The organism is Chromobacterium sp. IIBBL 290-4 (assembly GCF_024207115.1).
Classification (GTDB): Bacteria; Pseudomonadota; Gammaproteobacteria; order Burkholderiales; family Chromobacteriaceae; genus Chromobacterium.
In genome coordinates, this window is record NZ_CP100128.1 from 683,408 (window position 1) to 740,695 (window position 57,288).

The window sequence follows — 57,288 nt, forward strand, 5'->3', positions numbered from 1 at the left end:
CAGGCCGCGCAGGTCGTCGATCTTCTCGCACTCGAAGCCCTGGCGCGACAGCGCCAGCACGATGCCGAAGCTCACCATAGACATGGCCACGTACACCACGGCGTAGAACAGCGCGGCCGAGTAGCCCTGCTGGGTGCCGGACAGCACGCCCAGCAGCAGGAAGCCCATGTGCGAGATGGTGGAGTAAGCCAGCATGCGCTTGATGTTCGTTTGCACGATGGCTGTGATGTTGCCGATGGCCATCGACAGCACGGCCACGATCACCAGCATCGATTGCCATTCGCCGACCAGCACGTCCAGGCCCTGGGCCAGGATGCGCAGCACGAACACGAAGGCGGCCAGCTTGGGCGCGGCGCCGACCATCAGCGTCACCGAAGTCGGCGAGCCCTGGTAAACGTCAGGCACCCACATGTGGAACGGCACGGCTCCGAGCTTGAAGCTCAGGCCGGCGACGATGAACACCAGGCCGAAAATCAGCAGCACCGGGTTGTCGGAGTGCGACTTGATGGACTTGGCGACGGCAGCCAGCTCCAGCGAGCCGGTGGCGCCGTAGATCATCGAGATGCCGTACAGCAGCAGGCCGGAAGCCAACGCGCCCAGCACGAAGTACTTCATCGCCGATTCGGTGGCGGACACCGAGTCGCGTTGCAGCGCGATCAAGGAGTACAGCGCCAGCGACAGCAGTTCCAGGCCCATGTACAGGGTCAGGAAGTGCGAGGCGGACACCATCAGGTTCATGCCCAAGAGCGCGAACAAGGACAGCGAGAAGTACTCGCCCTTGAACAGGCCGCGATCGGCGGTGTACTGACGGCTATACACCAGCACGATGGCGGTAGTGGCGTACATCGCCAGCTTCACCAGCGAGGCCAGCGGATCGGCCACGTACATGCCGGAGAAGGTGACGACCGGGTACGGCGTAAAGGTGCAGACCTGGGCGACAGCGGTGCCGACCAGGGTCAGCAGCGTCAGGCCGTAGGTGATGCAGCGCTTTTCATCGGGGATGAAAAGATCCAGCATCAGCACCACCAGCAGCGCGCCGATCAGGAACAGCTCCGGCATCGCGGGTATCAGGTTGAGATCAGCCCAATTCATTTGTGTGTATTCCTTCCGCGCTTACAGCTTGCTCTGCGCAACATGCGCGATCAGGTCATTGACCGCCAGGTGCATCTTGGAGACGAAGGCCTGCGGGTACATACCCATGCCCAGCACCATCAGCGCCAGGATGGCCAGCACCAGAAACTCGCGCTTGTTCACATCGGTCAGTTCCGCCACATGGCTGTTGGCCACATCGCCGAAGATCACGCGCTTGTACATCCACAGGGTGTAGGCGGCGCCAAAGATCAGCGTGGTGGCGGCCAGGGCGGCGTACCAGAAGTTCACTTGCACCGCGCCCAGGATCACCATGAACTCGCCGACGAAGCCGGAGGTAATCGGCAGGCCGGAGTTGGCCATCGCGAACAGCATCATGAAGGCCGCGAAGATAGGCATCTTGTTGGCCACGCCGCCGTAGTCGGCGATGTTGCGGCTGTGCACGCGGTCATACATCACGCCGATGCAGAAGAACATCGCGGCGGAGACGAAGCCGTGGGACACCATCTGCACCAGCGCGCCCTCTACCGCCCACTGGTTCATTTCGTTGCCGGTGAACATGAACATGCCCAGCGTCACGAAGCCCATGTGGGAGATGGACGAGTAAGCCACCAGCTTCTTCATGTCGGACTGCACCAGCGCCACCAGGCCGATGTAGACCACCGCCACCAGCGACAGGCCGACGATGATCGGGCCCAGCTCGCGCGAGGCGTCAGGCAGGATGGGCAGCGCGAACCGCAGGAAACCGTAAGCACCGATCTTCAGCGTGATCGCGGCCAGCACCATGGAGCCGCCAGTCGGCGCTTCCACGTGGGCATCCGGCAGCCAGGTGTGCACCGGCCACATCGGCACCTTCACCGCGAAAGACAGGAAGAAGGCGATGAACAGCAGGATCTGCACCGTCAGCGGAATCTTGGCGATCTGATGGAAAGCCTGGATGTCGAAGCTCTTGCCAGCCTGGAAGTACAGGTAGATCAAGGCCACCAGCATCAGCAGCGAGCCGAGCAGCGTGTACAGGAAGAACTTGATCGAAGCGTAAACGCGGCGCGGACCGCCCCAGACGCCGATGATCAGGTACATCGGAATCAGCATGCCTTCGAAGAAGACATAGAACAGGATGGCGTCCAGCGCGGCGAAAGCGCCGTTGATCAGGCCGGACATGATCAGGAAGGCGGCCATGTACTGCGCCACGCGCTTCTGGATCACTTCCCAGCCGGCGATCACCACCAGCAAGGTGGTGAAGCTGTTGAGCACCACGAACAGCATCGAGATGCCGTCCACGCCCAGGTGATACTGGATGCCCAGGGAGGCGATCCACGGCTTCAGCTCTTCATACTGCATGCCGCCGTTGAGGTTGTTGAACTCGGTGAACAGCGGCACCGACAGCAGGAAGCCCGCCAGGGCTCCTGCCAAGGCCAGCCAGCGCGCGAGCGGAGCGCGCTGGTCGCCGCCGGTGGCCAGCACCAGGAGGCCGGCCAGGATCGGCGTCCAGATCACCAGACTTAGCAGATTAGTCATAGTCAAACCTATATTGTTATTTCAATCCCGGAATCCGGACTCAACGCAGAATCAGCGGCAAGAACCACCAGGTCATCAGACCCAACACGCCGATAATCATCGCGGTGGCGTAGCTGTAGATGAAACCGGTCTGCAGACGGCGGGTCACAGTCGAGAACCAGCCCACCAGCTTGGCGGTGCCGTTCACCATCAGACCGTCGATCAGCAGCATGTCGCCCACCTTCCAGAAGAAGGTGCCGATCGCGCGCGAACCCTTGGCGAACACGGCGAAGTAGATCTCGTCCAGGTAGTACTTGTTTTCCAGCAGCTTGTGCACCGGAGCGCATTTTTCCTTGATGGCGGCCGGGATGTGCGGGGCCTTCATATAGAAGTACCAGGCGGTCGCCACGCCGGCCAGCGCCAGGATGAACGGCAGGCTGGTGAAGGAATGCAGGCCCATGGCCACGGCGCCGTGGAACTCATGCGCCAGCTCTTCCATCGCCGGGTGCGCTTCGTTGTTCACCGCCAGCACGCCCTTGAAGAAGTCGCCGTACACCAGCTTGTCGATGCCGAAGAAACCGACCAGCACCGACGGGATGGCCAGCAGCACCAGCGGCAGCGTCACCACCCACGGGCTTTCGTGCGGCTTGTCGTTCGGGCCCAGACCGTGGTGGTGGTCGTGGGACACTTCTTCCTCATCGCTGTCGCCATGATGCTCGTGGTGCGAGCCATGGTTCTGCATCCAGCGTTCCTTGCCGTGGAAGACCAGGAAGTACATGCGGAAGGAGTAGAAGGCGGTCACGAACACGCCGGCGATCACGGCGAAGTAGGCGAATCCGGATGCGGACAGATGCGAAGCGGCGACCGCCTCGATGATCGAGTCCTTGGAGTAGAAGCCGGAGAAGAACGGCGTGCCGATCAGCGCCAGCGAACCCAGCAAGGAGGTCAGCCAGGTGATGGGCATGTACTTGCGCAGGCCGCCCATGTTTCGCATGTCCTGATCATGGTGCATGCCGATGATCACCGAACCCGCCGCCAGGAACAGCAGCGCCTTGAAGAAGGCGTGGGTCATCACGTGGAACATCGCGATCGGGTAGGCCGAAGCGCCCAGCGCCACGGTCATATAGCCCAGCTGCGACAGCGTGGAGTAAGCCACCACGCGCTTGATGTCGTTCTGCACGATGCCTAGGAAGCCCATGAACAGCGCGGTGATCGAACCTGCCACCATCACCACGTTCAGCGCGGTGTCGGACATTTCGAACAGCGGGCTCATCCGCGACACCATGAAGATGCCGGCCGTCACCATGGTGGCGGCGTGGATCAGCGCGGAGATCGGGGTCGGGCCTTCCATCGAATCCGGCAGCCACACGTGCAGCGGGAACTGCGCCGACTTGCCCATCGCGCCGATGAACAGCAGGATGCAGGTGACGGTCATCAGCGACCACTCGTGGCCCGGGATGATTTCGATGGTCTTCTGCGCCAGCGCCGGAGCGGCGGCGAACACGTCGCTGTAGTTCAGCGAGCCGCCGAAGTAGGCCAGCACCAGGCCGATGCCCAGCAGGAAGCCGAAGTCGCCGACGCGGTTGACCAGGAAGGCCTTCAGGTTGGCGAACACCGCGGTCGGGCGCTTGAACCAGAAGCCGATCAGCAGGTAGGACACCAGGCCCACCGCCTCCCAACCGAAGAAGAGCTGGACGAAGTTATTGCTCATCACCAGCATCAGCATCGAGAAGGTAAACAGCGAGATGTAGCTGAAGAAACGCTGATAGCCCGGATCATCCTGCATATAGCCGATGGTGTAGATATGCACCATCAGCGACACGCTGGTGACCACCACCAGCATCATCGCGGTCAGCGAGTCGACCAGGAAGCCGACCGAATACTCGTGGCCGGCGACGGTCAGCCAGGTGTAGACCGGTCCGTTGAACACTTCCGCGCTTCCATTCAGGAAGCCCAGAAGCACCTTGAGCGACAGCGCGGCGGACACCGCCACGCCGGCTATCGTGACGACGTGCGAAGCGCGTCGGCCGATCGCCCAACCAAATAGGCCTGCAATGATGGAACCCGCCAGCGGAGCGAGTGCAATCAGCAGGTATAAGCTCTTCATATCCATGCTTTTGTGCTTTGTAGTGGTTCCGGTTTGCCTTAGCCCTTGAGGCTGCCCAAGTCTTCAACGTTGATGCTCTGCAGGTTGCGGAACAACACCACCAGAATCGCCAGACCAATGGCGGACTCGGCGGCGGCAACCGTCAGGATGAAGAACACGAAGATCTGCCCCGCAGAATCCGACAGATAGTGCGAGAACGCGATGAAGTTGAAATTCACCGCCAGCAGCATCAGCTCGATCGCCATCAGCAGGATGATGAGGTTCTTCCGGTTCAGGAAGATGCCCAGCACGCTGATGGAAAACAGGATGGCGGCCAGCACCAGAAAGTGAGTCAGTGTCAGCACGTTTCCTCCCTTGTGGTTGATTGGCCGTCAGGCCTGTTGCTCACCGGAATCGGCCGCATCGGCCTCTTCCACTTTTTTCACGGCGTCCATCTTGACGATGCGGACGCGGTCTTCGCGGCGCACCTTCACCTGGATGGCCGGATCGATCGCCTTGCTGTCCTTGCGCGCGCGCATGGTCAGGCCGATGGCGGCCACCATGGCCAGCAACAACACCACTGCGGCGATTTCAAACGGCAGCAGGTAGGTGGTGTACAACTGGCTGCCCAGCACCTTGACGTTGCTGTAGTCGGCGGCCAGCGGCGCGGCGGCCTTGAACTGGCCCAGGCCCGCCTGCGGGCTGACCAGGATCAGCGCCATCTCGAACACCATGATGATGCCGACGGTGGCGGCGACCGGCAGATTCTGCCAGAAGCCTTCGCGCAGCTTCTCGATGTTGATGTCCAGCATCATCACCACGAACAGGAACAGCACCATCACCGCGCCGACGTAAACCAGCACCAGCGTGATCGCCAGGAACTCCGACTCCATCAGCAGCCAGTGGCCGGCGCTGGTGAAGAAGGCCAGCACCAGGTACAAGGCGGCGTGCACCGGGTTCTTGGCCGTCACCACGCGCAGACCGGCGAAGATCAGGATGGCGGACAGAACGTAGAAAATTACCGTAGTTAGGTTCATGGCCTCCCCTTAGCGATACTTGGCGTCAGCCGCTTTATTGGCGGCGATCTCGGCCTCGTACTTGTCGCCCACAGCCAACAGCATCGGCTTGGTGTAGTAGAGGTCGCCACGTTTTTCACCGTGGTATTCGAAGATGTGGGTTTCCACGATCGCGTCCACCGGACAGGCCTCTTCGCAGAAGCCGCAGAAGATGCACTTGGTCAGGTCGATGTCGTAGCGCGAGGTGCGGCGGGTGCCGTCTTCGCGCTGCTCGGACTCGATGCTGATCGCCATCGCCGGGCACACCGCTTCGCACAGTTTGCAGGCGATGCAGCGCTCTTCGCCGTTGGCGTAGCGGCGCTGCGCGTGCAGGCCGCGGAAGCGCGGCGAAATCGGCGTCTTCTCTTCCGGGAACTGCACGGTGATCTTGCGGGCGAAGAAGTAGCGGCCAGTGACCATCAGGCCCTTGACCAGCTCCACCAGCAGGAAGGTCTTGAAAAAGTTGCGGATCGAATTCATTTTTTCACCTATCCCCTGTCTCAGTGCCAAATCGACAGCGGGGTAAACATCCACACGCCCACCACCAGAATCCACACCAGGGTCACCGGGATGAACACCTTCCAGCCCAAGCGCATGATCTGGTCATAGCGATAGCGCGGGAATGTGGCGCGGAACCACAGGAAGCAGAACAGAACCATCGCGACCTTGACCGCCAGCCAGAAGAAGCCGCCGGCGCCCAGGATGCCCCAGGAAGCCGGGAACGGCGACAGCCAGCCGCCCAGGAACATGATGGAGGTCAGCGCCGCCACCAGGATCATGTTGGCGTATTCGGCCAGGAAGAAGATGGCGAACGCCATGCCCGAGTATTCCACGTGGAAGCCGGCGACGATTTCCGACTCGCCTTCCGCCACGTCGAACGGGGCGCGGTTGGTTTCCGCCACGCCGGAGATCAGGTAGACGATGAACAGCGGGAACAGCGGCAGCCAGTTCCAGGACAGGGCCGAGCCGCCGGCCATGCCGACGCCTTGCTGTTTGACGATGTCGACCAGGTTCAGGCTGCCGGACACCATCAGCACGCCGACCAGGGCGAAGCCCATCGCCAGCTCGTACGAAACGATCTGGGCGGCGGAACGCATCGCGCCGAGGAAGGAGTACTTGGAGTTGCCCGCCCAGCCGGCGATGATCACGCCGTACACGCCCATGGACGTCAGCGCCAGGATGTACAGCAGGCCGGCGTTGATATTGGACACCACCAGGCCTTCGGTGAAGGGAATCACCGCCCAGGCGGCCAGCGCCGGCGCGATGGCCAGCACCGGAGCCAGCAGGAACAAGCCCTTGCTGGACTTGGTCGGCAGGATGATTTCCTTCATCAGCAGCTTCACCGCGTCGGCGATAGGTTGCAGCAGACCGAAAGGACCGACCCGGTTGGGGCCGATACGGATCTGCATGTAACCGATCACCTTGCGCTCGGCCAGCGTCAGATACGCCACGCAGCCCAACATCGGCAGCACGATGGCGACGATTTTCAGCAGGGTCCAGACCAGGAGCCCCGCTTCAGTGCCAAGAATACCTTGCAAGAACTCCATGGCTTACCCCTGCTTGATCTCAATAGCGTCGAACATGCCGCCCAAGCCCAACGTGGCGGCAACCCGTAGCACATCGGCCGGCAGGCTGTCGTCGGCTTGCACCGCGACGCGGACTTCGGCTTCGCCCTGCTTCAGCAGCGCGGCGCCGGACACGCCCAGCTTGGCCAGCAGGCTGCTGTGCGCGCGAGCGACGGCAGCGCCCTTGGCTTCGTTGGTGGCCTGCAGCGACGGCGCGCGGCGGCAGATGGCGTCGGCCTGGTACATCGGCACTTCGCCTACGCGGACGATGCCGGAGGACACGGCCGGATTGGCGGCGACCTTGGACAGCGCGTTGTTCAGTTTGGCGGCGAAGTCGCCGAACTCGGCGCGCACTTCCTCGGCGCTGTTCTGCTCGAAACCGGCCAGATTCAGCATATTGCCCAGCACGCGCAGCACCTTCCAGGCCGGACGGGTTTCGCCCAGCGGCTTGACCACGCCGTTGAAGGTTTGCAGCTTGCCTTCCATATTGACGAAGGAGCCGGCGGTTTCCGAGAACGGCGCGATCGGCAGCAGCACGTCGGCGTAATCGAGCAGGCCCTTGCCCTGGTAGGCGGTCAGCGCGATCACGGTGGCGGCTTGCTTCATCGCGGCCACGGCGGCTTGGCTGTTGTAGCTGTCGAATTCCACTTCCGTGTTCAGCAGGAAGTAGGCCTTCTTCGGCTTGGCGATCATCGCGGCGGCGTTGTCGCCGTTTTGCGGCAGCGCGCCCACCAGTTCGGCGCCCACGCTGTTGGCGGCTTCGGACAGAACGCCGAAACGCGCGCCGCTCAGGCGGGAGATTTCCTGGGCCAGCGACAGCAGCTGGCTGTAGGCCGGATGGTGTTGCGCCACATTGCCCAGCACCACGGACGCGGTTTCCGCGCCGCTCAGGCTTTCGGCGATGAGGCGCGCTTGCGCGGACACTTCCACGGCAGCCAGATCGATCTCGCTGGTGCCTGCCTTGATCTCGGCCACGGCCTTCAGCACTTGCGACAGCGCGTTCACCAGCGCCAGCGGCGATACGATCAGCTTGCCCTTGATCTGGGTCAGCAGATTATCGTCGGCGATGTGGATAATGTTCAGCTCGTTGCCCTGCTTCACCGATTGACGCAGACGCGAGGCCAGCAGCGGCTGTTCCTTGCGCAGCGTGGAACCTATCACCAGCACCGACTTGGCGGCGGCCAGTTCGGAGATGGTCGAACCCAGCCATTCGACGCCTTGCTTGGCGGCATCGGCCGAGAAATCGCTGCGACGCAGGCGGTAGTCGATGGCATTGACGCCGAAGGCGCGCGCCAGCTTCTGGGCCAGGTGCAGTTCCTCAGTGGTGGAGTGCGGGCTGAGCAGGAAGCCGATGGCGTCCTTGCCGTGATCGGCGGACACGCCGTTCAGGCCCTTCACCACGTAGTTCAGCGCGGTTTCCCAGTCGGTCTCGTGCCACTTGCCGTCGAACTTGATCATCGGCTTTTGCAGGCGTTCGGCGCTGTTCAGGCCTTCGTAGGAGAAGCGGTCGCGGTCGGCGATCCAGCACTCGTTGATGGCTTCGTTTTCCAGCGGCAGCACGCGCATCACTTCATTGCTCTTCACCTGAACCACCAGGTTGGAGCCGAGGCCGTCGTGCGGGCTTACCGATTTGCGGCGCGACAGTTCCCAGGCGCGGGTGCTGTAGCGGAACGGCTTGGAGGTCAGCGCGCCCACCGGGCACAGGTCGATGACGTTGCCGGAGATTTCCGAATCCACGGTCTTGCCCAGGAAGGGCAGAATTTCCGAGAACTCGCTGCGGTTGGCCATGCCGATTTCCTGGAAGCCGCCCACTTCTTCAGTGAAGCGGACGCAGCGCGTGCAGTGGATGCAACGCGACATTTCCTCGGCGGAAACCAGCGGGCCCATGTCTTTGCCCACCACCACGCGCTTCTCTTCCTCGTAACGCGAGGTGGAGTTGCCGTAGCCGACGGCCAGATCCTGCAGCTGGCATTCGCCGCCCTGGTCGCAGATCGGGCAATCCAGCGGGTGGTTGATCAGCAAGAACTCCATCACGCCTTGCTGGGCTTTCTTGGCCAGCGGCGACGCGGTGTGGACCTTCATGCCGTCGGTGACCGGGGTGGCGCAAGCCGGCAAAGGCTTGGGCGCTTTTTCCACTTCCACCAGGCACATGCGGCAGTTGGCCGCGATGGACAGCTTTTTGTGGTAGCAGAAGTGCGGAATATAGGTGCCCACCGAGTGGGCCGCCTCGATGACGGTGCTGCCTTGCGGCACCGTCAGTTTTTTACCGTCGATTTCGATTTCAAGCATCGCTCAACACCATTTGTGATCCACCAAGGTCTTTCCGTGTTCGATCGCGTGCTCGAACTCATTGCGGAAATGCTTGGTGAAGCTGCGAACCGGGAACACCGCGGCATCGGCCAGCGCGCAGATGGTGCGGCCGGCCATATTGTTGCCCACGGACTCCAGAAGCTCCAGATCGCCCTTGCGGCCCTGGCCGTTGGCGATGCGATGGATGACCTTGTACAGCCAGCCGGTGCCTTCGCGGCACGGCGTGCATTGGCCGCAGGATTCTTCGTGGTAGAAATAAGCCAGACGCTCCAGCGCCTTGACCATGCACACGTCCTCGTTCATCACGATCACGGCGCCCGAACCGAGCATGGAGCCAGCCTTGGCGATGCTATCGTAGTCCATGGTGCATTGCATCATGATGTCGGCCGGCAGCACCGGCGCGGAGGAACCACCCGGAATCACCGCCTTCAGCTTCTTGCCGTCGCGCATGCCGCCGGCCATTTCCAGCAGCTCGGAGAACGGCGTGCCCAGCGCGATCTCGTAGTTGCCCGGACGATTGACATGGCCGGAAACCGAGAACAGCTTGGTGCCGCCGTTGTTCGGCTTGCCCTTCTCCAGGAAGGTCTGCGCGCCGTCGCGGATGATGAACGGCACCGAGGCGAACGATTCGGTGTTGTTGATGGTGGTCGGCTTGCCGTACAGGCCGAAGCTGGCCGGGAACGGCGGCTTGAAGCGCGGTTGGCCCTTCTTGCCTTCCAGCGACTCCAGCAGCGCGGTTTCTTCGCCGCAGATGTAGGCGCCGTAGCCGTGGTGGGCGAACAGGTCGAAGTTGAAGCCGGTGCCCAGGATGTTCTCGCCCAGGAAACCCGCCTTGCGCGCCTCTTCCAGCGCCTCTTCGAAGCGCTCGTAGTCTTCGAAGATTTCGCCGTGGATGTAGTTGTAACCCGCCTTGGTGCCCATCGCGTAACCGGCGATGATCATGCCTTCGATCAGCGAATGCGGGTTGTAGCGGATGATGTCGCGGTCCTTGAAGGTGCCCGGCTCGCCCTCGTCGGTATTGCAGACGACGTACTTGTCGCCCGGAAACGAGCGCGGCATGAAGCTCCACTTCAGGCCGGTCGGGAAGCCCGCGCCGCCGCGGCCGCGCAGGCCGGAGTTCTTCACTTCCGCGATCACGTCTTCCTGCGTCATCTTGGAGTCGAGGATGCGACGCAGCGCCTGATAGCCGCCGCGGGCCACATAGGCGTCCAGACGCCAGCAGTCGGGCTGGGCGGTGTCGACGCCGTCGAAAATCACGCCATTAGCGAAGACAGCCATTATTTCAACTCCGCCAGTTTTTTATCGATTGCTTCGAGCGTCATGAAGCTGCACATCTTGTGGTTGTTCACCAGCAAGACCGGCGCGTCGCCGCAGGCGCCCATGCATTCGCCTTCCAGCAGGGTGTACATGCCGTCGGCGCTGGTTTCGCCGATGGCGATGCCCAGCTTCTTCGAGATGTACTCCGCGGCGTTGACGCCGCCGGACAGCGCACAGGGCAGATTGGTGCAGACGGTGATCTTGAATTTGCCCACCGGCTTCATGTCGTACATGTTGTAGAACGTGGCGACTTCGTAGGCGGCCACCGGGGCGATGCCCAGGTAGTTGGCGACGAACTCGATCAGTTCCTGGTTCAGGCAACGCGCTTCCGGGGTTTCACCGGCGGCGCGCCGCTCTTCCAGCGCGATGCGCAGCGCGCCCATGACGGCGGAGCGCTTCTGGTCGGCCGGGTATTTGGCGACCTCGCGGTCGATCAAGGCTAGCGATTGTGCGGACAGCATCAGCGGTCAATCTCCCCAAACACGATATCCTGCGTACCGATGATGGCCACGACGTCGGCGATCATATGGCCCTTGGCCATTTCATCCAGCGCGGCCAAGTGGGCATAGCCCGGCGCGCGGATTTTCAGACGGTACGGTTTGTTGGCGCCGTCGGACACCAGATAGATGCCGAATTCGCCCTTCGGGTGTTCCACCGCCGCGTAAGCCTCGCCTTCCGGCACGTGCATGCCTTCGGTGAACAGCTTGAAGTGGTGGATCAGGTCTTCCATATTGGACTTCATGCCTTCGCGCGAAGGTGGCGCCACCTTGTGGTTGTCGGTGATCACCGGACCCGGGTTGGCGTGCAGCCAGGCCACGCACTGCTGGATGATGCGGTTGGACTGGCGCATCTCTTCCACGCGCACCAGGTAGCGGTCGTAGCAGTCGCCGCCCACGCCCACCGGCACGTCGAAGTCCATCTTGTCGTAGACGTCGTACGGCTGGGTCTTGCGCAAGTCCCAGGCGATGCCGGAGCCGCGCAGCATCGGGCCGGTCATGCCCAGATTCAGCGCGCGCTCGGCCGTCACCACGCCGATGCCCACGGTACGCTGCTTCCAGATGCGGTTATCGGTCAGCAGGGTTTCGTATTCATCGACATAGGTCGGGAAGCGCTTGGTGAAGTCTTCGATGAAGTCCAGCATCGAGCCCTTGCGGCCTTCGTTCAGGCGCGCCAGCTCCTTGGCGTTCTTGATCTTGGACACGGTGTACTGCGGCATCGAATCCGGCAGGTCGCGATAAACGCCGCCCGGACGGAAGTAAGCCGCGTGCATGCGCGCGCCGGATACCGCCTCGTAGCAGTCCATCAGGTCCTCGCGCTCGCGGAACGCGTACAGGAACATGGTCATCGCGCCGATGTCCAGCGCGTGGGCGCCGATCCACAGCAGGTGGTTCAGGATGCGGGTGATTTCCGCGAACATCACGCGAATATATTGCGCGCGCTCGGGAACTTCGATGCCCATCATCTTCTCGATAGCCAGGCAGTAGGCATGCTCGTTGCACATCATGGACACGTAGTCGAGACGGTCCATATACGGCAAAGACTGGATGAAAGTCTTGCTTTCAGCCAGTTTCTCGGTGCCGCGGTGCAACAGGCCGATGTGCGGGTCGGCGCGCTGAACGACTTCGCCGTCCAGCTCCAGCACCAGGCGCAATACGCCGTGCGCGGCCGGGTGTTGCGGGCCGAAGTTCAGGGTGTAGTTACGGATCTCAGCCACCGTAGTTCTCCTCGCGAATGATGCGCGGAGTGATTTCGCGCGGTTCGATGGTGACAGGCTGATAGATCACGCGCTGCTGGGTGGGGTCGTAGCGCATTTCCACGTGGCCGGACAGCGGGAAGTCCTTACGGAACGGGTGGCCGACGAAACCATAGTCGGTCAGCAGGCGGCGCAGGTCGGGGTGGCCTTCGAACACGATGCCGTACAGATCGAACGCTTCGCGCTCGAACCAGTTAGCTGCATTCCAGATGTCGTTGACCGACGGCAGCACCGGGAAGCTGTCGTCTTCGGCGAAAACGCGCAGGCGGATGCGGTGGTTCAGTTTGACCGACAGCAGATGGTATACGGCGGCGAAGCGCGGACCGTCCCACGGCTGGTCGCGGTAGGCGCTGTAGTCCATGCCGCAGACGTCGATGCACTGTTCGAAAGCGAGACCGTCGTGATCGCGCAAGGTTTGGGCGACGGACAGCAGGTCCGCGGCCTTGCACACAATGGTCAGCTCATCCAGGGCCAGCGTGCTGCGCACGAGCTTGTCGCCCAGCGCCTCGGCAACGACCGAACCCAACGCTTCCATTTTCTTGGAGGCCATAAGTATTTACCTTAGCGGGCGATGGTGTTGGTACGTTTGATCTTGTTCTGCAGCTGGATGATGCCGTACAACAGCGCCTCGGCGGTCGGAGGACAGCCCGGCACGTAGACATCGACCGGCACGATGCGATCGCAGCCGCGAACTACAGAATAGGAATAATGGTAATAGCCGCCGCCGTTGGCACAGGAACCCATGGAAATCACCCAGCGCGGTTCGGCCATCTGGTCATAAACCTTGCGCAAGGCCGGGGCCATCTTGTTGCACAGCGTGCCGGCGACGATCATCAGGTCGGACTGGCGCGGGCTGGGACGGAACACGATGCCGAAACGGTCCAGGTCGTAACGGGCCGCGCCGGCGTGCATCATTTCCACCGCACAGCACGCGAGGCCGAAGGTCATCGGCCACAAGGAACCCGTGCGGGTATAGTTGATAAGCTTGTCGGCTGTCGTCGTGACGAAGCCTTTCTCCAGAATCCCTTCTACTCCCATTCCAGAGCTCCCTTCTTCCACATGTAGACGAAGCCGAGCGTCAGCACGGCTAGAAATTCGACCATCACGCCCAAACCATAGACGCCCAGATCCTTCAATACCACGGCCCACGGAAACAGGAAGGCGATTTCCAGGTCGAACAGGATGAAGAGAATGGCGATGAGGTAATAGCGGACGTCAAACTTCATGCGGGCATCTTCGAAGGCCTCGAAGCCGCATTCGTACGGAGAAAGTTTTTCAGCATCGGGACGATTAGGCGACAGCAGTTTGCCCAGAACGAGCGGGCCCACGCCGACCAACACACCGACGATGACAAACATCAGAATGGGAAAGTAGTTTTGCAGCATTTCCCGTACACCCCCAAAAAAAGAGGGGTCACCCCCTCTTGGCTCCAAATAAAACAGGCCACCGGAGTCCCGGTGGCCTGTTTTTGAATGGTGGTGCCGACAGTGAGACTCGAACTCACACAGCTTTCGCCACTACCCCCTCAAGATAGCGTGTCTACCAATTTCACCATGTCGGCACAGCAAAGCTTTAAATTGTCACTCCGGGATCTTGGAAGCGGGTCCCGAAGCATTTTTATTAGGCGCGCCTGCCGGGATTTGCGGCGCCACCTGTTCAATCTTGCCACCCATTACGCCAAGGTCGCTCTTTCCGCCCCCGGAAAGAAAAACCAGCACCATGGAAGTCGAGAAGAACACAGCCGCGGCAACCGCGGTGGTCCTGCTCAAGAAATTCGCGGAACCAGACGCCCCGAACAGACTGCCGGACGCACCGCTACCAAAAGCCGCACCCATATCGGCACCCTTGCCATGCTGCATCAATACAAGGACGATGATACTCACTGCGGACAGGAGGTTAACAATCCAAATAAGCGTCTTGAGAAGTTCCATACTATATCAATTATCCTGCGGCTTGGCAAATCACTCTGAATGAACCGGCGTCCAGAGAGGCTCCGCCGACCAACGCTCCATCGACGTTTTTCGTCGCCAGAATCGCTGCGGCATTCTCTGCTTTGACACTGCCGCCGTAGAGGACGCGAATCTTATCCGAGGCGCCGACGTTTTGCAAGCACCAATTTTTGATGAACGCATGAATCTCGGCGATTTGCTCAAGCGATGCCACCTTGCCGGTGCCGATGGCCCAAACCGGCTCGTAGGCGATGACGTATTCACCATCGGCGATCTCGGCCAAAATCGCAAGCTGATCGGCGATCACTGTCTTATATTCATCCGCTTCGCGCTGCGCCAGGGTCTCGCCGACGCACAGCACCGGCGTAACACCTGCAGCGATGGCGTTGCGCATCTTTGCCAGCAGCGCGGCATTGTCTTCGCTGAAATACTGGCGGCGCTCGGAATGGCCCACCAAGGTGTAGACGCAGCCGATGTCGGCCAGCATCTCGGCGCTGGTTTCGCCGGTATAGGCGCCGTCTTTGGCATAGCAGCTGACATCCTGAGCGGACAAGGCGAGCTTGCCGCCCTTCAATTGCTGCGCCAGCGCGGCCAGGTAAACCGCCGGCGCGGCGATGCCCACGCCCTCATGGTTGGTAGCGGCATCGGCCAGCAACTCGGCCGCCAGCGCTTGCGCGCTTTGCGCGCGGGTATTCATCTTCCAGTTGCCTATCACCAGCTTGCCAGCCATGTTTCTCTCCGCTCTGCCTGTTATCAGTTGCGCCGATTATAACGCGCCCGTCCGCCCCGGCAATGGAGCCGGATCAAGCAAATGCGGCGGAACAATTACGACTTGTAATATTACTGAAAGATTGAACCGATACGATGGCGGCCATCACAACAGCCGTTTATTACATCGTTCGGGAGTTTTGGCATGAAACACTGTGTTCGTCTGGCAGCGACTCTTGGTTCCGTTCTGATTGCTGGCTCGGTCTACGCCGCCGACATCACCGGCGCGGGCGCGACCTTCCCCTATCCGCTGTACGCCAAGTGGGCCGCCAACTACAAGGGCAGCACCGGCAACAATATGAACTACCAGTCCATCGGCTCTGGCGGCGGCATCAAGCAGATCCAGTCCAAGACTGTCGATTTCGGCGCCTCCGACATGCCGCTGAAGCCGGAAGAGCTGGAAAAGTCCGGCCTGACCCAGTTCCCGACCGTGATGGGCGGCGTGGTGCCGGTGTATAACATTCCGGGCGTAACCGCCGGCCAGATCAAGTTCACCGGCGCGCTGCTGGCTGACATCTATATGGGCAAGGTTTCCAAGTGGAACGATGCCGCCATCGCCAAGCTGAACCCGGGCGTCAAGCTGCCTGACCAGCGCATCTCCGTAGTGCGCCGCTCCGACGGTTCCGGCACCACCTTCGTGTTCACCAACTACCTGTCCAAGGTTTCGGCCGAATGGGCCAAGGAAGTCGGCTCCAATACTTCCGTCAGCTGGAAGGGCAGCTCGGTGGGCGGCAAGGGCAACGAAGGCGTGGCCAACTACGTGTCCCGCATCAAGGGCGCCATCGGCTACGTGGAATACGCTTACGCCAAGCAGAACAAGCTGGCTTACGGCCTGCTGCAAAACCAGGCCGGCGACTTTGTGAAGCCGGACGCCGCCACCTTCAAGGCTGCGGCCAACAACGCCGACTGGAAAAAGGCCCAGGGCTTCTACCTGATCCTGACCAACCAGCCGGGCAAGGAAAGCTGGCCGATCACCAGCGCCACCTTCATCCTGATGCACAAGAAGCAGGACAAGCCGACGCAAGCCACCGAAGTGCTGAAGTACTTCGACTGGGCTTACAAGAACGGCGACAAGACCGCTCAGGAACTGGACTACATCCCGATGCCGGACAACGTCAAGGGCGTCATCCGCACCAGCTGGAAGCAGATCACCGACGGCAGCGGCAAGCCGGTCTGGAACTAAGCTCAGCGATTTAATGATTGAAGTTGCAGCCCAGGCCGGAGAGATTCACGCTCTCCGGCCTTGTGTCTGAACCATCAAGAAACGACACAATGCTAAATACCAGCCCCGCGCAGCAAAGCAATCACCATCAGCTGCTGGACAAAATTTTCCGTCGGACCACCTTCGCCTTCGCCTTTCTGGTGCTGGCGCTGCTGGTCGGCATCCTCATTTCGCTGCTGATCGGCGCCCTGCCGACCATTCAGCACTTCGGCTTCGGCTTCCTGACCAGCTCGGAATGGGACCCGGTGCAAGAAAAATTCGGCGCAGTGGTGCCTATCTTCGGCACGCTGGCCACCTCCATCCTCGCGCTGTTGATCGGCGTGCCGGTCAGCTTCGGCATCGCGCTGTTCCTGACCGAGCTGTGCCCCACCTGGCTGAAGCGGCCGCTGGGCATCGCCATCGAGCTGCTGGCCGGCATCCCGTCCATCATTTACGGCATGTGGGGCTTGTTCGTGTTCGCGCCCTTCTTCTCCGACCACATCCAACCCTGGGTCATCGATCACTTCGGCGACGCGCCGCTGATCGGCTTTTTGTTCCAGGGCGCGCCGATGGGCATAGGCTTGTTCACCGCCGGCCTGATCCTGGCCATCATGGTGATCCCCTTCATCGCCTCGGTGATGCGCGACGTGTTCGAAGTGGTGCCCACCATGCTGAAGGAATCCGCCTACGGTCTGGGCTCCACCACCTGGGAAGTCGTCCGTTACGTGGTGCTGCCCTACACCAAGACCGGCGTCGTCGGCGGCATCATGCTCGGCCTGGGCCGCGCGCTGGGCGAAACCATGGCCGTGACCTTCGTCATCGGCAACTCCACCCGCTTCACCACCAGCTTGTTCGAGCCGGGCAACTCCATCGCCTCCTCGCTGGCCAATGAGTTCGCCGAAGCCAACGGCGATCTGTACATCGGCTCGCTGATCGAACTGGGCCTGATCCTGTTCTTCATCACCTTCGTGGTGCTGTCCTGCTCCAAGCTGCTGCTGCTGCGCTTGAAGAAGCAAGAAGGCAAACAGTCCTGATCATGAACCAAGCAAGCAAAACCATGAGCCAAGCCTCCATGAACGATGTCGCCCAGTTCTCCGGCGCCAGCCTGAAACAGGACAGCGTGCTCTATCGCAAGCGCCGCCTGGTCAACAAGCTGACCATGACCGCCTCCATGCTGACCATGGCCTTCGGCCTGTTCTGGCTGTGCTGGATTCTGCTGACCCTGCTGCAACACGGCCTATCCGGCATCAACTGGCAGGTATTCACCCAAAGCACGCCGCCGCCGGGCAGCACCGGCGGCCTGGCCAACGCCATTTACGGCAGCCTGGTGATGACCGGCTTCGGCACCCTGTTCGGCACGCCGATCGGCATCCTGGCCGGCATCTATCTGGCCGAGTTCGGCCAGCGCGGCTGGCTGGCGCCCGCAACCCGCTTCATCAACGACATCCTGCTGTCGGCGCCTTCCATCGTGATCGGCCTGTTCATCTATGAAGTCTACGTGGTGTCGGTTGGCCACTTCTCCGGCTGGGCCGGCTCCTTCGCGCTGGCCATCCTGGTGATCCCGGTAGTGGTGCGCACCACCGAGAACATGCTGCGCCTGGTGCCCAACAGCCTGCGCGAAGCCGCGGCCGCGCTGGGCGCGCCGCAGTGGAAGGTGACGATGTACGTGACGCTGCGCTCGGCCAAAGCCGGCGTGCTGACCGGCATCCTGCTGGCGGTGGCGCGCATTTCCGGCGAAACCGCGCCGCTGCTGTTCACCGCGCTGAACAACCAGTTCTTCAACAGCAATATGAATCAACCCATGGCCAACCTGCCCATCGTGATCTTCCAATTCGCGATGAGTCCTTACGAAGACTGGCACACCCTGGCCTGGGCCGGCTCGCTGCTGATCACTTTCAGCGTGCTCTCCCTGAACATCGTCGCCCGTTGGATGGGCGGCCAAAAGAATCAATCGAATTAAGGCGTGACGATCATGACCACCCCAAGCTCCAAGCTCGAGGTTCGCAATCTCAACTTCTTTTACGGCAATTTCCACGCGCTGAAAAACATCCAGCTGGAAATCGCCCCGCGCAAGGTCACCGCCTTCATCGGCCCGTCCGGCTGCGGCAAGTCCACGCTGCTGCGCACCTTCAACCGCATGTACGAGCTCTATCCCGGCCTGCGCGCCGAAGGCGAAATCGTGCTGGACGGCCAAAACATCCTGGCGCGCGACATCGACGTCAACATGCTGCGCGCCAAAGTCGGCATGGTGTTCCAGAAGCCCACGCCCTTCCCGATGTCCATCTACGACAACATCACCTTCGGCGTGAAGCTGTACGAAAAACTGTCCAAGGGCGAAATGGAAGACCGCGTCGAATGGGCGCTGCGCAAGGCAGCGCTGTGGGACGAGGTCAAAGACAAGCTCAAGCAGTCCGGCCACTCGCTGTCCGGCGGCCAGCAGCAGCGCCTGTGCATCGCCCGCGCCGTAGCCTCCAAGCCGGAAGTGCTGCTGCTGGACGAACCGACCTCGGCGCTGGACCCGATTTCCACCGCCCACATCGAAGAACTGATTCATGAATTGAAAGAGGACTACACCATCGCCATCGTGACGCACAATATGCAGCAGGCGGCGCGGGTGTCCGATTACACCGCCTATATGTATCTGGGCGAGCTGGTGGAGTTCGGCCATACCGACAGCATCTTCACCACGCCGCAAGTGAAGGCGACCGAAGACTACATCACCGGCAAATTCGGTTGATGCGCCGCTTGGCGGCGGGCCGAAGCCAGCCGTCGCCAAGCCATTAGAATATGCAACAGCCGGGCTTTCATGATTATGACATTACGCAAAATCATGAGCTTAGCTGAATTCCAACCCCGTGCTGTCAAGCGGATTTTGCTGTTTTCACAGGCAAAACCACAGGGCTTAACTTTTTTTTATAAAAACTTGACGGCACCGGCGGGGGACACAACAATCCCGCCTTTACGATTCTCGTTGACACGCCATGCTGGACCTGTTTTCCGGGCTCGATACCCACGTCGCCATTACTTTGGTGCTTTCCCTGGGCTTCGTGCTCGCTTTTGAGTTCATCAACGGTTTTCACGACACCGCCAATGCGGTGGCCACCGTTATCTACACTCAGTCGATGAAGCCGCGCCTCGCCGTATTCTATTCCGGCGTCTGCAACTTCCTCGGCGTGATGAGCGGCGGCCTGGCCGTGGCCTACGCCATCGTCCACTTGCTGCCGGTGGACCTGCTCATCTCCGTCAACACTTCCCGCGGCATGTCCATGGTGTTCGCGCTGCTGGCCGCCGCCATCCTGTGGAACCTCGGCACCTGGTATCTGGGCTTGCCGGCCTCCAGCAGCCATACGCTGATCGGCGCCATCCTGGGCGTGGGCGTGGCCAACAGCCTGATCAACCACACCTCGCTGTCGCACGGCATCAACTGGGGCAAGGCCATCGACGTCGGCGCGTCCTTGCTGGTATCGCCGTTTGTCGGCGCCTTGCTGGCCGGCCTGATCGTCATCTTGCTGCGCCGCTACCGCCCCGGCAGCAATGTGCACAAGACGCCTTATCAGCGCCAGCAGGTGGAAGGCCGCAAGCACCCGCCGTTCTGGACCCGCTTCATGTTGATCGTGTCCGCCATGGGCGTCAGCTTCGCCCACGGCTCCAACGATGGCCAGAAGGGCGTGGGCCTGGTGATGCTGGTGCTGATCGGCATCGTGCCCGCCAAGTTCGTGCTGAACCTGGACAGCACCCCGTATCAACTGGACCGCACCCGCGACGCGGCGCAGCATCTGCAACAGTTCTACCAGCGCCACGAGGCGGACCTGTCCAAGATCATCGTCAAGTCCAACAGCGCCAGCCAGTACGAGTGCCACCCGCAGCAAACCGCCGCCACCGCCAGCCAGCTGGTGCAACTGATGGGCGACAGCAGCGATTACCACAATCTGAGCGCCTCGCAGCGCTGGGACGTGCGCACCAAGCTCTTGTGCCTGGACGACGCCGCCAAGAAAGCGGCCGACCTGCCCAATCTGTCCTCGGATGAAAAGCAGTTGCTGAGCAATCTGCGCAAGGACCTGACCACCACCACCGAATACGCGCCCACCTGGGTGATCGTGGCCGTGGCCTTGGCGCTGGGCATCGGCACCATGATAGGCTGGAAGCGCGTGGTGAAGACTGTAGGCGAAGGCATAGGCAAGAAGGACATGACCTACGCCCAAGGCGTGGCCGCGCAAGCCACCGCTGCCGTATCCATCGGCCTGGCCAGCTGGTTCGGCTTCCCGGTTTCCACCACCCACGTGCTGTCCAGCGGCGTGGCGGGCACCATGATCGCCGACAAGGCCGGCCTGCAAATGAGCACCATCCGCTCCATCGCCCTGGCCTGGCTGTTCACCCTGCCCGCCTCGATGGCTTTGGCCGGCGGCCTGTACTACTTGTCGGCGCAATGGTTCTAAGCCCTTCCGCCGAATGAATGAAGCCGCTCGACACGAGCGGCTTTTTTTATGCTTGTGTCCCGTCCTGGAATAAGTTGACACTTTTTCGCCGTAACGAAGGAGAGTCACATGGAATCAAGGATTAAACGTACCCAGCAAGACTACAGCCTGGCTTTTAAACTGTCGGTCGTAGAGCAGGTAGAAAAAGGCGAACTGACTTACAAAGAGGCGCAACGCCGCTATGGTATTCAAGGTCGTTCGACGGTGCTGGTATGGTTACGTAAGCACGGTTTGCAGGACTGGAGTGCCCAGCCCTCCCGTAGCGCCCAGGGGATCGCGATGGGGAATCAAGGCAACAAGCCGCTGACGCCAGAACAGCGGATCAAGGAACTGGAAACCCAACTCAAAGAGGCCAATGAGAAGGCGCAGCTATTCGAAGCGATGCTTGAGGTCTTGAAGAAAGACTACGGGGTGCGCGTAGTAAAAAAGCCTTCGGGCAGGTCCTTGCCCAAAGGCTCGTCCAGGGGTTGAGCGTGGGCCGGGCCTGTCGATATGTCCAGCTGAGCCGCCAGGCCTATTACAAGCGCCGCCAAAGCGAAAGCCATCGTGCCGAACGGAATGGCAAAGTGATCGCGTGGGTGAGGGACGTGCGCTTGCGCCAGCCCCGACTGGGAACGCGGAAGCTGCACCATGTGCTGCAATCGCGAATGGCGGAAGCGGGGATCAAGCTGGGACGGGACGGTTTGTTCGATCTGTTGCGTACAGCCCGCCTGCTGGTCGTGCCGCAGCGGGCGTACCATAAGACCACACACAGTCACCATCGCTTTTACCGCCATCCTAATCTGCTCAAGGCCGGGCCGCACCAAGTCGTCCCGACGGGGCCGGAGCAGGTCTGGGTGGCGGATATCACCTACTTGCCGACAGCGCAGCGGTTTGCTTACCTGAGTCTCGTGACTGACGCTTACTCAAGGAAAATTGTTGGGTATCACGTGCATGACAGCCTGCAGGCGGAGGAAGTCAGCGGAGCCCTCAAAATGGCCTTGCGGACGCGACGTTCACGGCAGCCGTTGATTCACCACTCCGATCGCGGCATTCAGTATTGTTCGGCCTACTATCAGCAGATCCACGAACGACACGGGCTGATGTGCTCAATGACGGATGGCTACGATTGCTACCAGAATGCCCTGGCAGAGCGGGTGAACGGCATTCTAAAAGGCGAACTGCTGCTGCATCGCCCAGCCGATTTGCAGCAGGCGAGGAAAATGGTGGAGCAGTCGGTGAGGATCTACAACCAGGAGCGCCCTCACCAGGGCTTGAAATACAAGACGCCCGATGAGGTACATCGGGCGTCTGTCGCGAGCATCTGACCAGCGCATGCGGCGCGCTGGCAGGTGTCAACCTATGTCAGGACTGGACATTGATCCAGGTCAAGCGCCTGATTGGAAGCGCTTGAGCGGGTAATTAACAAATTGCTAATATTAACCCGCTTCATTAATGGTTTCTTTTGTTTGCAGCAATCCTCCCTCGCCGCCGCGATGCCCCCAATCGCGGCGGATTTTTTTACGCCTTGAGGAATTGCTCCTTGCCCGCCAGCCAGCGCTCCAGATGCGCTTCCGCTGCCTGCGGCCAACGTTGCAGCAATACCGGCGCCAGATCGCGCGCCGCCTCCAGCAAAGCCTGATCCTGCTCCAGATCGGCAAAACGCAGCATGGGCAAGCCGCTTTGCCTCGCGCCGAGAAACTCGCCCGGGCCGCGAATCTGCAAATCCTGCCGCGCGATCTCGAAACCGTCGGTGTTCTCGTAAATCACTTTCAATCTGGCCTTGGCCAAGTCAGACAACGGGTTCTCGAACAACAGCACGCAGACGCTGCGCGCGCTGCCCCGCCCTACCCGGCCGCGCAACTGGTGCAGCTGGGCCAGGCCCATCCGCTCGGCGTGCTCGATCACCATCAGGCTGGCATTGGGCACGTCCACGCCCACTTCGATCACCGTGGTCGCCACCAGCACATCCAGCTGGCCGGCGGCGAACGCCGCCATCACCTCGGCTTTTTCCGCCGCCTTCATCCGGCCATGCACCAGGCCGATGCGCCTGCCCGGCAAATCCTGCAGCAACTGATGATGGCAATCCACCGCCGTCTGCAGCTGCAGGGCTTCGGACTCTTCGATCAAGGGACACACCCAATATGCCTGATTGCCCTCGACGCAGGTCTTCTCGACGAACTGCACCACCTCGGCGCGGCGCGGATTCCCGATCAGCTTGGTGACGATGGGCGTGCGCCCCGGCGGCAGCTCGTCTATCACCGACACGTCCAGGTCGGCGTAGAAGCTCATCGCCAAGGTGCGCGGAATCGGCGTAGCCGACATCATCAGCTGGTGCGGCTCTTCGCCCTTGTCCTGCAGCGCCAGCCGCTGGCCGACGCCGAAGCGGTGCTGCTCGTCGACGATGGCCAGGCCCAGCTTCTGAAAGGCCACATCATCCTGAAACAGCGCATGCGTGCCCACCGCCAGCCGGCATTGGCCGGAGGCGATTTCGTCCAAGGCCTGCTGCTTGGCTTTCTTGCGCAGGCTGCCGGACAGCCAGGACACGCCTATGCCCAGCGGCGCCAGCCAGCCGGATAGTTTGAGGAAATGCTGCTCGGCCAGGATTTCGGTCGGCGCCATCAAGGCCACCTGGAAACCGGCCTCGATAGCCGACAGCGCCGCCAGCGCGGCGACGATGGTTTTGCCGCTGCCGACATCCCCTTGCAGCAGCCGGTGCATGGGGTGGTTTTCACGCATGTCGGCGCGGATCTCATCCAGCACCTTGCACTGGGCGCCAGTCAGCTGGAACGGCAGCTGCTCCAGCAACTGCCGCGTCAATTTGCCATCGCCCTGGATGCGCGGCGCATGGCCCAGGCGGCGCGCGCGGTAGGCCAGCCGCATCGACAGCTGCTGCGCCAGCAATTCGTCGAACTTCAAGCGCTGCCAGGCCGGCAATTGCGGATCGGCCAGCTGCTGCGCCGTCCACTCCGGCGGCGGCTGATGCAACAGGCGAATGGCTTCAGAAAATGGTTGCAAGGCCAGCGGCGACACCAGCTCGCCCGGCAACAGCTCATCCAGCCGCTGCGATTTCAACTCGGTATGGACCAGCTTGCGCAGCATGGGCTGAGTCAGGCCGTTGACCGTCGGATAAACCGGCGTCAGGCTTTCCGCCAGCGGCGCGCCTTCGCGCACCTCGCGGGTTTTGGGATGCACCATCTCGTCGCCGACGAAGCCGCGGCGGATCTCGCCCAAGGCGCGGATGCGGCTGCCCTCGACAAACTGTTTGAGCTGGCTGGGATAAAAATGAATGAAGCGCAGCAGCAAGGTGCCGCTGCCATCCTCGATCTGCACTCGCAGCTGCTTGCGCGGCTTGAAGCTGACCTCGTGCGCGGTGACGGTGCCCTCCACCAGCGCGGCTTGTCCATAGGGCGCGTCGGCGATGGGATAAAGATGGGTTTCATCCTCATAGCGCAGCGGCAGGTGCAACACCAGATCGAAGCGGCGGCGGATGCCGAGCTTCTCCAGCTTCTTCCCCAGCGCGGCCGGCACCGCCGGCGGCTGGTTGGCGAGATCAATAGGCGAATTCATAGCGCAGATTGTACCCAACAATGGCGCAATCGGAAGCGGCTCAAGCCGGCGGTGTCCAGGCGGATGGATCAGGCACGGGGTCGACGCGGCAGAATCCGGCATAGCCAAAGCAGTGACAGCCCCGCTTGGCCATCGATGCCCTCCTCCCGCACTTGCTCCGCCAGAAGCCGCGCGGCGCTCGAGCCTGTTTTCGACACGCAAAAGGCGGAAGCGGCTCGCGCCGGCTTCCGCCTTGTCATTCAGTCAGAACTGCGATCTTACTGCTGGCGTTCCCACACTTGGGAACGGAAGAAGGGGCCGATGTAGCCGCGCACGCGCAGCTTTTTGCCGTCTTCCATCAGCTTGGCGCCGGAGGTGTAGATCTTGCCGGACTTCGGATCCAGGATCTGGCCGTCGCTCCATTCTTCGCCGCTCTTCTTCAGGCCCCACAGAATTTGCATGCCGTTCACCGGCTTGCCCTTGTTGGCGCCGTCGCATTTGTCGCAAACCGCATCCGGGTGCATATAGAGCTTGATCACCTTGCCGGTCAGTTCGCCGTTCGCGCCCTCGTTGATCTGCACCAGCGCCTTGGCTTGATGGGTTTCATCGTCAATGGTTTTCCACAGGCCGGCGGCGCTGCCGGCCAGAGCCATCTGGCTGGCCAGGCCCAACACGGCGGCCACGCAGGCGGCTTTGGCGATTCGGATCATGATGTTTTCCTCGTTTCGTTTGTTATGAAACAGCAGTTTGGAGTAGCGGCTCTAGGATGCCAATAGCCGCAGTATCAGTCAAGCCGCCGTCCCATCCGCAACACGCCCTCTCCCATGTCCTGAACGCACCCGCCCACACTGGCTTGGCCTTGCGCATCGATATCCAGATACAGCACATTGGGCCTGTCTATAGCCTCGCCCTGCGCTATCCGCCAGGATAGCGGCGCCATGCCGTTCAAAGCGCACCAGCCGCCCAGATTGGCGCAGGCGCTACCCGTGCCGGGGTCTTCGATGATGGCGCCCAGTTGCTCGAAAAACAGCCTCACCGTCGCCGCGCCATCCTGCTGATGCCAGAGATAGGCGATAGCCTGGCCAGGCTGCCTGGCCGCGTCACGCATGAAGCGCCCCGCATCCGGCTTTGCCTTCAACACCGCCTCGCGGCTGGCCAAAGGCACCAATAATTGCTCCGCGCCGGCATTGACCCACTCCGCCTCGCCGGCCAGATCCGATGGCTGCAAGCCCAGCATGGCGGCGGTTTGCTCGCGGGACAATCCTGATGGGCGCGCTTGCGCCGGCAAGACTTGCAGGCGGAACACGCCTTCCTCGTGGCGAATCGGAATCAAGCCAGAGCGCGTGCGCAGCGCAAACCCATCGCCCAGCTCGCCCTTGCCATGCAACACCGCCGCCGCGCCCAAAGTGGGATGACCGGCAAACGGCAGCTCATAGCTAGGCGTGAAAATGCGCAGGCTGGCGGCGCATTCGGCGTCGCCGGGAAACAGGAACACCGTTTCCGATAAATTGAACTGGCGGGCAATCAGTTGCATGTCTTGGTCTGACAAGCCTGCGGCATCGGGAAACACCGCCAGCGGGTTGCCGCCGAAGCGCTGTTCGGCAAACACATTGACGACGCGATAAACGTGTGCGGACATTACTCATCCTTATATAAATGGCATGCCCGATCCTGCATCTGATCTTCCACTTTGACAAGCCGTGACTGCGCAGTTTGCAGCTGCGCCGGCGTCATGCCTATGCGCATGCTGTCGCTCAATGCCTTGCGCTTGTCGGCCAGACGCTGGCAATGCGCTTTTTCCTCCTGCCATTTGCGCTGAGCGCGTTCATTGGCCAGCTTTTCAGCCTTTCCATCCTGTGTCCGTTGCTTGTCGCGCTGGGCAGACCATTGCTTCAACTCCTGTCGATAGCGCGTAGCGGCGCCCTGTTGGCTGGACTCAACGATGCTCAGACTCGCCCCCTCCATCGCCATCCTCACACTCCCCTGAGGGCAAGGTTGTTGGCTATACGATATGCGGTTCGCCTTATCCAGACATTTAAATACTTCCGCATGCCCGGCGCTACATAGCAACAAGAACAGCACAATGCCGAATCGGCGCATGGCATCGCTCCCTTGAACATCATCAGCCAACCACCGTGCCTGCGCCTCCTCCCCCTCACAACTGTCTGCTTGGACACAAACAATCAAGCCAACTCCAGCCGCGGCAGCGGCTCTATGATCAGCACAGCTGTGTTGTATAGATTCAACACCTGCGGCCACCCCAGATCTACATAACAGACACACGCAAACACAATTAGAAATGACAATTTACAATTACCCAACAATTCCAATTGGCATATAATTCCTGCGCTTTGCCCATGCAACGTGGATCATATCCTAGCGCGGCCCCTCCCAATTCCATGTCAAATAAATTCAAAAATGCAAAGCAAACTTCTCCCGAGTAAACTGCGGGCATTCATTTGACATGCCGACTAAATACCAAGTCGGCGATTTGATAAAGAGAAGGAAATGTGATGAAAATGACGATGAAGCTGCTGCCATTGGCTATCAGTAGCGCCTTGATGCTGGCCGCCTGCGGCGGCAGCGGCGGCTCGAACACCAGCAACAATAGTAATAACACCGCACAGGGCCTGGGCCAGATAGATGGTACTGTAGCGACCGGAGCCCCGCTGGAAGACGCTCAGCTGACATTCAAAGATGTCAATGGCAAAACGCTCACCAAAACAGCCGGGGACGATGGCAGTTACAGAATCGATCTTAGCGGGTTCAAAGCCCCTGTTTTGGTTGAGGCAAGCGGCACCGCAGGCGGACAGAATGTCGTATTGCACTCAGTGGTGACGCAAACTGGCACCACCAACGTAACGCCTCTTACCGATGCCATCGTAGCCATGAGCGTGGAAAACGACCCGTCCGCCTGCTTCTCTGACAATACTTGCCTAGCCAAACTTACCAGCGACAAGCTCGACGCCAGCAGCGCCAATTTGCAAACGGCCTTAGCCCCGATGCTCAACGCCCATGGCTTGGATGGAAAACTGGATCTGCTGCATACCGCATTCAAAGCAGATAAAACCGGTCAGGACAAGCTGTTGGAAATGGTTAAGGTTGCAGCAGGAGATAATCCAGGCGAAGTAGCCATTCACAATGCTTTCGGCGGCGATGAAGTCATTGTAAGCCGCAAGCAAAAGCCCACGGCGGCGGTGAAAGCGCCAAGCAAATTGCCTGACTTGACAGGTCTGGATGATCTGGCCAGGAAGCTTACTGATGCTTATCAAAAGGAAGATGGATTAAGCGATCGATTGAGTCCTCTGCTCAGTCAAAACTTCTACCACAATGGTGGCACTGCCGATGAATATATAAGAGTTGAAAAAGACAACGCGAAATATAGCGCTGGTACCATATTTGGCCGTCCAAGCATATTACAATGCGACACACCAGAAAATTGTGAAGTCAATTTCAGCACCACCTACAGCCATACATCCAAAAATTATTTCAACACCAAAGTCAATTTTGAAAATGGAAAGTGGAAATTGGCCGGCAATGGCCTTCCCACACAATTAATTGCAGAACCACGCGCTTATCAATTCAAAAACTTTCGGCAAAACCAAACAAGTTCTCTCATTGGCCTGTACATTTATTTCTCGACGCTCAATGAATATGATGAAGCCTTCAACAATCTAACTCCCAGCAAAGTAAACAGTGCCCAATTAATATTGAATGGCAGGGTGATCATGAGCTTTTCTAACGAAAAGGATCACTGCGGCTTTCGTGGGTACTTTCTTTCTGTGCCACCTAAAATGCCAGAGACTCAATGCGGCCCCATTTTCCCCTTGGATGAAACCAATATCCAATCCTACAATCAAGCCGTGAGGAGAGGTCAAGCCAAAATACGCCTCTTCTCCGACATCGAATCACAAAAACAGGTAGGTGGAGACATATACCTTCACAAACCCATGTTCACAACCCAAGAAATTAAACACTTGAATTTCCCGACTATTGACAATGAGTCACTCGCCAAGTCAACTGATGCAGATGGTAACACTGAAGTCACGCTGGACTGGAAAATACCAAATGGAAACCGATTTAGTTGGCTAGCGTTAAATATGCTATCCGATAAAGGTGAATCTCGCAGCGAATATAGTTCTGACCCATCGGCAAACCCAGTCACCTTGAATAGCAATAAAGTCCTAAGCCTGAAAAACCCAGGATACTATGACATATCAATATACTCAACAGACAAAATGGCTCGTGTTGTATCTACCCGCTACTATTTCAAATAGCCCATTTTTTAGATAAAAAAAAACCCCACGCCAAAGCGTGGGGTTTTCTTTTTCCAGCAAACCGAAATTACAGCACCATCACCGCTTCGGCTTCCACCAGCACGCCCTTGGGCAGGCTGGCCACGCCGACGGCGGCTCGGGCCGGGTAAGGTTGGCTGAAGTACTGCGCCATGATTTCGTTGAAGGTGGCGAAGTTGGACAGGTCGGTCAGGTAGGCGTTGAGTTTGACGATCTGGTCCAGGCTGCCGCCGGCTGCCTCGCACACGGCCTTCATGTTCTTGAACACTTGGTGGGTTTCAGCAGCGAAACCGCCTTCCACCACGGTCATGCTGGCCGGGTCCAGCGGGATCTGGCCAGACAGGTAAACAATGTTGCCAGCCTTCACGGCTTGCGAGTAAGCGCCGATGGCGGCCGGAGCCTTGTCGGTGTGGATGATTTCTTTAGCCATTATTCATCTCCTTCTTTGAGGAACAGGGTGAGCAAATCGTTGAGGAAGCGCTGGCCTTTCAGCGTCGGGCGCAGGATGGCGCCGCCCTCGCTTTCCAGCAGGCCTTGCGCCTGGGCATCGTCCAGCTGGCGGCGTATCGACACCAGCGGCAGCCCGGTGCGCTCCTGGAACAGGCGGCTTTCGAAGCCACCGGTCAGGCGCAGCAGGTTCATCATGAATTCAAACGGCAGGTCGGAGCGGGCGACTTTCTGGCTGCTTTGCAGCGGCGCGCCGTCCGCCACCGCCTTTAAATAAGCCGCCGGCTGCTTGTGCCGCATCTGGCGGACGATGCCGGCATGGCTGCTGATCTTGCCATGCGCGCCGGCGCCTATGCCGATGTAGTCGCCGAACTGCCAGTAATTGAGGTTGTGGCGGCTGTGGCGACCCGGCTTGGCGAAGGCCGAGGTTTCGTAATGAGCGAAACCGGCGTCGGCCAGCCGTGATTCTATCGCCTCCTGCATGTCGGCCGATACCTCGTCATCCGGCAGGTTCTTCGGCGTTTGCGCCGCGAACAGCGTGTTCGGTTCGATGGTCAGGTGGTAGGCCGACAGATGGGTAATGCCGTAGGACAACGCGGTATTCAGATCGGACAGCGCCTCATCCATGGTCTGGCCAGGCAGCGCGTACATCAGGTCCAGGTTGACGTTGTCGAAGTGGGTCAGCGCGATCTCCACCGCGCGCTTGGCTTCGTCGCCGTCGTGGATGCGGCCCAGCGCCTGCAGGTGCTTGGGGTCAAAACTCTGGATGCCGATCGACAAGCGGTTGATGCCGGCCTCGCGGTAGCCGCGGAAACGCTCGATCTCGAAAGTGCCGGGATTGGCCTCCATCGTGATCTCGGCGTCCGGATGCAGCTTCATCCGCGCCCGCACGCCGGCCAGGAACGCGTCCATCGCCTGCGGGCTGAACAGGCTGGGCGTGCCGCCGCCCATGAAGATGCTGGTCAGCGGCCGGCCCCACACCTCGGGCAGCGAGTATTCCAGATCGCGCAACAGCGCGTCGACATAGGCCATCTCGTCGAAGCCGTTCTTCGGCTCGTGCGAGTTGAAGTCGCAATACGGGCACTTTCGGATACACCACGGGAAGTGGACGTACAGCGCCAAGGGCGGCAGCTCGCGCAGGCCGCCGCTCAGCGCCGACAGGTCGATCACGCTCATGCCAGCGCCTTCAGCTTGGCCATCAGCGCGGCCAGCGCCTGGCCGCGGTGGCTGACGCGGTTCTTCTCGGCAGCATCCAGTTCGGCCACCGACACGCCATAGCTTGGCAGATAGAAATATGGGTCATAGCCGAAGCCGCCTTCTCCGGCGGCCTCATCGCGCACCTCGCCCAGCCAGATGCCGTCCGCCACCAGCGGTTGCGGATCGTCGGCGTGGCGCACCAGCACCAGCACGCAGTAGTACCAAGCGCGGCGGTTGGCCTCATCCTGCAGCTTTTCCACCAACAGCGCGTTGTTGCGCGCGTCGGACTTGGGCTCGCCGGCGAAACGAGCCGAATACACGCCCGGCGCGCCGCCCAGCGCTTCCACGCAGATGCCGGAATCGTCGGCCAGCGCCGGCAGGCCGGTCAGCCGGCTGGCGTGGCGCGCCTTCTCCAGCGCGTTTTCCAGGAAGGTGTGGTGCGGCTCGGGGCACTCCGGCACGTCGAAATCGCGCTGCGGGCGCACGGTGACGCCCAGCTCGGCGAACAGCGCGCCGAACTCCTTCAGCTTGCCGGCGTTACTGCTGGCGAGAACCAGTTGATCGAACATCTTGTCGCTCTTTCTAATCTTGCAAACGGGCCTAAACTCCCCCTCTCCCCAACCCCTCTCCCGCCAGGGGAGAGGGGCTGAGACGGCGGCCCAGTTGGCTTGCCATCCACAGATGCAAACCGTCCCATACCAACTCGCTCGCGACCGCCTCACCTTTCTCCCCGCGGGAGAGGGGCCGGGACAGAGGGGGATGGCCCATCAAAACCCCATCAGGCCGCCAGCTTAGCGGCTGACCTTCACTTCCGTCCACATCCGCGCCAAGGCGCGGCGCTCTTTCGGCGCCAGTTCGCGCAATACCGTCCACTTTTTCGCCTGCTCTGCGGTCGGGTTGATCACCGGGCTGGCTTTCAAATCAGCGCGAAAATAGGCGCTGGCGGTGGCCACCGGGTTGGTCGCGCCGTTCAGGTTGGTCAGTTGGGCCGCGTTCTGGCCGTCCAGCATGAAATTGATGAACTGGTGCGCCAGATCCGGCCGCTTGGCGCTGGCGGTGATGGCCATGGTGTCCACGCCGATTTCATTGCCCTCGCGCTGAGGAACGTTGCCGATATGGAACGGCCGCCGGGTTTGGCGCGCGTCTTCGCTGGCCTGGAAGAACTCAGTGGAATAGCCCAGCGCCACCCAGATATTGCCGACCGCCAGTTGCTTCAGATAGCTGGCGTTGGAGAAGGCGGCCCAATACGGTTTGGCCTGCTTGAACACGTCGCGCGCGGCGCGCATGTCGGCATCGGTCGCGGCATTCGGATCCTTGCCCAGGTAGAACAGCGCGGCGGCGAACACCTCGCGCGAGCTGTCCAGCACCGTCACCTTGCCCTTGATCTTCCGCAGCACCTTGGGATCGAAAATCACCGACCAGCTGGTCGGGTCCACGCCCAATTGCTGCAGCTTCTCGACATTGTAGCCGACGGACGTGAGCGACAGCACCGTAGGGATGGTGTAGCGATTGCCCGGATCGTAGCTTTGCGACAGATAGGCCGGCGCCACGTTTTTCAGATTGGGAATCTGTCGGTGGTCCAATGGTTGCAGCAGCTTTTGCTTGGTCATCGCCTGCACGACGAAACTGGACGGAAACACCATGTCGTAGCCTTTGGCTCCAGCGGCCAGCTTGGCCAGCATTTCCTCATTGTCGCCGTAATAGTCTTGCACCACCTTGCAGCCGCAGCGTTTTTCAAACTGTTTGACGATGTTGTCGGACAGCGATCCGCTCCAGTTGTAAATGTGCAGCACGTCATTGGGGCCGGCCCAGGCCAGGCCGGAAGACAGCGACAGGGCGAGCATCAGCTTCTGCAACTTTTTCAATTGGGATCCACCTCCAGACAGTCATGCCGGGCATGACAACAATGACAAAAGGCGGCGCACGGCCGCCTGCTTGAATAGCCGCCCAGCGGCGGCCCAATGCTTATCAGCCGCGGCGGCTTTGCAGCGTCGCCTCGTAAGCCTGGCGCAGCAGGCCGGCGTCGGCGCCGTCCAGCAGCTTGGCATCGGACAGCATGCGCCGCCAGTTGCGCGCGCCCGGCAAGCCCTGGAACAAGCCCAGGATATGCCGAGCGATGTGGCGGACATTGCTGCCGTCGCCCAGACGCGCCGTCACGTAAGGCATCATCGCTTCCACCACCGCCGCGCGCTCGGGGCCGGCAGCCGCGTCGCCGTAGAACAGCGCGTCCCATTCCGCCATCAGCCACGGATTGTGATAGGCCTCACGGCCGACCATCACGCCGTCCACATGCCGCAGATGTTCGGTGATCTCGGCGTTGGTCTTCACGCCGCCGTTGATCAGGATTTCCAGATCCGGCCGCTCACGCTTCAACCGGTACACATAATCGTACTTCAGCGGCGGGATCTCGCGGTTCTCCTTGGGGCTCAGGCCTTTCAGGATGGCGTTGCGGGCATGCACGATGAAGGTTTGGCAACCAGCCTCGGCCACGGTGTCGACAAACTCGCGCAGGTAATCGTAATGTTCGATCTGATCGATGCCGATGCGGTGCTTGACGGTCACGTCGATATCCACCACATCGCGCATCGCCTTCACGCAATCGGACACCAGCTTAGGCTCCGCCATCAGGCAAGCGCCAAATGCGCCCTTCTGTACTCTTTCCGACGGGCAACCTACGTTAAGGTTCACTTCGTCGTAGCCCCACTCCTGCGCCAGCTTGGCGCAAGCGGCCAGTTCGGCCGGCTCGCTGCCGCCCAGCTGCAGCGCAATGGGATGCTCGGCCTTGTCAAAGCGCAGATGACGCGCCACATCGCCGTTCAACAACGCGCCGGTGGTGACCATCTCTGTGTACAGCCAGGTATGGCGGGTGATTTGGCGGGCGAAATAGCGGTAGTGCCGATCGGTCCAATCCAGCATCGGCGCCACACTCAGGCGCCGGGAAGGCTTACTTGCTTGAGATCCTTGATTGGCGCGGGTCTCTGCGCCATTGGGTGCAGTCTTGTTTACGTTCATTCCGGCTGATTTCCGCCTATTTCCGTCCCGCCGGTGCTACAAAAAGCGCGACTTCCGCGGGCTATGGCACCACTCGCTCGCCTTGCGTAGCGCCTGCCTTTTCATTTCCAAGGCGGCGTTGACTAAGCATTTGAATAAACGAAGAATTATCCCCCTTAGCCCGCACAGGGGTCAAGTTTGGCATGCAGTCATCAGTCAATCACTTGGCGGCGGATCGCTCGGACTGCGGCGACATCAGCGAAATCATCCACGGGCGGAATCCCGGCAAAGCCAGGAGTGCCGCCGCGGTGTCGGCAGCGTGGAGATATCCGGGCTTGGCCGTGATAGTTAGCCCCACCTGTTAAGGCTGGCCAGTGCTACCATCCAATCCTCGCCTAAGCCATAAGCAGGTCTTGCCATCTATGTACGACGAAAACGACTTGATCCAATCCCCCTTACAACAGAAATACACTTCCGCTGGCAAGACCGTGGAAATATGCATCTACCGCTTGCCTGACACGGGATGGACGCTCGAAATTGTGGATGAATACAACAACTCCCTCATCTTCGATGGCGAGTTTGAGTCTGACCAAGACGCCTTCGATCTTTTCCTGAGAGAAGTGGAAGAGGAAGGAATCGAATCGATGATAGGCCCCAAACCAGGATCATCGTCCCACTAGGGCAGCACGCCCAGCAAGGACCACAATCTGCGGGACTCAGTGTCGCTATCCAATAGTTCTGCCAAGAGTTCGCGCAAAGGCTTATCTCCCCACTCCACGGCTCGCTGTATCAAGTAGGGCACTGGACTATGCGGTTCGGTGCGCGCTAGATAATCAGCGATTCGCCGCAGCTGCCGATAAGCCTCTTCACGGCTGGCAGGCTCCCTTGCCGCAGCCAACGTCGTCGCACTGGCATCATTTGAATGCTCAGGCGGCTTTTCGACTTGCGACGCAACGAATGGCGTCAGCGGTTCAAACCGCCCATCGTCCGGACACATGGCGGCTAGTTCACTCAACGCTCGCGCCAACTGCTCCAAGGTGATCCACAAGCCGCCAAATGAAGGCGTGTCTGCCGCCATTGCTTGCGCGCACCACTCCTCCAGGCCTTGCAAGGCGACTCGGCTTCTGGCCAATACTTCCAAACCCTCTTTATCCACGCAGCCAGGCTGCGCGCGCACTCGTTCTTCAAGCAATCGCATCTCCTGCCGGGCCTGCGCCATTTCATCTGAAGCCTCACTCTTCCCCAACCTGCGCTTCAAATCGCGCCAATGTGCCAGCGTTAGCGTATTATCGCCTCCGCTCGGGGCCAACAAAGGCACTCTCATTTCCACAGTGCTGGCGTAGCATTTCGCCAGCCACTCCAGCGGCGCGGCGCGAAACGACATATCACCATCGCGGGGCAGCGGATGCAAACCGTCCCAATAGCTCTCGCAATAGCGCAACACCAAGGTCAAAGCGGCCTCCAATCCGGAAAGGCCTAGCAAATGCAGCCACGACTCACCCAGCCAGGCCGCCACCATCAAATCCTTGCTCCTCCCGGTCAACACTTCTTGCGCCAACCTCTCCACGCCAACCCAATCGGCTTTCTTCAGATCACTTTCCCATACTCCAGCAGGCAGCGTGGGGTCATCTTCGCGCCGTAACTCGCGCAGCTGGTCGTATTCAGGGCTATAGCGGACTGGCTCACCGCAAGGATTGCTGTCCCGGATAGGTTGCAGCAAGGCAGTCAATCGGCCTTTCATTTCAGGGTGCGTCAACGCCTCAATCCCTTCGGCCATCACTCGTCCCTCTGCTATCTGTCACGTTGATGTTAGCTGCGGCACGCTCATCGCTTCGGTACGGCGACGGGGGCGCAAAGTACGGTAAGGTTCCCGCAGCGATGCCCCCCTTCGTCGTCGGCGCCAGCCTTAAAAACATGCGCGCATGGCTTAATCCGGCGCCGTCCGCATTACGAACAGGCAAGTTCAACATCAGCGCCCAGTCGCCATTGCGGCCGGCTATGTTTGACGGCGCCTGGTTATCCCTCATCAGGCGCAGCATTGCCCATTGACCGTCATAGCTCCAGCTGGCGATGCGGTCAAACACGCTCAAGCCTCTTTGAGCCGCGTCATCGGCAGGTGCTTGCGCGGAATCCTTGGCCCAGCGCAGCGTCAACGTCACTGGCTGGCCCACAGCCCAATGTACCCTTGAAGTGGAGGCCGCCGGATAAGAGGTCCTGCTCCCTCCCGCGCTCCATGTCCATTCGATGACCTGATCAGCGGCTCGCTCCCGTTCTCTATCAGTACGCCAGCGCAAGTCCAAATCCACGCCTTGCCAGGCGCCGCTATTATCGCGCGCGAACAGCGGCGCCAGCCAAGACTGGGCATAGCGGGCCTGTTCCAGAAACCGCCTGGCCGCCAAAACTCGGTCGGATTTCAGATCGCGCAATCCACCGCCGGCCAATTCGGCATTGTCGTCCAACAGTTTCAGAAACTCTGCAACTCGCTCCGGGGCCGCGTCCTCGGCTCCGGCGTTGGCGGAGAACGGAAAACGATTGGCCAGATACTGGTTGAAATAAGCGGCTAAACGCTGATAAGCCGCCGCTCCGACTTGCCCTCGCAAAGCATCGCAACGGCTGCCTGCCATTTTCACCAAAGCCTGGGCACGATCCGCGAACAGATTGCCAGCGACAGGCAATGCCGCCTGATCTAGAACTCGCCGACAGTTGCCCACATCCATCTCATTCAATTCACGGCTGATCAGCGTCTCCAATAAAGCAGGCGCGCTATCTACAGCCTTTTCACGATAGCGGCGCAGCTCTGCATCAGTTTTCTGCCAGCGCTCTATCAAAGCCTGGTCGCCAACAGACAAACCATCTTTACGTGGAGCCAACCAAGACAAGCTGGATGACTGGGACTGCACAACTCCGCCCAGCCAATCAATCTGACCGGCAAGGTATTGCTTCAACTCGCCCTCATTCGCCGCTCGAAACGCTTTAACCCCGGCATTGCGCCCGCCATCCCACCAATCGAATCCTCCTCGCTGCGGCCTATAGGCTTCGGACGATTGCAAAAGCAAGCTGGCGCCGCGCAACGAGGCCAAGGCTCTACGATCCATTTCCCCGACCACCTCATCTCGCAAATCCGAGCGGCCCAAATCCTCGAACGCCGCCAGCAATGAAGGCATCTGATGCGCCATCGCGTCGAAATCGGCAGCCCCGCCCGCTGCATCGCCTGGTTTGGCCATATCAGCGCGCCGCCCCAACTCATAGCGCATCCTCCCGGCCATGACCGCGTTCATCGCCACCACGGCCCCCTCTCGATATTCAAACGGCAAGTCGGCACTAAGCAGCAGCTTCTGGTAATCGCCATGATCGCGCATGACCGCAGTCAGCCTGGCGGCATTCATTCCAGTCAAGCTAGATGGCTTGCCGTCGTCGCCAGAGGGGCGCGACAAGAAAGCCTCCAGGGCGACCTGCAATTGCGACACGGATTTCCTCAGCGTGAGGCTGCCGGATGACTGCTGTTCCAGCAGACTGCTGGGGGAGGACTGAGAAAGCCATTGCCGGTGGAATGCCTGCCGGGCTCTGCGCCCCGCGTCCTCCGTCGCCGCTACCACATCGCTGCCGATCAGGCTGCCGCGCGCCGCCTTATCCATCATTGCGCCATACCCCGGCACCAGTTCCCGCCCGGATGCTCGGCTCCAGGCGTTATTGATAGAATTTGTCAGACGCTGCAGCATGTCTATTTCATCCACCAACTGCTGCAGCTGCTGCGCAGAGCCAATGCGGCGATTCGTCAAATCCTTCAGCCGCTCCTCCACAATATCCGCTGTCCGCGAGAAGGTTTTCCCGGTATAGAGCCGGTCATACCAGGTTTGCATCGCATTCTGAAAATGCGCCGCAGTCAGTGGTCGAATCTGGTTAAGCCGGACCAACGGGCCCAGGGACTGATCTGATGAAGCCAAAGCCTCTGCCAGATGTGTTTTGGCTCCGGCGGGCAACGGCGCGAAATTGAGCTCAAATAAGCTGTTGAGCAGTGGCACAGCCTCATCCGGCGCGACTGCCGGGTCCTGCACGGCTCGGTTGTAGCGGCCCACTTGCCGCTCCAGATTGCTGGCCGCATCTGCCAATTGACGAGCCTGGGCATATTCCGGCCAGCTATCGGGAGACGCGTCCTCATCCACATCCTGCACATCGCCTTCGCCAAGGCGCGCCACTTTCGAAGCATCGCGCAACAAACGCAGCTGCGTCGGCTTCAAAATAATGTCAGCAAACGCTTCACGCCAAGACTGGTCGACCCGCTCATCCAACGATGAAAACAAGGAGGTGGGAAACAGAAGGCTGGAGAACCTTCGCTGCGGGATTTGCCCTAGCGCCCGCCACAATAGCGCCATGCGTTGCACCGCCTGCGCGTCTCCGGCTTGGCGCGCGGCCACGCCGCCGTTTTCCTGCGCGTAAGATTGCCGCTGCTGCCTCAATATCTCGACACGCTCTGTCGCCATACTCCAAAACCAGGTCATGCCGGCCACCCACAACACGGCCATCAGCCCTGTGCCGGCCAGCGCCCATCGCTGCCACCGCTTTCTCAGTCGGAGAATGCGGGGCACAGGCTGGGCCAAACCCTGTTCGGCCAAAATACGCCGCCTCAGCAAACGACCGGCAAAGAACGGAGGCTCAGGCGCGATCCCTTCGCCGCCGCCGGCCTGCGCGCCAATAAAATATATGCCGCGCAAAGATGGCGCTTCCCCTAACGCGTTGCCGCGAAACACGGGATCGCACAGACTTTGCAAATTAGCGCGCGCGGCAGCCAGGCGTCGCGGCAGAAGGTACAGTTCCGGCGAAATGCTTCCCTGCAACGCGCCGATCTCCGCCACCGCCTCGGCGGCCGTTTGCTGCAGGCTTTCCATCGCCAGCCCTATCCACTCTGGCTGATAGGCCATGCCTGGGACATAAGGCGAAGACCAGCCCAGCGTCGCATCGCGAGCTTCCCTTGGCAGCGCCCTCGTCAAATCGAGAAAACCCGGCACCTGCTCCGCTCCGCTCACGACCATGTAAATAGGCAGACTCAGGCCCAAGCGTTGCTGCAAGTCCGAAAACTTGCGGCTGGCGGCCAACCCTGCACTCACCGACAAGCTCTCGCTCCACAATTTGTCCGCGGACACCACCCAGATCAGCGCATCCAGCGGCCTTTGCCCGCGCGCGCGCAGTAAAACGCCCAGCAGCCGCCTCCAGGCAGACAATGGGGCAAGCGCGCCTTCCGGATGCTTGAACATATCGTCAGGGGGCACAAGCACCGCGCCATCGTTGCCGTACCACCACCGGCCAAACCAATTGGCCTCTCCGTCGCTCTTCAATTGCAGGGCCGCCGCCAAGCTCTCCGCTCCGCGCACCTGCTCTCCCAAAACCAGCACCCATGGCGTCTGGTAACGATCATCCGCCCCGATTTCCCGCTCGAAACGGCGCACGGCTCCGCGAAAGCTCCGCCGCGCCGGATCGGCCTCGCGCCGCAGCCACCACAGGCCCGCCGCCGCCAACAGTAGAAACAACGCAATCCAGAACACCAGCCAGGCCATAGACTCCATGCTCATTTTCGCGCCCCGCTCTCCGTGTTGGACTGGTACAGCAGGGGCTCCACTCGCGACTCTATGTCTCGCCAGAACAAGTGGCTCACCGCCAATACCACAGCGAACAGAGCCGCAACGCCCAGACCCAGCCGGAAGCCATCGGGCAGCATTCTGCGCACCTCGATGCGCTGCGGCGGCAACGCGCTGCTGCGCTCCAGAACCATGTCCAGATTACGTGCGTCGACCTCACGCTGGTGCACAAAAGCAAACAGCTCGCGCCGCCATTCTTCGTGCAAACCCAGACCGCCGCCGCTGCGCAAACGGCCATAAAAACCCAGGATCAGGCATTGCAAACAGACCGTGGCTAGATCGCGGCTGGTCGGATCGCGCTCCCGCAGCACCCGTTCTATCAGCTCCGGCACCTTCTCGCCCGCCGTCCGGGTGCCAAACAACCTTTGTTCCAATGGGGCCTGTTGCCATGCCGCCTGACCCGGCCATTCCTGGAACAACAGCCGCTCATCCACCAGCGCGACGAATAAATACTGCACCGCATCGATCTGCGATTGCCCAGCCGCTCCCACTCTGGCGCTAGCGTTGCGGCTCAGCCGCCTCGTCAGCAAACTGGCCTGCTCCGCGGCCGACTCCACCGCTCTGTCAACCGCCAAGCCGCCGGACATCAATTCATCATAAAATTGCAACCACTCGGCATAGGCATCGCCAAACACCGTGGCAAGCGGCGCTTGAGTGATTGCGCCTGATACTGGCTGGGTGGTTTCCTCCATCATTTTCCGCCCTCCGACTCCGCTGCATCGGTGACAAACAGCAAAGCCTCCCACGGCTCGATGCCGACCACGCCTGACGGCTGGGTCATACGCAAGCGCTCGTCCTGCAGATACCATTCGCCCTGGGTCAGCAACATGAACAGCCGGGTATCATCCCCCACGCTGTAGGCGACTTGTTCGACACGGTCCAACGCCCGAAAAGCCAGGCCACGCATGCGTTGTCTGGCCAGCATCGCGATATGGGGTTCGGAAGCGACAATGGCCTGCTCCAGCCAATGACGCGCGGCCGAGGCGGCAGCGCCCGCCGGCATGCGCAATCCGATCACCAGCTTGTCGCGGTTGCGCGCCGCATCCGGCAGCTCAATCCAGAAGCCGTCAGCGTCTCGATTGAACAAACAGCTGCGATACCCCGCCCGTATCCGGTCCAGCCTTTCAGAGAGCCATCCAAGCAGCGCATCGAAACAGCCCAGCAAGTCCAGGTAATTGAAAGGAGGAAACGCCGGCACCCCGGCTGAGGGATCCAAGGCCGACAACGCTCCCGCCATGCCCGCCAATAAGACGTAAAATTGGGACGGATGGCCGCAACGCGCCCCCAGCGCCGCCTCAAGCTCAGGCAAGCGCTGCCAAAGCGCTATCAGCAGGCGGCTGATCTCCTCGATATCATCCTCATTGGCCGCTTCGCGCGCCTGCCGCAGCCGCCCCCCCAGAAAAACGCATTTCTCGCGCGCCTTTGAGCACAGCGCCGATATTCGGCGCCCCAACACGCTCTCAGGGGCGATCCATGGCGAAGGCGGCGCAAACGGCAAGCGAACAAAGCCCCCGCCTTGCTGAGCCACTCGCAGCAAGGGCAGGCTCACCATGTCGGCCAGCGCCGAGTCGGTCAGCAATCGCACATCCGGCTGCCACATCGTCAAGCTGGTCGGACTCTCTCCGCTGCTCAGGTCCGGCACCGCCTCGCCGATGACCGAACGGTATCTTCCGGCTTGCGGATCCAGCCGCCCGCCGCGCCAGATCGGCGGCAAGGCCAGATGCACCATGACTCGCCCATCCGGCGCAGCCTCCACTTCGCTGCCGATCTCGCATGCGAGATCCTCCCCGGCCCCGGCGATGAAACGAACCGGCAAACCATCAGGCAAAATCGCCTCCAGCTCCAGCAATCTCACGACTCCGCCGATCAAAGCGGCTTCATCCACTTCCATGCGCAACACGCCCCAATACAGCGGCTGAGCGGCCTTAGCCACCGCAGCCGCCACGCCTTCTGCGCGTAATCCCTGCAGCTGGAAATGCTGCGGCAACAACTGCATTCCCTCATACCAGCAAATCGCCTGCGGCACCGTTTTCAAACCATGCCCTCCCTCGCTTGAAAAACATCACGGCTGGACCAGCCTCAAATCCTTTTCCTCCAAACGAATCCAGGCTTTCCGGATCTCTCCCAAGTTCAGCCTATGCATGCCGGGCGAAGCGTATCCCGCATATACCAGCAGCCCCATTGCGCGCTCGCCATGGATGGGCACTTCCTCAGTCTCGATATGCTGCCCTGGAACCAGCTCCAGACTCCAGATCCTCATCGCTTCCGGGTAGTCGCGTTGCAGTTGCTCTCTTTGCTCGAACCACTTGGCGGCCGGCAGCGATTGCAGCACCTTCAACAGCTCTGGATCCTTCACCGCGACGAAATCCACGGCAAGCGGCGTGTCGTCGTTGGCTCGTCTAGTCATATCCAGCGTCACGGCATCCAGTTTGACCGACGGTCCCCATCCCAACACAGCGCACGCCGATAACCCACCTGTCAATCCGGCCAGTAGCACGCACATCGCCCCCAGACGACACAAGAAACTTGCCTTCATCTCCGCTAACGACATCGCCACCTCGATCAAAAATTTTTTGCAAAGCCTTAAATCTGGTTCTATAGATTTTGATAGACCATAGTCATTCATTAATGCAAATAGCAATGCCTATGTCTACAAAAATGAATTTGTCTGCGGCGAATAACGTCGGGACAGGACTTCATCTGAACAGATAACAAGCGAGGTCTGACACATGGCTGAAAGCGCTCAACACAAGCTGGATAGGATCCGGCCGCCGCGCGTGCAAATCACCTATGACGTGGAAATCGGCAATGCCCTTGAGAAACGGGAATTGCCGCTGGTGGTCGGCATCATGTCCGACTTGGCCGGCAAACAGGAGAAGCCGTTGCCCAAGCTTGGCGAGCGCCGCTTTGTGGAGATAGACCGCGACAACTTCAACCAGGTGATGTCCTCCCTCGCCCCGCGTGTCACCGCCCAGGTGGACAACGCGCTGTCGGACGACGGCAGCAAGCTGAACGTGGAGCTCAACTTCAGCCACATCGATGATTTCGACCCGGTCAGCATCGTCAATCAGGTAAAACCGCTGCGCCGCCTCTATGAAGCCCGCCAGAAGCTGCGCGACCTGCTGACCAAGCTGGACGGCAACGACGATCTGGACAAATTGCTGCAAGACGTGATGGCCAATACCGAAGAACTGCAGAAGATCCGCGTCGCCAAACCGGACGCCCCGTCAGCCGCAAAAGCCGAATCTCCGGCCGCCCCCAAGGCCGAGCAGCCGGCATCCGCCGCGCCGGCCGCCGAAGAAGCTGCGCCGGAACCGGAAGCGCCCGCTGCGGAATGACGCGCCTCATGATCTCGCAATGACACTGGAGACACTCCATGGCTGAAACCCAAAATCAGACTGCCGGCGGCGCCCAAACCGCCACGCTGTCGCTGTTGGACCGCATCATTCAGGAAGGCCGCATGGCCCACGACGAAGTGCAGCAGGAATACGCCAAGGACTTGCTGAACGAATTCGCCACCCAGGTGCTGGACGAAGGCATGGCCATCGACAAGGACACCGTGGCGATGATCAATCACCGCATCGCCATCATCGACCAGCTGTTGAGCAAGCAGTTGAACAACATCCTGCATCATCCGGACGTGCAGAAGCTGGAAGCCTCCTGGCGCGGCCTGCACTACCTGGTGATGAACACCGAAACCAGTTCCCGGCTCAAGCTGCGTCTGCTCAACGCCAGCAAGGACGAGCTGCTGAACGATCTGGAAAAAGCGGTCGAATTCGACCAGAGCGCGCTGTTCAAGAAAGTGTACGAGGAAGAATACGGCACCTTCGGCGGCTACCCCATCAGCTTGCTGATAGGCGATTACGAATTCGGCCGCCATCCGCAAGACATCGCCTTGCTGGAGAAACTGTCCAACGTCGCCGCCGCCGCCCACGCGCCGCTGATCGCCGCCGCCAGCCCGCGCCTGTTCGACATGGCCAGCTTCACCGAACTGGCCGTCCCGCGCGATCTCGGCAAAGTGTTTGAAAGCACCGAACTAATCAAATGGCGCGCCTTCCGCGCCAGCGAAGACTCCCGCTACGTCAGCCTGGTGCTGCCTCGCGTGCTGATGCGCCTGCCCTACGGCCCGGAAACCCAACCCACCGAGGGCATGAACTACGTCGAGGACGTGGACGGCACCGATCACGGCAAATACTTGTGGGGCAATGCCGCCTACGCGCTTGGCCAGCGCATCACCAGCGCCTTCGCACAATATGGCTGGTGCGCCGCCATCCGCGGCGTGGAAGGCGGCGGCGCGGTGGAAGGCCTGCCGGCCCACACCTTCGGCACCGCTGCCGGCGACATCGCGCTGAAGTGTCCCACCGAAATCGCCATCACCGACCGCCGCGAGAAAGAGCTGGACGCCTTGGGCTTCATCGCGCTGTGCCACAAGAAAAACACCGACCTAGCCGTGTTCTTCGGCGGCCAAACCGCCAACCAGCCCAAGCTCTACAACACCAACGAGGCCAATGCCAACTCGCGCATCTCCGCCATGCTGCCCTATGTGCTGGCCGCCTCGCGCTTCGCCCATTACATCAAGGTGATCATGCGCGACAAGATCGGCAGCTTCCTGACCCGCGACAACGTGGAAACCTATCTGAACAACTGGATAGCCGACTACGTGCTGGTCAACGACAACGCCCCGCAGGAAGTGAAGGCCCAGTTTCCGCTGCGCGAGGCGCGGGTGGACGTAAGCGAGGTGCCGGGCAAACCAGGCACCTACCGCGCCACCGTCTTCCTGCGCCCGCATTTCCAGCTGGAGGAACTAACCGCGTCCATCCGCCTGGTGGCCGAACTGCCGCCGCCGGTGGCCGCCTGACGCGACAAGCCAGGCCCGCCGCGCGGCGGGCCTGAATCGATACCCTCCAAGGAGCAAGCAAAGCAATGGACGCCATCATTCTGGACCTGGGCAGCGACATCAAGGGCGAGTGCAAGCTGGAAGGCTACGCCGACAAGATCGAAGTGCTGTCCTACAGCCATAACGTAGCCATGCAGGTCACCAACGACGTCAGCAATACCGAGCGCACTTCCGGCAAACCGCACATCGGCGAATTCAGCCTCACCAAGTTCACCGACAAATCCACGCCGGATCTCAACGCTTACTGCTGCCAAGGCAAAAACCTGCCCGAGGTGAAGATCACCATAGGCCGCAACGCGGCCGACAGCAGCGGCAAGATCCTGCCCTACATCGTCTACACCCTGACCAACGCCATCCTGTCCAATGTCAGCGTAAGCGGCGGCACCGGCGGCAAGCCGGTGGAAAACCTGTCGCTGAACTTCACCAAGATCAAGTGGGAGCTGACCACCCAGAAAGACACCGGCGCCAAGGATGGCAGCGCCGCCGCCGTTTGGGACCTCGCCCTCAACAAATACTCGAAGTAAGCCATGCATCCAGCCGCCCAGTTCCGCCCCGCCCTGTTCGAACTGCTGGCCGACGCAGATCCGCGCCATCCGCAGGAAGCGGAGCCGCGCTTGCGCGTCGTCCGCGGCCAGCTGCAGGAGTCGGTCCGGGCGGAGCTGGAGCGGCTGCTGTCCAGCCGCCGCGCGGCCCGGCCCTACTTGAGCGAACCCAGCGTCATAGACTACGGCGTGGCGGACTGGAGCGCTCTCCACCCTGCCCGCGCCGAAGACAGACAACTGCTGGAGCGAGAAATCCGCCTGGCCATCCGCGCTTACGAGCCGCGTCTTGAGCACCCCGACGTCAGCGTGGAGCCCGCAGGCAGGCCGCACGCGCTGCGCGTGCGCATCGAAGCATGGCTGCGCGCGGAAGGCCACCGTTGGCCGGCGGCCTTTGTCGCCGAACTTACTCCATCCGGCGCGCGGCTGGACGCCTGCGAGGAAGCCGACTGATGGAGTCGCTGGATCCGCGCCTGCTCGACTACTACCAGCGCGAGCTATCCTATCTGCGCCACGCCGGCGGCGAATTCGCCTTGCGTTACCCCAAGGTGGCGCGGCGCTTGCAACTGGGCGAGTCCGAATGCCCGGACCCGCAGGTGGAAAGGCTGCTGGAAGGCTTCGCGCTGCTGTGCGCCCGGCTGCAGCGCCGCCTGGACGACGACTACTCGGAACTGGCCGACGCGCTGCTGGAGCAGCTCTACCCGCACGCCTTGCGACCGATGCCGTCCTGCGCCGTCGTCCGTTTCGAGCCGGACCCGGACAAGGGCAAACTGGACGCCGGCTACCGCATTCCGCGCGGCACGCCCTTGTTCGCCGACACCACCGCCGGCGACACGCTGCGCTTCCGCACCGCTGCCGACGCCACGCTGTGGCCGCTTGCGGTAATGGATGCCGCGCTGCTGACCGAGGATGAAGCCCAGGTCGCCAGCGGCCTGCCCCAGGCCCGCGCCGCGCTGGCCCTGCGGCTGGAAAAACTGGGGCCGGAGCCGCTGGGCGCGCTGCCGCTGAGCGCGCTGCGCATCCATCTGGCCGGCTCGCCCATTTACTCCGCTGCGCTGTATGACCTGCTCTCCGCCCATAGCCTGCAAATCAGCTGCCGCCTGCCGGACCAGCCAGGGCTGGCCCCTGTTGTCCGCCCCGGGGCACGGCCGCGCGCCTGCGGCTTTTCCCCGGACGAAGCGCTGCTGCCGGACGAGGATGGCGTCCACCCCGCGCACGCGCTGCTGACGGAATACTTCGCCTGCCCGGAAAAATTCCTGTTCTTCGACTTGCCGCTCGCCTTGCCGCGCCAGGCGCGGCGGCAGTTGGAAATCATCATCGCTTTTGACCGCGCGCCGACTGGACGAATCGGCCTGCAGCCGGGCGATATCGCGCTAGGCTGCGCGCCGGTAGTCAACCTGTTTCCGCAAACATCCGAACCGCTGCGCCCCGACGGCAGCCGCAGCGAATACCTGTTGACAGCGGATGCCCACCGCGACCGCAGCGTGGAAATCCACTCCATCCGTCAAGTGCGAGCCGTCAGCGCCGATGGCGCGCGCGTGGTGCCGCCGTATTTTTCCTGCGCCCACGGCCGGAAAGACGCCGGCCGCTACTGGCATGCGCGCCGGGTCAGCGGCATCAATCGCGAGCGGCCCGGCAGCGATATGCTGCTCACCCTGGTGGACTCGGACTTCGATCCGCTGCAGCCCTCGGACCTCAGCCTCACCGCGGAGCTGCTGTGCACCAACCGCCACCTGGCGGAGCAACTGCCTGCAGGCGCGGCGCTGATGTTCGAACTGCCCGGCCCGGTGGGGCAGGCGCGGCTGCTGCGTCCGCCGCGTCCGCAAACCCAGCCGGCGCTGGACGGCGCGTCGCGCTGGAAGCTGGTGTCGCTGCTCAACCTCAATCACCTGTCGCTGAGCGAAGGGCCCCAGGCGCTGGCGGCGCTGCGTGAAATGCTGGCCCTGCACAATCTGGGGGAACAGGCGGCGGCGCGCCGCCAGATAGAAGGGCTGGCCTCGCTTGTCAGCGAACGCATAGTCGACCGCGTGGGAGCCGACGCCTGGCGCGGCTGGCGCAACGGCCTGCTGCTGACGCTGCAGCTGGATCCGGCCTGCTTCGCCGGCGCCAGCCCGGTGCTGTTTGCCGCCGTGCTGGCGCATTTCTTCGCGCTATACGCCCACGCCAACCGCTTCATCCGCACCCGCCTCGTCCACCAGCACCAGGAGCTCCAATCATGGCAGCCCCCCTCCGGCCCCAGCCTGGTTCTGTAGCGGAACGGCTGCTCAGCCAGCCGCAGGGCTTCGAGTTCGCCCAGGCGGTGATGCTGCTGGAGCGGCTGAACCCCAACGCCGCGCCGCTGGGCAGCGGCGCCGATCCGTCGCGCGAGGCGGTGCGCTTGCGCGGACCGCTGGCGCCGCTGTTCGCCGCCAGCGAGCTGGACGCGCTGCAAGACGACGGCGACGGTCTGACCCTGAGCGTGGCCTCCTTCGGCCTGGGCGGGCCGGACGGCCCCCTGCCTTACGCTTACCAGGAATGGCTGCAGCAGCGCAAACTGGCCAAAGACCCTGCGCCGGCGGCTTTCCTGCAACTATTCCAGCACCGGCTCTTGTCCCTGCTCTACCGCGTGCGGCGGCGCTACCGGTTGGCGCCGGGCTACGCCGCGCCGCGCAGCAGTCCGGCCCGGCCCTTGCTGCTCAGCCTGTGCGGCCTGTTGCCGCCCGGCTTGCAAAGCCGCCAGGCGGTGGCGGACGCCGCGCTGCTGGCGCGCGCCGCCCTGCTGGCCGACCGCCGCCGCTCGCTGGCCGGATTTGTCGCGCTGGCGCGCCATCACTTCGGCGCGCCGTTTGCCGCCGAACCCTTCGCCGGCGGTTGGCGCGATATTCCGCCGGCCAGCCGCAGCGCCATAGGCCCCAACGGCCGCAATGCCCGCCTGGGCCAGGGCGCGTTGGCCGGCAGCCGCGCCTGGGACGAGCACGCCGGCATCCGCCTGATTATCGGCCCCTTGTCCGCCGCGCTGTATCACAGCTTCCTGCCCGGGGCGGAACGCCACCTCGCCCTGGCCGCGCTGGCGGCGTTCTATTTCGGCCTGGACCTGGACATCCAGCTGACGCTGCGCCTGCAGGCCGCGCCCGCCCCGCTGCGGCTGCGCCGCGACGCCGCCCCCCGCCTCTGCTGGGACAGCTGGCTGGGCGGCGGCGATGGCGAAAAACAGCTGCGCACCCGCCTGCGCCAGGCGGAGGACGCGCGATGAGCGCGGAACTGGCGCAACTGGTGTCCCGCCTCAACCCCGGCTGCCGCAAGGCGCTGGAGCGGGCGGCCCAGCGCTGCCTGCAGCAAAGCCACTATTACGTGGAAATCGAACACGTGCTGCTGGAGCTGCTGGACATGCCGGATGGCGACCTGCCGCCGCTGCTGCCCATGCTGGGCCTGAGCGCGGACCAGCTGGGCGCGGAACTGCGCCGCAGCCTGGACCAGTTCAAGCGCGGCGAAACCCGCGCCCCGGCCCTCTCCAGCCACACCGTGGCCTGGCTCAAGGAAGCGCTGCTGCTGGCCACCCTGCGCCAAGAAGCCAGCATCCGCTCCGGCCTGCTGCTGCTCACCCTGCTGGAGCGCGACGAACTGCGCAATCTGCTGCTGATCGGCGCGCCCTGCCTGCTGCGCGCGCCGCGCCAGCCCTTGCTGGAACAGCTGGACGCCTGGGCCTCCGCCGCGCGCCAAGCGCCCCCTCCCGGCGCGGAGCCGGCCTCAGCCCTGGCCCGCTTCACCCACGACCTGGTGGCCGACGCCCGCGCCGGCCGCATCGATCCCATCGTGGGCCGCGACGGCGAAATCCGCCAATGCCTGGACATCCTGCTGCGCCGCCGCCAGAACAACCCCATCCTGGTGGGCGCGCCCGGCGTGGGCAAAACCGCAGTGGCGGAAGGCCTGGCGCTGCGCATCGCCCATGAGGAAGTGCCGTCGGCACTGGCCGGCGTCGGCCTGCTGGCGCTGGACCTGGGCCTGCTGCAAGCCGGCGCCGGGCTCAAGGGCGAATTCGAACAGCGGCTGAACGGCGTGATGGACGAAGTCCGCGCCTCCCCCCGGCCCATCATCCTGTTCATCGACGAAGCCCACACCCTGGTGGGCGCCGGCGCGGCCGAGGGCCACAGCGACGCCGCCAACCTGCTCAAGCCGGCACTGGCGCGCGGCGAACTGCGCACCGTGGCCGCCACCACCTGGCAGGAATACAAGAAATACTTTGAACGCGACCCGGCGCTGGCGCGGCGCTTCCAGCCGGTGCAAGTGGAAGAACCGGACGAAGACCGCGCCGTGGCCATGCTGCGCGGCGTCGCCGCCCGGCTGGAACAGCACCACGGCGTGCGCATCCTGGACGCCGCCATCCACGACGCGGTCAAACTGTCCCACCGCTACATCTCCGGCCGCCAGCTGCCGGACAAGGCCATCAGCGTGCTGGACACCGCCTGCGCCCGCGTGGCGCTGGCCCAGCACGACCAGCCGCCGCAGCTGGAAAACCTGCGCCACCGCCAGGCCATGCTGGACGAAGAACTGGAACGGCTACTGAACGAACAGGCCACCGGCCTGGACCACGCCGCCCGCATCGCCGCGCTGCGCCAAGACAGCGCGCGCCAACTGCAAGCCATGCGCGAGCTGACCGTGCGCTGGCAGGACGAATTGCGCGCGGTGCGCGAAATCCTGCGCACCCGCCAGCAACTGCTGGACTTTCTGGCCAGCGAGCCCGAGCTGCCCGCCGGCGAACCGCCGCTGCTGCTGGAAGAAGCCGAAGACGGGACCGCGACCGCCGACGAGGACGAAGCCGCGGACCCGGCGCTGCGGCTGGCGGAACAACTGGCGCGGCTGGAAGCCGGCCTGGACGCGTTGCGCCAGGACGACCCGCTGGTGCCGGAACACGTGGATTCCAAGGCCGTGGCCGCCGTCATCGCCGGCTGGACCGGCATCCCGGTGGGCAAGATGCTGGCCGACGAAGCCTACGCCATCCGCACCCTGGCCCAGCGCATGGGCCAGCGCGTGATTGGCCAGCCGGCCGCGCTGGGCAAGATCGCCCAACGCATCCAGGCCTACCGCGCCGGCCTCACCGACCCCGGCAAACCGGTGGGCGTGTTCCTGCTGCTCGGCCCCACCGGCGTGGGCAAGACCGAAACCGCCTACGCGCTGGCCGACGCCCTCTACGGCGGCGAACGCAATCTGATCGTGGTCAACCTGGCGGAATACCAGGAAGCCCACAGCGTCAGCCAGCTCAAGGGCGCGCCGCCCGGCTATGTCGGCTACGGCCAGGGCGGCGTGCTGACCGAAGCGGTGCGGCGCAAACCGTACAGCGTGGTGCTGTTGGACGAAATCGAAAAAGCCCACCCGGACGTGCTGGAAGCCTTCTACAACGTGTTCGACAAGGGCGTCATGGAAGACGGCACCGGCCTGACGGTGGACTTCAATAACACCATCATCCTGGCCACCAGCAATGTGGGGGCGGAAGCCATCCAGACCGCCGCGCCCGCCGCCATCGGCCACCCCGGCTTCATCGACCAATTGCAGCCGCAACTGATCGCCGCCTTCCGCCCGGCGCTGCTGGCGCGGATGACGGTGGTGCCCTACCGCACACTGGACGATGGCGTGCTGGCCGACATCGTGCGCAGCAAGCTGGAAGTGCTGCGCCAACGCTACCAACGCGCCACCGGCAAGACTTTTGAATTTGATCCCGGCTTGGTTCAGGCGGTGCTGAACCGCTGTCGTGGAGCGGGGGCAAGGGATATTGATAATGTTTTGTTGGGGGAGGTGGTGGGGAAATTGGCGGAGTGGGTTTTTGATTAAAAAAGTAAAAATATCATCCATTTAAAAAAATCGATCCATCCAAAAAATTTTCACAAAAGGGAGAGCAAACAAAAATGACATTTGCCAACAATGCAATTGGACAAAGCCTGGTTCAACTACGCTTCCAAAAAGCACCTTACCCAGCCTACACAATAGAAAATGGCATAAAGAAACCATTAAACAATTACCACATTACAGGAAGGACAGAAAAAACATATATATACCCACGCATTTCCGATAAAAATGATGAAATAAAATTTCATGAGCCAGAGATAGTAGAATTTCAAAAAAAAATAAACACCATTGACACGCTAATAACCAACAACCCAATTCATAACTATAGAGATATAGTTAAAAATAAAACATGGCTAGAAATATACAAACCAAAAATCAATACTATGGAGACATTCAACTGGGAAACAGGTCTAATAGAGAATAGGAATTATAACGATATTTTTGCCTGTAGAAAATGCGGCACAATTCTTCGGCTGGAACAAATTGAAATAGACCATCAAAGAACAAGAACAGCAGGAATAAAGCATGACATTCCAGAGAAAAACCTCTGGGGAGCTACATTAAAGCTATTTCGATACGCAGGACTAACTGGTGGTGGCGCAACCGGCTTTAAAGCAAAGAGTTTGAACCTCAATGTCGCAATGCTTAATGCACAAAATAAATACACATTAAATCTTGACGGCATTCTCATTTTCTCACTAATTCTAGCCCACCACAATGACCATTCAATTCAAAACATCGCAGAAACAGCCATTCCAAATTTGCGTCCACTGTGTGGAAGTTGCAATAAGAAAAGTGGAGAGCCACATACAAAATTACCTTGGAATTAACCTTGGGCTTTCCCCTTCACCCATAAAATGAACACACCCCACTAAACCACCATGCCCCGCCCCTCCGACAAAACCACCCCGCTCTCGCTCAGCGCCTCGGTGCTGAAAGCGCTCTACCCGGACAGCCTGTCCGGCGAGGAGGCACTGAACGCGCTGGGCAGCTTTATGCTCTCCGGCTTCAGCGACAGCGCGCTGACGCTGGACAAGGCGGTGGCTTCCCACCTGACGCTGAGCCTGCGCCGCGACGAGCAGACGCGTCAGATAGACGGCTTGTGCGCGGCGATACGCCAGCTGCCGGGCGACGCCACCGCCGAGCATTACCAGGTGACGTTGCGGCCCTGGCTGTGGTGGCTGAGCCTGGCTGGCAACAACCGCATCTTCCAGAACCAGAGCGTGCCGGACATCGTCAAGGCGGTGTTCGCTGGCCACGGTTTCAGCGATTATCAGCTGAAGCTGGACGCCAGCTACCCCAAGCGTGAGTACTGCGTGCAGTTTGGCGAGAGCGATCTCAATTTTGTGATGCGCCTGCTGGAAGACGCCGGCATTTTCTGGTTCTTCACCCACGCAGACGGCAAGCACACCCTAGTGCTGGCGGACGGCAACCGCCATTTCCCGGACTGCCCCAACAGCGCCAAGCTTGCCTATCTGCCGCAGGACGTGGGCGGGCGCGAGCTGGAAGCCGTGCGCAGCGCCGGCATCCGCCGCCAGGCGGTGGCTGGCGGCTACCGCGCTGGCGATTACGCATTCACCACCGCCAGCGCCTCGCTGTACGCGCAGGCGCTGGCCAAGTCCGACCAGCCCAATCTCTACCAATACCCGGGCGGCTACGCCAAGAAGGCCGACGGCGACGCGCTGGCCAAGCAGCGCAGCGACGGCCTGCGCGCCGAGGAGGTGGAGCTGGTGGGCGACAGCGACTGCCGCTGGCTGATTCCCGGCCACGCCTTCACCCTGAGCGGCCACCCGGACCCGGCCTGCAATATCGCCTGGGTGGTCACCCGCGTCAGCCACGACGCCGGCCAGCAGCATTACCGCAACCGCTTTACCGCCATCCCCAAGGCCACGCCCTACCGTCCGCCGCGGCTCACCCCCAAACCGGTGATGCACCCGCAGGTGGCCAAAGTGGTGGGCAAGGCCGGCGAGGAGATCTGGACGGATAAATACGGCCGCGTCAAAGTGCAATTCCCCTGGGACCGCGACGGCAAGGACGACGAATCCAGCTCCTGCTGGCTGCGGGTGATGCAGCCGTGGAGCGGCAAGGGCTTTGGCATGCAGTTCATCCCGCGCATCGGCCAGGAGGTGATTGTCAGCTTTATCGACGGCGACCCGGACAAGCCGCTGGTCAGCGGCTGCGTCTACAACGGCGACAACGCGCTGCCCTACGAACTGCCGGCCAAGCAGGCGCAGTCCGGCCTCAAGACCAACTCGACAAAAGGCGGCGGCGGCTTCAACGAACTGCGCTTCGACGACAGCAAAGACAAGGAGGAAGTGTTCTTCCAGGCGCAGAAGGACTACACGGTGAAAGTGCTCAACGACGTGGCCGCCGACGTGGGCCACGATGAAACCCTGGTAGTGAAGAACGAGCGCAAGCGCAGCGTCACCGAGGGCAACGACAGCCTCAGCGTGGACAAGGGCAACCGCACGGTGGAAGTGAAAACCGGCAATGAAACCCTCAAGGTCAAGGGCAAGCGCACGGTCAAGGTGGAAGGCGACCAGAGCCACAGCACCGGCGGCAATCACGAACACAAGGTCAGCGGCAACTACACGCTGACCGTGGACGGCAACCTCACCATCAAGGTCAGCGGCACCCTCACCCTGCAAAGCGGCGGCGCCTTCAGCGCCAAGAGCGACGCCGCGCTAAGCTGCGAAGCCGGCACCAGCCTGAGCAACAAGGCCGGCACCGGGCTGACCAACCAGGCCGGCACCTCGCTCACGAATAAAGCCGGCACCACGCTGACCAACGACGCCGGGGTGTCGTTGACCAACAAGGCCAGCGCCAGCCAGACCCTTGACGGCGGTGGCATGCTCACCCTCAAGGGCGGGCTGATCCAGCAGAACTGATGCCATGGCGGAACCGATAGACATCCAACAAGACCAGCAGCGCTTCGTCGGCCAACTGGCCGACGGCAAGCTGCAAGGCCCGGCGCGCATCGAGCAGGCCGGCGCGCCGCTGGCGCAGTTTCAGTACCAGGATGGCCAATTGCACGGCCCCGCCACCCTGCTGCACCCCGGCGGCCAGCCGGCGGCCCAGCTGCAATACCGCAACGGCCTCTTGCACGGGCCGGCGCAGTATTGGTCACAAGAAGGCGCGCTGCAATGCCGCGCCCACTACCGCGACGGCGCGCTGCACGGCGAAAGCCAGGCGCTGTATCCAAACGGCAAGACGGCAGAACTGAGCTGCTACCAAAACGGGCTGAAGCACGGCGCGCAACAGCGCTTCCACCCCAACGGCGCGCTGGCGGAAAAACAGGAGTTTGCCAAGGGCAAGCCGCTGGGCCCGCCGCAACGCTTCGCCGACGACGGCCGGCCGCTGGACGCGGACGGCAAGCCGCTGCCGCGCTGGAAATGGTGGTGGCTTAGGCTGAGCGGCGCGGCCGGCTGAGCGCGGCGGATTTTCCTGTCCGACCAAATGCGGTTTTTACGGCACCAGCACCGTGAACTGGCCAGGCATGGCGATCTTGATCACCCCGCCCCAGTTGCACATCAGCGTGCTATTGGCGTCCAGCGCCGGCATGCCGCCCAGCAGCACCGTGGGCGCGCCGCCGGGAATCCACGGCGCGGCGGTGGCCGGGATGCAGGGCATGGGCGTCAGCACGCCCAGCGCGGCGGCGGTAGCCGCCGCCACCATGGGATTGGCCGGGCTGCTGCACATGCCGAACGGCAGGACATTGAGCAGCGGCGCATGATCCATGATGGTGGCAGCCGGCCTGCCGCCGGCCATTACCCGCGCGGTGGGCAGCACCGACAAGCTGGACGGCGCCACGCCAAAGCTGCATTGCAGCATCGCCCCCATGCATACCTGTGGACAGCCCATCGCCTCCTCCTATTGTTTTGCCGCATCCGCGTCCGCCAGGCAGACATCCAGGCCCGGCCAGACCGGGCATCGCATGACTACTTCACCGGAATCGATTGCGCGTGGCGGAAGTAGTTTTGCGGGTCCCACTGCTGCTTCACTTGCACCAGGTTGCGCGGCGCGCGGCGGTAGTTTTCCTGGAAATACAGCTCCATCGCCTCATCGATCTTGCCGTTTTCATGGGTGCCCAAGTCGCAATCCGGGTAGTTGTAATAGCAGCCGTCCACCACGCCGTCCCTGTCCTGTTGCGGATTGGGCGTGCCGCCGTATTCGGCGTACACCGACTGGTAGAAACCGTTGATCCACTCCAGATGCGCCTGGGCCTGCTCGCCGCTGGATCCGCCATGACGCTGTCCCGGCAGCGAGTTGTTGTTCCAGTAGGTTTGGTACTGCAGCTTCATGATAGAGCTGCGCTGCGGCACCGGGGTGGCGGCGCTGCTGCATTCGTTGATCACGCCGCCGTAGCTGTCCACCTGCAGCAGGCTTTGCTTCAAGGCGTCGGCATCCAAGCCTTCCGGCTGGTGGTGCAGCCAGGTGTAAATCTGCTGCTTCTGGCATGACGGAAATGCTTTGTTCATATAGGCGGATTTGTATTTGCCGAACTGGTTGGGGCCGGAGCCGTTTACCGTTTGCAGCGCTTCCAGATAGGTCAAATGCTGCGGATTGAGGTGGCTGTGCGTGGTGTGCATCCAACCCGGGTGGCCGCCCATGGGCTGCGGCGCGACGGCGGCGGGCGCAATGGCCGCAAAGCGCTTTTGCAGCGCATGCACCCGCGCGTCCACCTGCTGGCAATGCTGCTGGAAGCTGACGCCTGGCAAAGAGGCGCATTGCACCAGCAAGCCGATCTGCCCGTTGGAAACATGATTGAGCTTCAACAGGCTGAAGTCGGCTTTAGGCATGCCTGCGCAGATTTCTGCATACAAATCCAACAAATCGCCAAAGACTTGTTGGTTGATATTCTTCCAGTCCCAGGCAAATGACCATTGCGTGGCATAGTCCGGCGCTTCTGGCAGCTTGGCGAAATAATAACGCACGATCACGCCGAAATTGCCGCAGCCGGCGCCGCGCAAGGCCCAAAACAAATCGCGCTCCTCTTGGCAGCTGCTTTGCTCGGAAACATGGCGCAGTTTGGCCTGACCCAGCGCCGCGTCCCAGGTGACGATATCGACGGCGCTAAGGTGATCCACCGTCAGGCCATGCAAGCGGGACAGCAGGCCATAGCCGCCGCCGGTGATGTGGCCGCCCGCCCCCACCGAATAGCAGGAGCCCGCCGGCAGGGTTTTGCCGTAGCCATTGAGCAGGGCGCGGTACACGCTCCAGTTTTCGCAGCCGGCATCGACAAAAAACGCGTTGCGCTCCGCGTCGAAGCCCGCTTGATTGAGCGCGGACATGTCGATGATGGCGCGGGTGCTGTCGTTGTAGACGAAGTTTTCGTAACAGTGGCGGCCGGAAGCGATTTTCACGTCGTGGCCGAACTCGCTGAGCGCCGAGGCCACATACTCCTCCACTTGCTCGTAGCGCGACGGCACGTAAACGGCCTTCAGATTGGGCGCGAACCAGCGCCGGTCAAAGCCTTGCTTGTCGCTCAAGATCAACGGCAGATCCCCGCCGCGCGTGGGGGCTTGCTTCATGGCGCCACTCCTTTGCATTTTAAAATTCATCACCGTGATTGTGTCGATGCCCTAAGAACGGGCTCACCCAACGGTCTGCTGAATAAAGGACATCGCCATTTATTTATATAAATAAAATATTAAAATACAAATAAGTATGCATTTACACTTATGCCGCGATTCGCACACTGCTGGCGGAAGCCGCCATCAGCCACGGCATCGGGGTCCCGCCTCAAGAAGAAAAAGCCGCCAGGCATCCCAGGGCGGCTTTTCATCCGGCGCATTTGATACGGCATGATGGAGCTCAAGCGCACGGCAAAATCGGCCGCGCCGTCTCTTCCCCATGCTTGAAGAACTGGATAGAATCCAGATATTCCATAGGCATTCAAACCTGAATACGCCTTCTCACAGCAATCTGTTTTCCATCAGGCCATATTTTCACTCGCCATATAGCCATAGCTGGATAAATAGCGGAGATGCGATGGGCAGAAAAGATCCGGCACTACCTGAGTGGCAGCTATTTCGCTGGCTGTTCATCATTTCGGCAGTATGGAACTTCGCCGGGGCTATCCCCGGCTTATTCGATAGCGCCGGCATGTTCGCCCAAGAGTTTGGACGCGGCTTGACGGATCCGGTGCTGATCGCGGTCTATCGAGGCGCGTGGGGCACGGCCTTCCTGTATGGCTTCGGCTTCCTGATGGCCGCATACAACCCGATACGCCACACCGGCATCGTGCTGATGGGCGGCATAGGCAAGGCGCTGTTTGCGCTGAATCTTCTATACATGCTGCTCAATGGATGGACATCGAGCTTCGCCATACTGGTGGTCCTTGGCGACGCGCTCTTTGTGGCGGCTTTTGTCGCCTACTTCCTCAGGCTGAAGAAGCTTGGCGAGGCCATCCTTTGACGACATCCATCCAGCGGCCGACATCGCCGCCAGCGCGGGCAATACAGGATCACCTCGCTGCATGACAGGCCCAGGGCATTGGTAATGCGGCAGCACCTTGTCCTGCCCATCGCTCAACGGCAAGAGCTGGCGTTTGAAGTCGCTTATAGCGTGCTCTGCTTAGGCGCTTTATGCGTGCGCGCCAATTCAACAAAGGCGCTGATGTAATCGATATCGGCATCCGTTTCGCGAATGCCGAGGAAAATCTGCTTGTCTATGCCTTGCGGACCCAGCCGCACGGCGGCGACGTCGAGCTTGGCGGCATACTCTTCCACCAGCCAGCGCGGCAAAGCGGCCACGCCGCGGCCGCTGGCCACCATCTGCAGCATGATGTCGGTGGTTTCGATCGGCTTGTGCCGCTTGGGGCGGATGCCGGCCGGAATCAGGAACTGACTGTAGACATCCAGCCGCTCCAGCGCC

The 57,288-nt window shown here is 61.4% G+C and carries 52 protein-coding genes and 1 tRNA gene (2 of these 53 only partly in view); 19 read left to right on the top strand and 34 right to left on the bottom strand.

What is annotated here, in order from left to right; genetic code table 11:
• The 17 genes from nuoN to tpiA form a co-directional block, all read right to left on the bottom strand.
• Positions 1-1,092: the 5' portion of an NADH-quinone oxidoreductase subunit NuoN gene (gene nuoN / locus NKT35_RS03130; protein WP_254298768.1), read on the bottom strand. The gene continues 363 nt to the left of window position 1, outside the view; the window shows 1,092 of its 1,455 coding nt (coding positions 1-1,092); its start codon is at positions 1,090-1,092; the stop codon falls past the left edge of the window.
• Between the two features lie 21 nt (positions 1,093-1,113).
• A complete protein-coding gene (locus NKT35_RS03135) occupies positions 1,114-2,607 on the bottom strand; it encodes an NADH-quinone oxidoreductase subunit M (protein WP_254298770.1) in 1,494 nt (497 codons plus the stop codon).
• A gap of 40 nt (positions 2,608-2,647) precedes the next feature.
• On the bottom strand, positions 2,648-4,699 hold the full coding sequence (nuoL, locus tag NKT35_RS03140; RefSeq protein WP_254298772.1) for an NADH-quinone oxidoreductase subunit L: 2,052 nt from the start codon (positions 4,697-4,699) through the stop codon (positions 2,648-2,650).
• A 32-nt stretch (positions 4,700-4,731) separates the two neighbouring features.
• Positions 4,732-5,037: an NADH-quinone oxidoreductase subunit NuoK gene (gene nuoK / locus NKT35_RS03145; RefSeq protein ID WP_254298775.1), complete on the bottom strand. Its 306-nt coding sequence runs from the start codon at positions 5,035-5,037 to the stop codon at positions 4,732-4,734.
• A 27-nt stretch (positions 5,038-5,064) separates the two neighbouring features.
• Complete coding sequence (locus tag NKT35_RS03150; protein WP_254298777.1) at positions 5,065-5,709, bottom strand: NADH-quinone oxidoreductase subunit J; 645 nt, start codon at positions 5,707-5,709, stop codon at positions 5,065-5,067.
• A 9-nt stretch (positions 5,710-5,718) separates the two neighbouring features.
• On the bottom strand, positions 5,719-6,198 hold the full coding sequence (gene nuoI / locus NKT35_RS03155) for an NADH-quinone oxidoreductase subunit NuoI (protein ID WP_196782679.1): 480 nt from the start codon (positions 6,196-6,198) through the stop codon (positions 5,719-5,721).
• A gap of 29 nt (positions 6,199-6,227) precedes the next feature.
• Entirely contained in the window at positions 6,228-7,274 is a 1,047-nt protein-coding gene (nuoH, locus tag NKT35_RS03160; protein ID WP_254298779.1) for an NADH-quinone oxidoreductase subunit NuoH, read from the bottom strand.
• A gap of 3 nt (positions 7,275-7,277) precedes the next feature.
• Positions 7,278-9,581 carry an NADH-quinone oxidoreductase subunit NuoG gene (gene nuoG, locus NKT35_RS03165; protein WP_254298781.1) on the bottom strand — a complete coding sequence of 768 codons (2,304 nt, stop codon included), beginning with the start codon at positions 9,579-9,581 and terminating at the stop codon, positions 7,278-7,280.
• Positions 9,582-9,584: 3 nt separating this feature from the next.
• Positions 9,585-10,880 (bottom strand): NADH-quinone oxidoreductase subunit NuoF, encoded by a 1,296-nt coding sequence (gene nuoF / locus NKT35_RS03170; RefSeq protein ID WP_254298783.1) that lies wholly within the window; start codon positions 10,878-10,880, stop codon positions 9,585-9,587.
• Positions 10,880-11,380, bottom strand: coding sequence for an NADH-quinone oxidoreductase subunit NuoE (gene nuoE, locus NKT35_RS03175; protein ID WP_254298784.1), 501 nt, complete (start codon positions 11,378-11,380; stop codon positions 10,880-10,882). The genes nuoF and nuoE overlap by 1 nt, the downstream gene beginning before the upstream one ends.
• A complete protein-coding gene (locus NKT35_RS03180; protein WP_254298785.1) occupies positions 11,380-12,633 on the bottom strand; it encodes an NADH-quinone oxidoreductase subunit D in 1,254 nt (417 codons plus the stop codon). The genes nuoE and NKT35_RS03180 overlap by 1 nt, the downstream gene beginning before the upstream one ends.
• Positions 12,626-13,222: an NADH-quinone oxidoreductase subunit C gene (locus NKT35_RS03185; RefSeq protein ID WP_254298786.1), complete on the bottom strand. Its 597-nt coding sequence runs from the start codon at positions 13,220-13,222 to the stop codon at positions 12,626-12,628. The genes NKT35_RS03180 and NKT35_RS03185 overlap by 8 nt, the downstream gene beginning before the upstream one ends.
• An 11-nt stretch (positions 13,223-13,233) precedes the next feature.
• Positions 13,234-13,710, bottom strand: a complete 477-nt coding sequence (locus NKT35_RS03190) for a NuoB/complex I 20 kDa subunit family protein (protein ID WP_019103471.1) — start codon at positions 13,708-13,710, stop codon at positions 13,234-13,236.
• Positions 13,701-14,057 carry an NADH-quinone oxidoreductase subunit A gene (gene ndhC / locus NKT35_RS03195; protein ID WP_254298788.1) on the bottom strand — a complete coding sequence of 119 codons (357 nt, stop codon included), beginning with the start codon at positions 14,055-14,057 and terminating at the stop codon, positions 13,701-13,703. The genes NKT35_RS03190 and ndhC overlap by 10 nt, the downstream gene beginning before the upstream one ends.
• 91 nt (positions 14,058-14,148) lie before the next feature.
• Positions 14,149-14,233: transfer RNA gene (locus NKT35_RS03200), tRNA-Leu, on the bottom strand.
• 19 nt (positions 14,234-14,252) lie between these two features.
• On the bottom strand, positions 14,253-14,603 hold the full coding sequence (secG, locus tag NKT35_RS03205; RefSeq protein ID WP_254298789.1) for a preprotein translocase subunit SecG: 351 nt from the start codon (positions 14,601-14,603) through the stop codon (positions 14,253-14,255).
• Positions 14,604-14,613: 10 nt separating this feature from the next.
• A complete protein-coding gene (gene tpiA / locus NKT35_RS03210) occupies positions 14,614-15,351 on the bottom strand; it encodes a triose-phosphate isomerase (RefSeq protein ID WP_254298791.1) in 738 nt (245 codons plus the stop codon).
• A gap of 183 nt (positions 15,352-15,534) precedes the next feature.
• Here tpiA and pstS point away from each other — a divergent pair, with 183 nt between their 5' ends.
• The 6 genes from pstS (at position 15,535) to NKT35_RS03240 (ending at position 22,372) form a co-directional block, all read left to right on the top strand.
• On the top strand, positions 15,535-16,572 hold the full coding sequence (pstS, locus tag NKT35_RS03215) for a phosphate ABC transporter substrate-binding protein PstS (RefSeq protein WP_254298793.1): 1,038 nt from the start codon (positions 15,535-15,537) through the stop codon (positions 16,570-16,572).
• Between the two features lie 89 nt (positions 16,573-16,661).
• Entirely contained in the window at positions 16,662-17,624 is a 963-nt protein-coding gene (gene pstC, locus NKT35_RS03220; protein WP_254298807.1) for a phosphate ABC transporter permease subunit PstC, read from the top strand.
• A 38-nt stretch (positions 17,625-17,662) separates the two neighbouring features.
• Positions 17,663-18,550 (top strand): phosphate ABC transporter permease PstA, encoded by an 888-nt coding sequence (gene pstA / locus NKT35_RS03225; RefSeq protein WP_254301339.1) that lies wholly within the window; start codon positions 17,663-17,665, stop codon positions 18,548-18,550.
• 12 nt (positions 18,551-18,562) lie between these two features.
• Entirely contained in the window at positions 18,563-19,327 is a 765-nt protein-coding gene (gene pstB / locus NKT35_RS03230) for a phosphate ABC transporter ATP-binding protein PstB (RefSeq protein ID WP_254298808.1), read from the top strand.
• Positions 19,328-19,571: 244 nt separating this feature from the next.
• A complete protein-coding gene (locus NKT35_RS03235; protein WP_254298809.1) occupies positions 19,572-21,026 on the top strand; it encodes an inorganic phosphate transporter in 1,455 nt (484 codons plus the stop codon).
• A gap of 108 nt (positions 21,027-21,134) precedes the next feature.
• Positions 21,135-22,372 (top strand): IS3 family transposase gene (locus NKT35_RS03240; RefSeq protein ID WP_254294910.1). Its coding sequence is split into 2 segments (ribosomal slippage): positions 21,135-21,485 and positions 21,488-22,372, totalling 1,236 coding nucleotides; the frame shifts between segments, so codons are not numbered across the junction.
• Positions 22,373-22,565: 193 nt separating this feature from the next.
• On the opposite strand, the gene recG is transcribed toward NKT35_RS03240, so the two are convergent.
• The 4 genes from recG to NKT35_RS03260 all read right to left on the bottom strand — a co-directional run bounded on the left by recG (position 22,566) and on the right by NKT35_RS03260 (position 26,723).
• Positions 22,566-24,614 carry an ATP-dependent DNA helicase RecG gene (gene recG / locus NKT35_RS03245; protein WP_254298810.1) on the bottom strand — a complete coding sequence of 683 codons (2,049 nt, stop codon included), beginning with the start codon at positions 24,612-24,614 and terminating at the stop codon, positions 22,566-22,568.
• 257 nt (positions 24,615-24,871) lie between these two features.
• A complete protein-coding gene (locus NKT35_RS03250; RefSeq protein ID WP_254298811.1) occupies positions 24,872-25,303 on the bottom strand; it encodes a DUF2147 domain-containing protein in 432 nt (143 codons plus the stop codon).
• 74 nt (positions 25,304-25,377) lie between these two features.
• Positions 25,378-26,232, bottom strand: coding sequence for a PhzF family phenazine biosynthesis protein (locus NKT35_RS03255; RefSeq protein ID WP_254298812.1), 855 nt, complete (start codon positions 26,230-26,232; stop codon positions 25,378-25,380).
• A complete protein-coding gene (locus tag NKT35_RS03260) occupies positions 26,232-26,723 on the bottom strand; it encodes a DUF4124 domain-containing protein (protein WP_254298814.1) in 492 nt (163 codons plus the stop codon). The genes NKT35_RS03255 and NKT35_RS03260 overlap by 1 nt, the downstream gene beginning before the upstream one ends.
• A 383-nt stretch (positions 26,724-27,106) precedes the next feature.
• Here NKT35_RS03260 and NKT35_RS03265 point away from each other — a divergent pair, with 383 nt between their 5' ends.
• Complete coding sequence (locus NKT35_RS03265; RefSeq protein ID WP_254298816.1) at positions 27,107-28,870, top strand: hypothetical protein; 1,764 nt, start codon at positions 27,107-27,109, stop codon at positions 28,868-28,870.
• A gap of 67 nt (positions 28,871-28,937) precedes the next feature.
• Here NKT35_RS03265 and ridA read toward each other — a convergent pair whose 3' ends face one another.
• From ridA to dusA, 5 genes are all read right to left on the bottom strand, one after another.
• Entirely contained in the window at positions 28,938-29,318 is a 381-nt protein-coding gene (gene ridA, locus NKT35_RS03270; RefSeq protein ID WP_254298818.1) for a deaminase RidA, read from the bottom strand.
• The gene (gene hemW, locus NKT35_RS03275) at positions 29,318-30,511 is read right to left on the bottom strand and encodes a radical SAM family heme chaperone HemW (RefSeq protein ID WP_254298820.1); all 1,194 of its coding nucleotides are present in this window, start codon (positions 30,509-30,511) and stop codon (positions 29,318-29,320) included. Before hemW ends, ridA begins: the two co-directional genes overlap by 1 nt.
• Positions 30,508-31,101: an RdgB/HAM1 family non-canonical purine NTP pyrophosphatase gene (gene rdgB / locus NKT35_RS03280; protein WP_254298821.1), complete on the bottom strand. Its 594-nt coding sequence runs from the start codon at positions 31,099-31,101 to the stop codon at positions 30,508-30,510. Before rdgB ends, hemW begins: the two co-directional genes overlap by 4 nt.
• A 222-nt stretch (positions 31,102-31,323) precedes the next feature.
• Positions 31,324-32,397, bottom strand: a complete 1,074-nt coding sequence (locus tag NKT35_RS03285; protein WP_254298822.1) for an ABC transporter substrate-binding protein — start codon at positions 32,395-32,397, stop codon at positions 31,324-31,326.
• A gap of 103 nt (positions 32,398-32,500) precedes the next feature.
• Entirely contained in the window at positions 32,501-33,544 is a 1,044-nt protein-coding gene (dusA, locus tag NKT35_RS03290) for a tRNA dihydrouridine(20/20a) synthase DusA (protein WP_371926433.1), read from the bottom strand.
• A gap of 401 nt (positions 33,545-33,945) precedes the next feature.
• Between dusA and NKT35_RS03295 the strand changes: the two genes are divergently transcribed.
• Positions 33,946-34,203 carry a hypothetical protein gene (locus NKT35_RS03295; protein ID WP_254298824.1) on the top strand — a complete coding sequence of 86 codons (258 nt, stop codon included), beginning with the start codon at positions 33,946-33,948 and terminating at the stop codon, positions 34,201-34,203.
• Here NKT35_RS03295 and tssA read toward each other — a convergent pair.
• From tssA to NKT35_RS03320, 5 genes are read right to left on the bottom strand one after another with little or no spacing between them, the layout of a single operon-like run.
• Positions 34,200-35,300: a type VI secretion system protein TssA gene (tssA, locus tag NKT35_RS03300; protein WP_254298825.1), complete on the bottom strand. Its 1,101-nt coding sequence runs from the start codon at positions 35,298-35,300 to the stop codon at positions 34,200-34,202. The genes NKT35_RS03295 and tssA overlap by 4 nt on opposite strands.
• On the bottom strand, positions 35,284-39,075 hold the full coding sequence (locus tag NKT35_RS03305) for a type VI secretion system protein (RefSeq protein ID WP_254298826.1): 3,792 nt from the start codon (positions 39,073-39,075) through the stop codon (positions 35,284-35,286). The genes tssA and NKT35_RS03305 overlap by 17 nt, the downstream gene beginning before the upstream one ends.
• A gap of 11 nt (positions 39,076-39,086) precedes the next feature.
• Complete coding sequence (locus NKT35_RS03310) at positions 39,087-39,851, bottom strand: DotU/TssL family secretion system protein (protein WP_254298827.1); 765 nt, start codon at positions 39,849-39,851, stop codon at positions 39,087-39,089.
• Positions 39,848-41,182 carry a type VI secretion system baseplate subunit TssK gene (gene tssK, locus NKT35_RS03315; RefSeq protein WP_254301340.1) on the bottom strand — a complete coding sequence of 445 codons (1,335 nt, stop codon included), beginning with the start codon at positions 41,180-41,182 and terminating at the stop codon, positions 39,848-39,850. The genes NKT35_RS03310 and tssK overlap by 4 nt, the downstream gene beginning before the upstream one ends.
• 36 nt (positions 41,183-41,218) lie before the next feature.
• Positions 41,219-41,563 (bottom strand): hypothetical protein, encoded by a 345-nt coding sequence (locus tag NKT35_RS03320; protein ID WP_254298829.1) that lies wholly within the window; start codon positions 41,561-41,563, stop codon positions 41,219-41,221.
• Between the two features lie 322 nt (positions 41,564-41,885).
• Here NKT35_RS03320 and tssB point away from each other — a divergent pair, with 322 nt between their 5' ends.
• From tssB to NKT35_RS03370, 10 genes are all read left to right on the top strand, one after another.
• Complete coding sequence (gene tssB / locus NKT35_RS03325; RefSeq protein ID WP_254298831.1) at positions 41,886-42,494, top strand: type VI secretion system contractile sheath small subunit; 609 nt, start codon at positions 41,886-41,888, stop codon at positions 42,492-42,494.
• A 38-nt stretch (positions 42,495-42,532) separates the two neighbouring features.
• Positions 42,533-44,014, top strand: a complete 1,482-nt coding sequence (gene tssC, locus NKT35_RS03330; protein ID WP_254298832.1) for a type VI secretion system contractile sheath large subunit — start codon at positions 42,533-42,535, stop codon at positions 44,012-44,014.
• Between the two features lie 65 nt (positions 44,015-44,079).
• Positions 44,080-44,577 carry an Hcp family type VI secretion system effector gene (locus NKT35_RS03335; protein ID WP_254298834.1) on the top strand — a complete coding sequence of 166 codons (498 nt, stop codon included), beginning with the start codon at positions 44,080-44,082 and terminating at the stop codon, positions 44,575-44,577.
• A 3-nt stretch (positions 44,578-44,580) separates the two neighbouring features.
• Positions 44,581-45,045 carry a type VI secretion system baseplate subunit TssE gene (gene tssE, locus NKT35_RS03340; protein ID WP_254298836.1) on the top strand — a complete coding sequence of 155 codons (465 nt, stop codon included), beginning with the start codon at positions 44,581-44,583 and terminating at the stop codon, positions 45,043-45,045.
• Entirely contained in the window at positions 45,045-46,844 is a 1,800-nt protein-coding gene (tssF, locus tag NKT35_RS03345; RefSeq protein ID WP_254298837.1) for a type VI secretion system baseplate subunit TssF, read from the top strand. Before tssE ends, tssF begins: the two co-directional genes overlap by 1 nt.
• The gene (tssG, locus tag NKT35_RS03350) at positions 46,808-47,824 is read left to right on the top strand and encodes a type VI secretion system baseplate subunit TssG (RefSeq protein ID WP_254298838.1); all 1,017 of its coding nucleotides are present in this window, start codon (positions 46,808-46,810) and stop codon (positions 47,822-47,824) included. The genes tssF and tssG overlap by 37 nt, the downstream gene beginning before the upstream one ends.
• Positions 47,821-50,397 (top strand): type VI secretion system ATPase TssH, encoded by a 2,577-nt coding sequence (tssH, locus tag NKT35_RS03355; RefSeq protein WP_254298839.1) that lies wholly within the window; start codon positions 47,821-47,823, stop codon positions 50,395-50,397. The genes tssG and tssH overlap by 4 nt, the downstream gene beginning before the upstream one ends.
• 74 nt (positions 50,398-50,471) lie before the next feature.
• Entirely contained in the window at positions 50,472-51,242 is a 771-nt protein-coding gene (locus NKT35_RS03360; RefSeq protein ID WP_254298840.1) for a hypothetical protein, read from the top strand.
• 51 nt (positions 51,243-51,293) lie between these two features.
• Entirely contained in the window at positions 51,294-53,300 is a 2,007-nt protein-coding gene (locus tag NKT35_RS03365; RefSeq protein ID WP_254298841.1) for a type VI secretion system Vgr family protein, read from the top strand.
• Between the two features lie 4 nt (positions 53,301-53,304).
• Positions 53,305-53,841, top strand: coding sequence for a toxin-antitoxin system YwqK family antitoxin (locus NKT35_RS03370; RefSeq protein WP_254298842.1), 537 nt, complete (start codon positions 53,305-53,307; stop codon positions 53,839-53,841).
• 36 nt (positions 53,842-53,877) lie between these two features.
• Here NKT35_RS03370 and NKT35_RS03375 read toward each other — a convergent pair whose 3' ends face one another.
• Both NKT35_RS03375 and NKT35_RS03380 read right to left on the bottom strand, forming a co-directional pair.
• Positions 53,878-54,273 carry a DUF4280 domain-containing protein gene (locus NKT35_RS03375; protein WP_254298844.1) on the bottom strand — a complete coding sequence of 132 codons (396 nt, stop codon included), beginning with the start codon at positions 54,271-54,273 and terminating at the stop codon, positions 53,878-53,880.
• 77 nt (positions 54,274-54,350) lie between these two features.
• Positions 54,351-55,943, bottom strand: coding sequence for an FAD-binding oxidoreductase (locus NKT35_RS03380; RefSeq protein WP_254298846.1), 1,593 nt, complete (start codon positions 55,941-55,943; stop codon positions 54,351-54,353).
• Positions 55,944-56,265: 322 nt separating this feature from the next.
• On the opposite strand from NKT35_RS03380, the gene NKT35_RS03385 reads away from it, so the two are divergent.
• Positions 56,266-56,829 (top strand): hypothetical protein, encoded by a 564-nt coding sequence (locus NKT35_RS03385; RefSeq protein WP_254298849.1) that lies wholly within the window; start codon positions 56,266-56,268, stop codon positions 56,827-56,829.
• Positions 56,830-56,972: 143 nt separating this feature from the next.
• On the opposite strand, the gene NKT35_RS03390 is transcribed toward NKT35_RS03385, so the two are convergent.
• A protein-coding gene (locus NKT35_RS03390) for a LysR family transcriptional regulator (RefSeq protein WP_254298851.1) crosses the window boundary here: on the bottom strand, positions 56,973-57,288 show its 3' end. The gene runs 596 nt beyond the window's last position; only the last 316 of its 912 coding nucleotides appear in the window; its start codon lies beyond the right edge, outside the window — the gene reads right to left on this strand; the stop codon is at positions 56,973-56,975.

Excerpts from the sequence above, each read along its gene's own strand:
- pstS (WP_254298793.1), top strand. The coding sequence starts at position 15,535 with ATGAAACACTGTGTTCGTCTGGCAGCGACTCTTGGTTCCGTTCTGATT.
- NKT35_RS03185 (WP_254298786.1), bottom strand. The coding sequence starts at position 13,222 with ATGGCCTCCAAGAAAATGGAAGCGTTGGGTTCGGTCGTTGCCGAGGCG.
- tssF (WP_254298837.1), top strand. The coding sequence starts at position 45,045 with ATGGAGTCGCTGGATCCGCGCCTGCTCGACTACTACCAGCGCGAGCTA.
- NKT35_RS03385 (WP_254298849.1), top strand. The coding sequence starts at position 56,266 with ATGCTTGAAGAACTGGATAGAATCCAGATATTCCATAGGCATTCAAAC.
- pstB (WP_254298808.1), top strand. The coding sequence starts at position 18,563 with ATGACCACCCCAAGCTCCAAGCTCGAGGTTCGCAATCTCAACTTCTTT.
- hemW (WP_254298820.1), bottom strand. The coding sequence starts at position 30,511 with ATGAGCGTGATCGACCTGTCGGCGCTGAGCGGCGGCCTGCGCGAGCTG.
- tssG (WP_254298838.1), top strand. The coding sequence starts at position 46,808 with ATGGCAGCCCCCCTCCGGCCCCAGCCTGGTTCTGTAGCGGAACGGCTG.
- tpiA (WP_254298791.1), bottom strand. The coding sequence starts at position 15,351 with ATGGCTGGCAAGCTGGTGATAGGCAACTGGAAGATGAATACCCGCGCG.
- NKT35_RS03360 (WP_254298840.1), top strand. The coding sequence starts at position 50,472 with ATGACATTTGCCAACAATGCAATTGGACAAAGCCTGGTTCAACTACGC.
- tssC (WP_254298832.1), top strand. The coding sequence starts at position 42,533 with ATGGCTGAAACCCAAAATCAGACTGCCGGCGGCGCCCAAACCGCCACG.
- rdgB (WP_254298821.1), bottom strand. The coding sequence starts at position 31,101 with ATGTTCGATCAACTGGTTCTCGCCAGCAGTAACGCCGGCAAGCTGAAG.
- tssE (WP_254298836.1), top strand. The coding sequence starts at position 44,581 with ATGCATCCAGCCGCCCAGTTCCGCCCCGCCCTGTTCGAACTGCTGGCC.
- NKT35_RS03265 (WP_254298816.1), top strand. The coding sequence starts at position 27,107 with ATGAAAATGACGATGAAGCTGCTGCCATTGGCTATCAGTAGCGCCTTG.
- ndhC (WP_254298788.1), bottom strand. The coding sequence starts at position 14,057 with ATGCTGCAAAACTACTTTCCCATTCTGATGTTTGTCATCGTCGGTGTG.
- NKT35_RS03335 (WP_254298834.1), top strand. The coding sequence starts at position 44,080 with ATGGACGCCATCATTCTGGACCTGGGCAGCGACATCAAGGGCGAGTGC.
- NKT35_RS03370 (WP_254298842.1), top strand. The coding sequence starts at position 53,305 with ATGGCGGAACCGATAGACATCCAACAAGACCAGCAGCGCTTCGTCGGC.
- ridA (WP_254298818.1), bottom strand. The coding sequence starts at position 29,318 with ATGGCTAAAGAAATCATCCACACCGACAAGGCTCCGGCCGCCATCGGC.
- NKT35_RS03235 (WP_254298809.1), top strand. The coding sequence starts at position 19,572 with ATGCTGGACCTGTTTTCCGGGCTCGATACCCACGTCGCCATTACTTTG.
- NKT35_RS03320 (WP_254298829.1), bottom strand. The coding sequence starts at position 41,563 with ATGACTAGACGAGCCAACGACGACACGCCGCTTGCCGTGGATTTCGTC.
- NKT35_RS03250 (WP_254298811.1), bottom strand. The coding sequence starts at position 25,303 with ATGATCCGAATCGCCAAAGCCGCCTGCGTGGCCGCCGTGTTGGGCCTG.
- tssH (WP_254298839.1), top strand. The coding sequence starts at position 47,821 with ATGAGCGCGGAACTGGCGCAACTGGTGTCCCGCCTCAACCCCGGCTGC.
- nuoG (WP_254298781.1), bottom strand. The coding sequence starts at position 9,581 with ATGCTTGAAATCGAAATCGACGGTAAAAAACTGACGGTGCCGCAAGGC.
- recG (WP_254298810.1), bottom strand. The coding sequence starts at position 24,614 with ATGAATTCGCCTATTGATCTCGCCAACCAGCCGCCGGCGGTGCCGGCC.
- NKT35_RS03135 (WP_254298770.1), bottom strand. The coding sequence starts at position 2,607 with ATGACTAATCTGCTAAGTCTGGTGATCTGGACGCCGATCCTGGCCGGC.
- nuoL (WP_254298772.1), bottom strand. The coding sequence starts at position 4,699 with ATGGATATGAAGAGCTTATACCTGCTGATTGCACTCGCTCCGCTGGCG.
- NKT35_RS03295 (WP_254298824.1), top strand. The coding sequence starts at position 33,946 with ATGTACGACGAAAACGACTTGATCCAATCCCCCTTACAACAGAAATAC.
- NKT35_RS03150 (WP_254298777.1), bottom strand. The coding sequence starts at position 5,709 with ATGAACCTAACTACGGTAATTTTCTACGTTCTGTCCGCCATCCTGATC.
- nuoE (WP_254298784.1), bottom strand. The coding sequence starts at position 11,380 with ATGCTGTCCGCACAATCGCTAGCCTTGATCGACCGCGAGGTCGCCAAA.
- nuoH (WP_254298779.1), bottom strand. The coding sequence starts at position 7,274 with ATGGAGTTCTTGCAAGGTATTCTTGGCACTGAAGCGGGGCTCCTGGTC.
- tssB (WP_254298831.1), top strand. The coding sequence starts at position 41,886 with ATGGCTGAAAGCGCTCAACACAAGCTGGATAGGATCCGGCCGCCGCGC.
- pstA (WP_254301339.1), top strand. The coding sequence starts at position 17,663 with ATGAACGATGTCGCCCAGTTCTCCGGCGCCAGCCTGAAACAGGACAGC.
- nuoF (WP_254298783.1), bottom strand. The coding sequence starts at position 10,880 with ATGGCTGTCTTCGCTAATGGCGTGATTTTCGACGGCGTCGACACCGCC.
- NKT35_RS03305 (WP_254298826.1), bottom strand. The coding sequence starts at position 39,075 with ATGGCCTGGCTGGTGTTCTGGATTGCGTTGTTTCTACTGTTGGCGGCG.
- dusA (WP_371926433.1), bottom strand. The coding sequence starts at position 33,544 with ATGAACGTAAACAAGACTGCACCCAATGGCGCAGAGACCCGCGCCAAT.
- pstC (WP_254298807.1), top strand. The coding sequence starts at position 16,662 with ATGCTAAATACCAGCCCCGCGCAGCAAAGCAATCACCATCAGCTGCTG.
- secG (WP_254298789.1), bottom strand. The coding sequence starts at position 14,603 with ATGGAACTTCTCAAGACGCTTATTTGGATTGTTAACCTCCTGTCCGCA.
- NKT35_RS03380 (WP_254298846.1), bottom strand. The coding sequence starts at position 55,943 with ATGAAGCAAGCCCCCACGCGCGGCGGGGATCTGCCGTTGATCTTGAGC.
- tssA (WP_254298825.1), bottom strand. The coding sequence starts at position 35,300 with ATGGCCGAAGGGATTGAGGCGTTGACGCACCCTGAAATGAAAGGCCGA.
- NKT35_RS03190 (WP_019103471.1), bottom strand. The coding sequence starts at position 13,710 with ATGGGAGTAGAAGGGATTCTGGAGAAAGGCTTCGTCACGACGACAGCC.
- NKT35_RS03310 (WP_254298827.1), bottom strand. The coding sequence starts at position 39,851 with ATGATGGAGGAAACCACCCAGCCAGTATCAGGCGCAATCACTCAAGCG.
- NKT35_RS03365 (WP_254298841.1), top strand. The coding sequence starts at position 51,294 with ATGCCCCGCCCCTCCGACAAAACCACCCCGCTCTCGCTCAGCGCCTCG.
- NKT35_RS03255 (WP_254298812.1), bottom strand. The coding sequence starts at position 26,232 with ATGTCCGCACACGTTTATCGCGTCGTCAATGTGTTTGCCGAACAGCGC.
- NKT35_RS03375 (WP_254298844.1), bottom strand. The coding sequence starts at position 54,273 with ATGGGCTGTCCACAGGTATGCATGGGGGCGATGCTGCAATGCAGCTTT.